The organism is Arenibacter nanhaiticus, from assembly GCF_900141935.1.
Classification (GTDB): domain Bacteria; phylum Bacteroidota; class Bacteroidia; order Flavobacteriales; family Flavobacteriaceae; genus Arenibacter; species Arenibacter nanhaiticus.
Window position 1 is genome coordinate 178,551 of the sequence record NZ_FQYX01000002.1, and the last position, 57,671, is coordinate 236,221.

Here is a 57,671-nt window from a genome sequence, read left to right on the forward strand (position 1 = left end):
ATTTTCCTAAAACAGATCTTACCACCGAAGCCATGATTCCTATGCCATCAGAGGTAATCGCCACAAACAGCGCCTTTGGATTGGATGAAAACACCCATATTTTTACCTCCACCACGGCAACAGGATTTCCTGAAGTAGGTGAATTTTTAGCTGAAAAAATAAAATGGCAAACGACCTTAAACCTTCCGGTAAACAATTCCGAAAAAGCTACCGGTAGCCGTGTTATATATATTAACCACGCCGATGACCTAGCATTTACGACCCCGGAAGCTTACCAGCTTAACATTACCCAAGATTCAATTACCATCAATGCTAAGTCTGCCCAAGGCGCATTTTGGGGCGTACAGACCATTAGACAGATTATCCCACAAACTAGCAACGATACCTTGGCCAAGACTAAAATGTGGTTGATTCCGACTGGACAGGTTTCCGATGCGCCAAATTTTGGGTTCAGAGGCTCTATGTTAGATGTATCTAGACATTTTTTTAGCGTTTCGGACGTTAAAAAATACATAGACATTTTGGCCTATTATAAAGTTAATATTCTTCACTTACACCTTTCAGACGACCAAGGCTGGAGAATTGAAATAAAATCATGGCCTAAACTTACCGAAGTTGGAGGTCGTTCAGAAGTTGGTGGTGGCGAAGGCGGATTTTATACCCAAGAGGAATATAAAGATCTTGTAGCCTATGCAGCCAAACACCACATTACGATTATTCCCGAAATAGATATGCCCGGGCATACCAACGCAGCAAGTTTAGCGTACCCATTCCTTAATGGTAACGGGAAAAAAGTAAAGCCTTATACCGGTATAGATGTTGGTTTTAGCACCTTTGACACCCGAAAGGAAAGTGTATACGATTTTATTGATGATGTTATCCGTGAAATTTCCGAAATGACTCCTGGACCGTATATCCATATCGGAGGAGACGAAAGCCATGTTACCAAGAAAAAAGATTTCAACTATTTTATTGCTCGCGTAGATAAGATTGTATCAAAGTATGGCAAACAAATGATCGGTTGGGACGAAATCGTACATGCCGATGTTAATCCATCAACAATTGCACAGTTTTGGAGCAATGAAAAAAATGCCCTTGCAGGTGCTGAAAAAGGATTGAAGATTATTTTATCTCCTGGTAAAAAAGCTTATTTGGATATGAAATATGACGAGGACTCTAAATTTGGCCTAAAATGGGCTGGACTTATCCCTGTGGATACCGCCTACAATTGGTCTCCTGAAACATATCTGGAAGGTATTACCAAAGAAAACATCCTTGGCCTTGAAGCACCACTTTGGTCAGAAACTATTAGCAATATGGAAGAGTTAGAATATTTGGCCTTCCCTAGAATGATCGGTTATGCCGAATTAGGGTGGAGTACTGAGGAGAATAGAAACTGGGACAGCTACAAAGAAAGACTGGCCAAGCAAACTCCTTATTTAGATAAAATGAACGTAAAATACTATCCTTCCGAACGTATCGATTGGAAAAAATAAACCGATAGCATGTACGCTTATAAAGCAACAACCCTATTCTCGAAAAAGGTTGTTGCTTTTTTTTTGCCCTATAGCATAAAACACCCCTCAAAGAATTGCCCCTATTGCCCAAGGCCGATCACTGCCGTATTTGTTGTAGAATTTTCAAAGAAATAATTTGGGCGTTCCCTCCTACGTCGGGCGGGCTCTTCGCTGTATCCCTTGCCTTGCTGCGGGGATGCCGCTGCGATCCCTAACGCAAAAAATTTTAGGCAGACATTGACATTTGTACCAACCACACTTTTGGGCATAAAAAAAGCCTTCGAGAACGAAGGCCTTATTTAAAACTTATTTATCGCGACGCTTATTCAGCTTCCTTTTCTTCAGCAACTGTATCTGTTTCTGCTGCTGAGAAATCGGTAATCCCGTGATCATGTAAGAGGTTATACCATTGGATAATTTTTTTGATATCGCTGGCATACACTCTATCTTCATCATAATTTGGAAGTATCTCAAAAAGATATTCTTCCAATTTAATTTTATCTTCCTTATGGCCTATAGAGGTTTTACCACCCTCTTCTTTTTCCTTGATTTTTTCAAAAACCTCTCTTAAGGGAACTTCTTCCTCCAAAGTATAAATGGCAATTTCGGATAAAACACTAACGTTGTTTTTAAAACTAACGGTGATTTTTTTCCCATCCAACAGTGATTCGGCTACGAATCCTGAACGTGTTTGCGATAACAACTTATAAAGTCCCGGTTTTCCTGCTACGGATAATATTTTGTTTAAACCCATCTGTAATTTTAAATTTCAAAAGCAAATATTGCACTTTTTGTTTATAAAAGAAATTGTTTTAACGCGCTTTTTTCATATTTGGAAAACGCATCCTATAATCGACCCTTATTTTTCCTTTGGAAATATTGGCCAGCCTACTCTTAATCAGTCGCTTTTTTAAAGACGACAATTTATCGGTAAACAAGATCCCTTCAATATGGTCGTATTCGTGCTGAATAACCCTTGCCAAAAGGCCACTATAGGTTTCCTTATGGGAATTGAACTCCTCATCCATGTAAGAGATCGTAATGGTTTCTTTACGAAAAACATCTTCCCGAATATCAGGAATACTTAAACATCCTTCGTTAAAGCCCCACTCTTCGCCTGTTTCTTCTTCTATATAAGCGTTGATAAACACTTTTTTAAATCCATTTAAGGCTTTTTGTTCTTCTTCTGTAAGGTCCTCGTCATCAGAAAAGGGGGTAGTATCTACCAAAAACAAACGGATTGGAAGCCCTATCTGTGGCGCAGCCAAACCAACGCCACTGGCATTATACATGGTTTCCCACATATTCTCCAATAATGTCTCGAAGGCTGGATACTCCTTATCAATATCTACTGCTACTTTTCTAAGTACGGGATCCCCGTAAGCTACAATGGGTAATATCATGCTTAATATCTATTTAAATATGCTTGAAGGATAATGGTAGCACTAATCTCATCTACCAAAGCCTTATTCTTTCGTTGTTGTTTCTTTAGGCCACTATCTATCATAGTTTGGAAGGCCATTTTAGAAGTAAAACGCTCATCTTGTCGTTCTACCGGAATTTTAGGAAAAACGCCATGTAGGGTCCGTAAAAATGGCGTTATAAGCGCTTCGCTTTCAGAGGGCTCATTATTCATTTGCTTGGGCTCGCCTACTACAAATTTCTCGACATTTTCTTTTTCGACATAGGTCCTAAGAAAATTAAGCAAGTCTTTTGTAGCCACAGTAGTAAGTCCGGAAGCAATTAGCTGTAACTCGTCCGTAACCGCAATCCCGGTTCTTACTTTTCCATAATCCAATGCAACAATCCTTCCCAAAATATTTTTTTTGCAAAAATAAACGATAAATTGTTATAAGTGTAAAAAGGAAAGGTTTATTACGGGCAAGCCCTTATATTTGCTAAAATTTGTAGCTAAAAGATGATGGAATTAAGAAAAACAATAGAAGCTGCTTGGGAAAACCGAGAACTTCTAAAAGACAACGATACACAATCAGCAATACGCCAAATTATAGATCTTATTGATAATGGTAAATTGCGTTGTGCCGAACCAACAGAAGATGGATGGCAAATAAACGAATGGGTAAAAAAAGCCGTAGTCCTTTATTTCCCTATCCAAAAAATGGAAACCTTGGAAGCTGGTATCTTTGAATACCACGATAAAATGCCTTTAAAAAGAGGCTATGCGGAAAAAGGAATCCGAGTAGTGCCAAATGCCGTTGCCAGACATGGTGCTTATATTTCTGCGGGAACTATATTAATGCCTAGTTATGTAAACATCGGTGCTTACGTAGATGAAGGTACTATGGTAGATACATGGGCTACTGTTGGTAGTTGTGCACAAATTGGAAAAAACGTTCACTTGAGCGGTGGTGTTGGTATTGGTGGTGTTTTAGAGCCCCTACAAGCAGCGCCTGTCATCATCGAAGATAACGCCTTTATCGGTTCTAGGTGTATTGTTGTAGAAGGAGTACGAGTAGAAAAAGAAGCTGTTTTAGGTGCCAATGTAGTATTAACAGCCTCTACCAAAATTATTGATGTAACTGGAGACACTCCTGTCGAAAGAAAAGGTGTGGTACCGGCAAGATCTGTCGTAATCCCAGGAAGTTATACCAAAAAATTCCCAGCTGGTGAATTTCAGGTTCCTTGTGCATTGATTATCGGTACTAGAAAAGAAAGTACAGATAAAAAAACCTCTTTAAACGACGCACTAAGAGAATACAACGTTGCCGTTTAAGGATACCTTAGCGTCATAAAAATACTGGTTGTACAATAAAAATAATGGGGATGTTCTTTATAGCACTTTGCACTGTAAACTAATAAAAAAGAACATCCCCAACAACCAAGACATTATTAAATCAATGAGAACACCAAAGAGCGTGTAACGACCACCGCTACAGTGATCATATCGTATTCTTTAAGGCGGAATACAGAATTAGTAAAACGTTCTGATTATTCGATTCCCTAGGTAAAAGATCAGTACTTCCTAATAAAAATAAAATCTCCCCTACTAAGCGCCTTAGCACTGGAGAAACAACCTTTAGATTTCTCTTTGAATCCCTTTTATTACCAGCAATTTATGGTATTCATTCTCTAGGAATCCATTCCTATTTTATTTCGTTCAAGAAAAAAACACCTTAAATCTATAAGCAAATACTATTTTAGTGAACTGCCCCCTACAAGATAAGAAATCATTTTTTTCCTCAACACTCATAAGCCATAGCGCTGCTTTCTAACACTATAAGGAGTGCTAATATCACAACCGATACTTTCCTTATAATGTTTTCGGATATTGAAAATGAAGCTGGAAATAAATTTCTACCATTTTTACGCAACTATTTCGTCTTACCCTATCTAAACAGTAGTACCATAATCAATGTCATGCTAGATAATACAGAAAGAATTTCCGCCTTGATCATCACCTATAACGAAATGGGATACATTGAAAAATGTCTTGATTCCGTTTCCTTTGCCGATGAAATAATCGTTGTAGATTCTTACAGCACCGATGGCACCTACCAGTATCTTTTAGACCACCCTAGGGTCACGGTCATTCAAAAACCCTTTGTAAACTATACGGATCAAAAGTCTTTTGCTTTAAAACAAGCAACCAATGACTGGATTATATTTTTGGATGCCGATGAAGTAATAACCGACCAGTTAAAGGAAGAGATTAAAATCAAAGCGACAAGAGATTCCGAACATAGTGCTTATTGGTGCTACAGAAAATTTATGTTCCAAAACCGCCGTTTATATTTTAGCGGATGGCAAACCGATAAAAACTATAGGCTCTTTAGAAAGAGTAAGGTGAGGTTTTGCGATAAAAAAATAGTACATGAAACACTCGTTGTAAACGGGTCTTCGGGTGTATTACATGAACATCTAATGCATTACTGCTATAAAGACTACACTGACTACAAAATGAAAGTGCTAAAATATGGCCGCTTAAAAGCCAAAGAAGCCTTTCATAACGAGAAAAAATTCAGCTATTTCGCCTTAACCTTCAAACCTATGTGGAAATTCTTTCACAATTACGTTATTAGACTGGGGTTTCTCGATGGCAAAAAAGGGATTGTCGTATGCTACTTGAACGCCCTGGGCGAATGTGAAAGATATATGGAGCTTAAACGCCTATGGAAAAAACGGCAACATGCGTATCCCCTTTCCATTAGGTAACCGCTTATTTTACATTTTATCGTTATTTTATTCTGGATGTGAATTCCGAATTCCTGATGAAATACACATCTGATAAAGCTCTTACCTCATTGCTCCAAATATAAAAAACATACATTAGGGATATTCCAATAAGGGCATGCCTAATTATAGTTTTCACTATCCATATTCACTATGGTAAGCCGCTACTGTTCTGCTGCTATGGTTTAGGCTAATTTCTGGGGATATAATTGCAATTTTAGATCCAACATAACAGTCTCCTTAAATGTGATTGCAGTTGTAAAAATTTCGAATAATTTATAAATAATTCGAAATTTTACCACCATTTTTCCGCCAGAGACAACATATAAAAAATAAAGTCTCTTTTTAAAAGTGACTTTTTATTTTTGAAATGTATCTTTACCAAAATTTATTTGATTTTGAAGTTATCTGCAGTTATAATTACCTACAACGAGATTGGTTACATTGAAGAATGTATAAAAAGTGTATCCTTTGCAGATGAAATTGTTATCGTAGATTCCTATAGTACTGATGGTACTTGGGAGTACATACAGCAACTTCCAAAAATAAAAGCCGTTCAACATTCCTTTGAAGATTTTACAAAGCAAAAAACCTTTGCGTTATCCTTAGCCAGCAATAATTGGATTTATTTTTTAGATGCCGATGAAGTGGTTCCTAAGAAGTTGCAGCAAGAAATTATCGAAACGATCAACTCCCCTTCTACCCATGACGCATATTGGAACTACCGGATTTTCATGTTTAAAAACAAACGCCTGTACTTCAGCGGATGGCGAACCGATAAAATACAACGGCTATTCAAAAAAGACAAGTGTAAATTTGTCGATAGCCTTATTGTACACGAAACTCTGGAGGTAGAAGGTAGCGAAGGTAAATTAAAGGAAAAACTAATTCATTTCTCCTATAAAGAATATAATGATTATAAGGGTAAAATGATCAAATATGGGCAAATGAAAGCTCAAGAAAGTTTTATCAAGCAAAAAAAATGGACTCTTTTACACCAATATCTTCGTCCTACCTGGAAGTTCTTTAACCACTACATTCTAAGACTAGGTTTTTTAGACGGTACCAAAGGCATTACCATCTGCTATCTAAACGCTTTAGGTGTTTGGGCACGTTACAAGGAGTTAAAAAAATTAGAACGCTCCAACAACAAATAATATTAGGCTCTTTTTTCGTTTTTATGGAGTTTAATGAGCTTGGCATACTTCATATAGGAAAAAAATGCTTGGATAAGGGCAAAAGTAAACCCATCCAAACCGTTAAAAACTCCTTTCTTAAAAAAATAACACTTGAACAAAGAGGTAAAGCCATGGGTTAAAGGCGCATAAGACCTCACCTTAATTCCCTTTTCAAACAATTCCTCTGCTTGCCAAGTTGTGTAGGTATTCTTTTTCGCTATAATATGATAAAAATCACTCCAAGCGTAATGCAATAAATTCAGATTGGTATTTTTCATGTTCTTAGCAATCACCCTTTGATGTACTTTGGCTGTAGAGAGAGTCGCTGTTTGTTTGTTAAAGAACCTACAGGTATAATCGGGATACCAACCAGAGAAATTAATTTCTTTGGTGCCCAAAAAATTGCGCATTTTTAAATTGTATGCATCGTAAGGCATATTTAAATATTCCTCACTTGCAATAAATGCATAGGTATCTTCATCCAATCGTTCATCCGCATCCAAATTTAGAATCCAATCATGTTCACAATATTGCAAACCGAAAAGCCTTTGTTTACCGTCCCCTAAAAATTCTTGCAAATAAACCTTTGCTCCTTTTTGCTTTGCGATTTCAAGCGTAGCGTCTTGACTAATTGAATCTACCACAATTACCTCATCACATACCCTGAACAAAGAATCTATACAATCCCCTATGTTTTTTTGCTCGTTATATGTGATTACCAATCCACTTATTGCCATAATTCATCGGGTTCTTGCCGCTAATTAACATATATTTGCGGCATATTTTCTGAGAAAAACAAAGAAACAAAAACAAAAGATTACTTTAGGCATGATCCCAAAAAAAATACACTATTGTTGGTATGGCCAAGGAAAAATGAATGATACGCTGCAGAAATGTATCGCCTCTTGGCATGAAAAATTACCAGAATATGAAATTATAAAATGGGATGAAACCAACACCCCTTTTCATAAGTTCCCTTTTTTAAAATTACTGTACAAACAGAAAAAATGGTCCTTTATCACAGATTATGTCAGATTGTATTCCATATACACTCAAGGTGGTATTTATTTAGATACGGATATTGAGATCCTTAAAGATTTCGGAGCCTTATTAAACGAAAAAGCCTTTGTTGGTTTTCAGACCAATCTAGAAGACTCCATCTACCCGATTAATTCTGCCGTAATAGGATCTGAAAAAGGGAATAGCTTTGTTTTGGACTGTTTAAAAGAAACGGAAAAAAAACAACGTTTACAATTTAACGCTATGGGAGGACCACCTATCGTTTCAAAAGTACTGATCGAAAATTATGGACTAGACACCTATAAAGAACAACTTTTAAATGGGGTAAAGCTTTTACCGACATCCTACTTCTATCCTTTTTCCTGGGAAGAAACGTATACGAAAGACTGTATTAAACCAGAAACAATTTGTATACATTGGTGGCAAGATTCTTGGAAAAACAAGAAAAAAGGCTTTAAGTATATCCTTGATAGCTTTAACCGGAAGCTTCAAAAAACGCCCGTAATGCTAAAAGACAAATTGCATTACCTTCTTGACAAGAAAAGTTTTTTTTACATACAATAAATGAAACCAAAAGCAACTCTTTTAATTTCAACCTACAATTGGCCATCAGCTTTAAAAAAAGTCCTTGAAAGCATTCTTTACCAGTCAGTGAAACCGTCGCAGATTATCATTGCAGATGATGGTTCTAAAAAGGAAACAAAAGGGCTCATTGCCCTGTTTCAAAAACAACATCCATCCTTAAACCTGTTACACCTATGGCAGCAGGACCAAGGGTTTCGAAAAACAATAATTCTAAATAAAGCTATTACCCGGGCAACAACCCCTTACATCATCCAGATTGACGGGGATTGTATTATGCATTCCAAATTTATTGAAGATCACATAGCCTATGCAGAAAAAGGTTTTTTTGTCTGCGGAAGAAGAGTGATGCTAAAAGAATCTTTTTCTAAATCAATCCTAAAAGATCGACTTAACTTTAGAAATCCATTCGTAAAATTATTGGCCTTAAAATTTAATTTTAAATACCAGTTCCAACTGCCATTAATGGCCAAAAAAAAATTAAAGATCATTAGCGAGCAGAACCAACACCAAGCATTTGGTTGTAACCTCGCTTATTGGAAAAACGACATCTTAACTATTAACGGGTATTCTGAAGATTTTATTGGCTGGGGTCCAGAAGACAGTGAACTCACCAATAGATTGTTAAATAGCCAGAAAAAAGCTAAACAAATTTTTTATTCCGGAATAGTCTATCATATATATCACAAAGAAATATCTAGAGAATATACGCCCAGGAATATTGAACTATACAAAGCCTCTTTAAATAAAAACCTGATAGTGACTCCAAACGGTATTATTAAACACTAATAAATAGAAACGTTCTTATCTTTGTAGCAAATATACACCAAGGATTATATGCTGTTTTATCCATCCAGTAGAAAGGACAATACAATTTCTATACTACCACTAAGCTACTATTATAACATATGCTTAAAACATAATGGGACCAATAAATAGACGGCAAGAAATCTATAGGAACCGCTACTTTTAATTATAAAGAATATATAGGATAAGATTAACCTATAAAGAACCCTTAAAAATTCCTAATGATGAGTACTTTTCATGAAGAAATAAACACCGCAGTAACAGTTTTACAAGAAGGCGGACTAATTTTATACCCAACGGATACCGTTTGGGGAATAGGCTGTGATGCTACCAATGAGGCTGCTGTAGAGAAAATATACGCTTTAAAGCAACGCGCCAGCACCAAAACCATGATATGTTTGGTGGCCAATGATTTTATGTTAGAACAACATGTAGCCAAGGTTCCGGACTTAGCCTTCGACATTATCGATCTTGCCTCCAAACCTACTACAATAGTCTACGAGTCGCCAAAAGGGGTGGCAAAGAATCTGATTGCGGCAGACAATACCTTAGCTATTAGAGTGGCGACGGATAAATTTTGCCAGCAGCTGATTCAGAAATTCAAGAAGCCAATTGTATCGACTTCTGCCAATTTGGCCGGTGCTCCGACCCCTACTAGTTATAAAGAAATATCCACTGAGATTTTAAAAGGTGTAGACTATATAGTAAATTTGGATCGCGATAAAGAAAAAAGCGCTCCCTCTTCTATTATTTTACTCAAAAATAATGGAACCGTTAAAGTGATCCGAGAATAAGAATGATGCAGACAAACCATATAGAAGCCTTAAAGAACCCCATTTTCGATATTATTTCCAAAGCAGCCCAGGAACTCTCTGTAGATGCTTATGTGATTGGAGGTTTTGTCCGGGATTATTTATTACAAAGAGGTACGCCCAAAGATATTGATATTGTCGCTATCGGCAGCGGGATTGAACTGGCTAAAAAAGTGGCTAAAAATTTACCTGGGAGTTCCGAAGTATCGGTTTTTAAGAATTTTGGGACCGCTATGATCAGGTACCATGAAATTGAAATTGAGTTTGTTGGTGCACGAAAAGAAAGTTACCACCGCGACAGTAGAAAACCTGTCGTTGAAAACGGAAGTTTGGACGATGACCAAAAACGCCGTGATTTTACCATCAATGCGTTGGCTATCTCCCTTAACAAAAACGACTACGGCACTTTACTAGACCCCTTCGATGGCCTTTCGGACCTTTCCAAGCAAATAATACGCACCCCCTTAGAGCCAGGCATCACCTATTCCGATGATCCATTGAGAATGATGCGGGCGATAAGATTTGCCACTCAGTTAAACTTTATCATTCACCCAAGCTCCCTTCAGGCGATCGCCGACAATAAGGACAGGATTAAAATTATCTCCAACGAACGTATTGTTGACGAATTAAATAAGATTCTATCCAGTCCAAAGCCATCTGTAGGCTTTTCACTGCTTCACACTACCGGGCTATTATCCTATATCATGCCCGAATTGGTTGCATTGGAAGGAATTGAAGAAATTGAAGGTCAAAGTCACAAGGATAATTTTTGGCATACTTTGGAAGTAGTCGATAATATTGCTGAAAATACGGATAACCTATGGCTTCGATGGGCCGCCTTATTACACGATATCGGCAAAGCCCCGACCAAAAGGTTCGACAAAAAAGTTGGATGGACCTTCCACGGACATGAGTTTTTGGGCGCTAAAATGGTGTACAAACTGTTTAAACGCTTGCGATTACCGCTTAATGACAAGATGAAATTTGTCCAAAAAATGGTACTTATGAGCTCTAGACCTATAGTGTTATCCCAAAAATACATTACAGACTCTGCGGTAAGAAGGTTGGTTTTTGATGCCGGGGAGCACGTCGAGGACCTAATGACCTTATGTGAGGCCGATATCACCACAAAAAATCCGAAAAGACAGAAAAAATATAAAAACAATTTCCTTATAGTTCGCCAAAAAATAGTAGAGGTTGAAGAACGCGATCATGTAAGAAATTTTCAACCCCCTGTGAGTGGCGAGGAAATCATGAGTACTTTTAACCTAAAGCCTTCCAAGGAAATCGGAATTATCAAAGATGCGATCAAGGAAGCAATTCTCGAAGGAGACATTCCGAACGAATATGAAGCAGCACACCTCTTTATGTTACAAAAAGGTAAAGAGTTAGGGCTTTCGTCCAAATAAAACAATCAACATGACACCTCCCTAATCGGCCTATGCTGTTTAGAGAGTCCCATCCTATAAAAGAGAAGGCCTTCCTTCTCTTTTGTGTTTTAATATACAGGTGTTTATTGTTTTTTTAAGGTCCTGTGTAATTCGCATAGCTAAATTCACATTTGCCAACAGTTTCTCGTCATACTCATTTCAACTGCCTAAAGAATTTGATCTGGACAAAAGAGATTATTCAACAAAAGAATGGTAATTTCGCAACATCTTTTTACTTGAAACAAATGCATAAAAATTTTACAAAAATCGCTAAAATATCTTTGATCCTTGTATACTTGGTCATTGTAGCAGGAGCAGTGGTAAGAATGACTGGCAGTGGTATGGGATGTCCTGATTGGCCTAAGTGTTTTGGCTATTACATTCCTCCCACGGATATTTCCGAACTTCAATGGGATGCCAACAGGGATTTTAAAAAAGGCCAGGTAATTATCGTAAACGAATCATTGCAAGTAGCACGAAAAGATTTTATTACCGGTACGAGTTACGAGCCAGAAAACTGGACTCCCTACACCAAACACGATTATGCCGTATTTAACCCCTTGCATACTTGGACCGAATTTATCAATAGGCTTTTTGGTGCATTGGCCGGTCTGGGCACCTTGGTGATGGCTATCGCCGCACTGAGCTTTTGGAAGAAACAAAAATCCATTACCATTATTTCATGGCTAGTTGTATTTGCTATGGGATTCCAAGCGTGGCTAGGAGCGACAGTCGTATTTTCGGTTTTGGCTCCTGCAAAAATAACGGTTCATATGGTCATGGCCTTGGTCATTGTAGCCCTTATCCTTTATGTGATTCATATTAGCAAACCTTCCGTAAAAACAATCAAGACAAATACCCCTATAAGGTTTTTACTTATTACCGCACTGGCACTAACCCTAATCCAAGTAGTTTTTGGAACACAGGTAAGACAGTTCATAGACGAGCAAAGTGCCATTGTAGGAGATGATGCCAGCCATCTATGGCTCGCCAATCCCACCATTTCCTTTTATATTCACCGATCCCTGTCGATTGCGATCGTTTTGCTAAATGTCTTTTTAGCCTATAGAATTTATACAAACAACCTCGACTTCAAGAAGATTAACTGGGTATTGATTTTGTTATTCCTCGAAATAATTACCGGAATGAGCATGTACTATTTTGATTTCCCGTTCAGCACACAGGCACTGCACCTAGTCCTAGCGGCGCTTCTCTTTGGTGTTCAATTCTATTTGGTATTGGAAGCTATAAATTCTTCCAATACCGTGAAAACTTTGTAACTTTGCACCACAAAATAAAGGATCGAATGATATATAAAATAAGGATTATCCTTGATGCGAAGGAAGATATCTTTAGAGATATTGAAATAGAAGACCATAATACTATGGAAGACTTCCATAATGCTATCACTCAGGCATTTGGTTTTCTAGGGAATGAAATGGCTTCTTTTTACACTTGCGATGAAGAGTGGGTACAGGACGAGGAGATTACACTGTTTGATTTAAGTGAGAGTGGTACCGATGTGCGTTTAATGAACGAAACTATTTTGACAGATGTCTTAACGCAGAATACCCCTAAACTTATCTATGTTTATGACTTTTTAAGCATGTGGACCTTCTTTGTAGAATTAGCAGATATTACTGAAAAAGAAGATGGACGTTCTTACCCTAATACCCTATTTAGTTTTGGAGAGGTACCAGAATTCCCTCCAGAAAAATCATTTAAAGCAGAAGAAACAGACTTCGATTTAGATCATACCCTAGACAATTACGAAGACATGGGTTTTGACGAGAATTGGAACTAAACCAATTTGAACGCTAAAAATTGTTCGGGACTACATACACCGGTTTTACAAAGGTCTTAGTCCACACTCATCAGTTAACGATTTAACATACCAAAATGATCAATTTATATCCTACTCAAATTGAAACTATTTCCCTCCATAGGGTGGGGAATAAAAATAAGGGTGAAGGAGTTTTTCTTTCCGAAGAACCATTTTCCTTAAATGATGAAACCACTGGCCTTTTAAAGGAATACTTTTTTAAGCCTTTTAGGGAAAAAGAAGAAAACTATTTTAAATTTGACAATGAGGTTGATGTAACCTTTAATGAAATGTTTAAAATAGTTACGGCTATTTTTGAAAACCCAAACTCCTTACACGAGAATTCAAAGAAAATAGCAAACCTGCTTTTTGATCAGTCCAATCACCCACACATTAAAAGCGGCGAAGTGTATATAGCCTACCTTACAGATCTGATGCTAGACAATGTAAAGGTAAATGCCGTTGGAGTATTTAAAAGCGAGCTTAAACACGACTTCCTTCAATTCCAAGAAAAAGGAAATAGCCTTGACATTTTAGTACAGCAGGGAATTAACATTAATAAATTAGACAAGGGCTGTCTTATCTTTAACACCGATAAAGAGGAGGGCTATAAAATACTCTCTGTTGACAGTAACCGATACGATGCCAAATATTGGTTGGAAAACTTCTTGGGCGCAGAACCTTTGGCCGATGATAATTTTAAAACAAAAAATTATCTAAAAATGTGTCAGAGTTTTGCCAAAGACGTGGTATTGCCTGCCGAGGACAAACAACAAGAAGTATTGTTCATGAACAGGGCAGTGAATCACTTTGCAAAAAATGACACCTTTGAAGAGTCCGAATTTTTAAATGAGGTCATGGAAAACCCTGAGCTCATTCCGGAATTCAAACACTACAAGGTAGAAAAAGGCCCTAAATACAGTATCGAGGATGTTTCTAATTTCGATATTGCCAACAAGGCCGTTTCCGACGCCCGAAAGAAAATGAAGAACGTCATTAATCTGGATACCAATATCACGATTAAACTAGACTTCATCAACCCTGAATCTGCCGAAAAGTTCGTAGAAAAAGGTTGGGACGAAGAACGACAAATGTACTATTACCTTCTTTATTTCAACAAGGAAGAAAAAAATTAAGACAGGGACCTAAAAGCAACGAGCAGTAACAATATAACTGGTCGTTGCTTTTTGGTTTCAAATTTTGATCTTGTTTTCTATAATTTGCTTCATACTTACATCCTGATAATTTCTCTTCACAAAATCGAGCGCTAAGCCGAGGACATCGCCCATCGATTTACACTTTTTAAAATCTATATCTCCGGTCAGGTCATGGATGTGATGCGCCAAAGCAGCTATATTCTCATCTGTAGATATATAATCTGTTTTACTGATAGAAATCAACCTCTTAATTCTATTACCAGAACTCAAAATTCTTTTAGCCACAATAGAACGCTCCTCTATCTTGTATTGATCTACAGAATCGCGTTGCAACTTTTCTTTCACCAACATAACCATTCGGTAGTTTTCCTTAAAAAACTGTGGTCTATATACCTTTAGTTTCCCTTCGAAACATTGTTGGTCAAAATCTATGGCCCTAATTTTATACACTACATGGTCGAAATCGTGAGTAGGTACAATGACATAATTATAAGACCTCATATCTCCCAACAATCGAATCATACAACGTTCATTGAACTTTACAAATTCTTTTGCCAATTGGGATTTTTCGGATTCGGAACATTTGGGCAAAAAATCCTTTATAAAAACATCCCCGGGAATCCCCGCAATATGTTCTTCTATGAGCGTATCCTTATATACCAAAAAGTTAAGATTATAAGGAGACAGCATATGCTCTAATTCTAGCCCGTAAACCCTAGAGGCATCTGTTCTTTTCACATAAAAGTAGGTGAAGTTATCATTTAGAATATTCCTGACCTTAATCCTAAAGGGTTTAGAATTCCCAAAGGTGCAGTAATCAACGGCATCTACGTTCAGAAAGGGAAAAATACTTTCTCCACCATCCGAATGAAGAATAGAATACACTCTTTTTAAACTTAAATCTATTTCGACTCGCTCATATTCATTGTAATAAACACGAACCCAAAGCGTATCTTCATCATTGGAATCATATACTACGATGGAACCCGAAAACCGTAAGAGATCTTCATAAAAAATAGGGATTTCTATTTTTCGACTGTAATGCTCTAAATAAGCATCCAATTTTTTACTAATAGGATATGCCGGCTTTTTCTTGGACATTAATCTTTCTTCAGACATATTTTTGGTATTTGGATACAATTTAAAACTTTGAAACCAAGAAATTCGATTTTAAGACTTGTTTTTTTATGCTCCACTGGCAAAAAGCAATTCTGTACACCCAAAGCCTGAAAACTCCCAGTAAAATATCCCTGTGGCCGTCTATTGCTGCAAAATATTTTTATCAGATCGGAACTTCTTAAAAATCTAGTCACCTCCCTCTAAGGGAATCTTCCGAAGCGGTTTGAGGAAGGATATTATATTTTACCCTAATTCGACTATTATTTTAATAGTGTTGGCCGTATTTTTCGTTGTACTTTTATATTTATCGCGCTACACCTTTAACAAAGGCCTTATTAGCCGTTAGTCCCGAGAAATAGCGGACAAGGTGTTGATAAACGCTTAACAACAACAATTCCCTTCACAACATTTAGTTGTCTAGGACTTATAATGGCGTTTTTTCAGTTTCCGAAAACAGCACCTAACGATCCTACTTATCCCACTTGGAAAACTATAGAATGTAATTCCCATCCGGATGATTATTTTTAAGGAGGCCCATGGAAGAAAAAAGATTATTATTATTATTATTATTATTATACTATATTGTAACAAAACAAGAAGTTACTCGTCAAGTAGGCACGAAGAACTGAAAAATAAACCCATTTTGGAATCGATATTAACTGTCAACAACCTCACCAAAAAATTTGGCTTTCTTGCCGCCGTAAAAGATCTCTCCTTTAGCATAGAAAAGGGAAATGTTTATGGCATTTTAGGTCCTAACGGGAGCGGAAAATCTACCACCTTGGGTATAATCCTGAATGTAGTTAACCAAACAAGCGGTGATTTCTCCTGGTTTGGCGGAACAACCTCGACTCATAATGCTTTAAAAAAAGTAGGAGCCATTATTGAACGTCCTAATTTTTACCCGTATATGACGGCTTTGCAAAACCTAAAATTGGTGTGCAAAATAAAAGATGTAGGCCAGGATAAAATAGAAGAAAAGCTGGCCCTAGTTGGACTCCAAGAGCGAAGAAACACTAAGTTCAGCACCTTTTCCTTAGGAATGAAACAACGGTTGGCCATCGCCTCTGCCCTATTGAACGACCCTGAAATATTAATTTTGGACGAACCTACCAATGGCTTAGACCCTCAAGGAATCCATCAAATACGAGAAATCATAAAAAAGGTAGCATCCTCTGGCACTACTATTCTGTTGGCCTCACATTTATTGGACGAAGTCGAAAAAGTTTGCAGTCATGTCATCATTCTTAGAAAAGGAGAAAAACTGTATTCAGGAAAAGTAGAAGATATGTTGGCCACTCATGGTTTCTTTGAACTAAAGACCGCTGACCTCAATGCGCTGGTGACCCTTTTAAACAACCACGCCAGTTTTGGAAAAATAAACCAAGAAAACGGCCTTATTACTGCATTTTTAAAGGAAGAGCTCGACGCTTTGACCCTTAACCAATATTTATTTGAAAAAGGGATAGTGCTTTCTCATTTGGTAAAACGAAAAGAAAGTTTAGAAGAACAGTTCCTGACACTGACCAACACCCCCACAACCATCAATAAGATTTAAAAACAGCTTGCTTTATGTTTCGATTATTACAGATAGAATTTATAAAATTATGGAACAACACAGCCGGTAAGCTTCTTATTATATCCTACTTTGCCCTCATTCTATGTATGGCCCTGATTGCCGCCATTAAGTTTGATATTGGACCCATCGAATTTCATGTTGCCGATCAGGGAGTTTTCAATTTCCCTTATATATGGCATCTAAATACTTGGATTGCCAGTGGCCTTAAGCTCTTTTTTGCCATTGTTATTGTCTCTATGATGGCCAATGAATACAGTCATAAAACTTTAAAACAAAACTTGATCGACGGGCTAAGCAAAAAGGAATTTATTGCCTCTAAGTTTTTAACCGTATTTTCTTTTTCCCTTATATCGACCCTATTTGTTTTTATACTCTCGCTTGTTTTAGGATTATGTTATTCTGATTTTACAGAAATAAGCATCATTTTTTCAGATCTGGAATACTTATTGGCTTATTTCGTAAAACTAATAGGCTTCTTTTCGTTCTGTCTGTTCTTAGGGGTTTTGGTAAAACGTTCTGCCTTTGCCCTAGGTTTTTTAATTCTTTGGTTTATCATGGAAAATATTGCCATTCGATTTTTGGTCTGGTGGTTGGTCGGAAAAGAAGCCTCGGAAAACATCATGAGATTTTTGCCCCTAGAATCTATGAGTAACCTTATAAAGGAGCCTATTTCTAGGTTTAAAGCAGTAAAAAGCATGGTAGCACAGGTAGGAGAAGTAATGAACAAGGATTATGCTGTTCATTTTTCCGAATTGCTGATCGTGGGGAGCTGGACAGGTATTTTTATTTATTTATCCTATGCGCTTTTAAAAAGACGCGATTTATAATTTCTATATCCTTGATATTATATGATAAAGGGCTTAGTTTTTACAACTAGAAGCGATTGAGAGTTTGGCAACTCATAGGTGATACAGCCTTATTATCTTTCTAAGCATTCCAAAACCCAACTTTTGAAATCTTGGTTTTCCTAAAACACAACTAACTCATAAATAGCAATGACTTATGTGATAAAAGCGTGTTAAAGGAAAGAATTTGTCTTAAAACCGACGGACTAATACCCTATGATTTAGTACTTTTGAGGGATGAAATTTAAAGTCGTTTCAGAATTCAAACCCACTGGGGATCAACCTTCTGCCATTAAACAATTGAAAGAAGGCTTAGAAAGCAACGAACGTTACCAAACGCTTTTAGGTGTCACGGGATCCGGTAAGACTTTTACCGTGGCCAATGTGGTAGAAAGCGTTCAGCGTCCTACCTTGGTTTTAGCACATAACAAAACCTTGGCGGCCCAGTTATATTCAGAATTTAAACAGTTTTTCCCGGATAATGCGGTGGAATACTTTGTTTCTTACTATGACTATTACCAACCAGAAGCCTATATTCCCGCCAGCGGCACCTATATAGAAAAAGATTTATCCATCAATGAAGATTTAGAAAAACTAAGGTTAAGCGCCACCTCCGCCCTACTTTCGGGGAGAAGGGATATATTGGTCGTAGCTTCAGTTTCTTGTCTGTACGGTATAGGAAACCCGGTGGAATTTCAGAAAAATGTTGTCCATATCCACAAGGATCAAGTTATTCCTAGGACTAAATTTTTACACCAATTAGTACAAAGTCTATACTCTAGGACCACGGCAGATTTTAAGAATGGGAATTTCAGGGTAAAAGGCGATGTGGTCGATGTTTTTCCAAGCTATGCCGACCATGCTTTTAGAGTTCACTTTTTCGGGGATGAAATTGAGGAAATAGAAGCTTTTGATCCCTACAAAAACAAAACCTTGGAAAAATACGAACAGGTCAACATTTATCCGGCCAATATGTTCGTAACCTCTCCCGACATTTTGCAAAATGCCATTCATCAGATCCAGGAGGATATGGTAAAGCAGGTGGCTTATTTTAAACAGATCGGCAAACCTTTGGAAGCAAAACGTCTGGAAGAGCGCACCAATTTTGATTTAGAAATGATACGGGAACTCGGCTATTGTTCTGGGATCGAGAATTACTCGCGCTACCTAGACGGTAGGGAACCGGGCACCAGACCTTTCTGTTTGTTGGATTATTTCCCTGATGACTATTTAATGGTAGTAGATGAAAGTCACGTTACCATTCCCCAGGTTCATGCCATGTACGGAGGCGATCGCTCTAGGAAAGAAAACTTAGTAGACTATGGTTTTAGGCTCCCAGCAGCCATGGATAACCGCCCCTTGAAATTTGAGGAATTTGAAGCCCTTCAAAATCAGGTAATTTATGTGAGTGCAACCCCGGCGGACTACGAACTGGAATTAAGCCAGGGAGTATATGTTGAGCAGCTAATTAGGCCAACCGGACTTTTGGATCCTGTTATTGAAGTACGCCCCAGCCTAAATCAGATCGATGATTTAATTGAGGAAATACAACAACGGGTAGAAAAAGATGAACGTAGCCTAGTGACAACCTTAACCAAGCGTATGGCAGAGGAACTCGCAAAATATTTAACGAGGATCAATATTAGGTGTCGCTATATACACAGTGATGTAGACACCTTGGAACGGGTTGAAATCATGCAAGACTTGCGAAAAGGAATCTTTGATGTTCTTATTGGTGTAAACCTGCTACGCGAAGGCTTGGATTTACCCGAAGTTTCCTTGGTAGCCATTTTAGACGCGGACAAGGAAGGTTTTTTAAGAAGCGCCAGGTCCTTAACGCAGACCGTGGGTCGTGCTGCAAGACACCTAAATGGCAAGGCTATCATGTATGCTGACAAGATTACCAACAGCATGAAGAAAACCATTGATGAAACTACCTATAGACGCGAAAAACAGATCCATTACAACACCGTGAACAACATTACCCCGACTGCCTTAAACAAAAGTATGGACAGCGTATTGGCCAAGAATTCGGTTTCTACCTACCACTTTGAAAAGGAAAGCATTAAAGCCGCCGAACCAGATATGAAATACCTAAGCGCGGATGAAAAAGAAAAAATGATCAGAACAAAAAGAAAGGCCATGGAGAAAGCCGCCAAGGAACTGGATTTTATGCAAGCGGCCAAAATCCGGGATGAAATAAAAGCACTACAAGAACAGCAATAGCTTACCTCCTAACTGCTTACACCTATTTAAATACATTAAAAAAGCGCCCTAATACTGTAAGACGCTTTTATAACTAACTAAACAAGTAATCATCAAACTTCCTATTAAGCGATTTCTATCAATCGTTTAGGCTTTGGTTTTGCCTCTTCCTTTTTAGGCAATACAAACTTTAATATTCCTTCTTCGTAGGTAACCTTAATTTTTGCTGCATCTACGGATTCAGGCAACGTAAACACCCGCTTAAAGGAGGAAAAAGAAAATTCTCGCCTGGTATACTTCTCCTCGTTTTCGTTGCTCTCTTTGGCGATTTCCGAGGATACGGTCAACAGTTCATTATCGATTTCTATTTTAAAATCTTCTTTCTTTCTTCCAGGCACCAATAACTCCAAGCCAAACGCCCCCTCCGTTTCTTTGACATTGACGGCAGGAAGATACCGGTTCTCAGTCTCTATACCGCCAAGCCAGTCTGGTTTTAAAATTTCATTTACAAAGGCAGGGAACAACACATTATTTCTTTTTACTAAACTCATGATCTATATATTTTAATTAAACTTATTGTTTCTTTCCAACATATAGTCAAATGTTATACCAGCTCATTTTAAGCGTCATTTTGTCTTGTTTTCAATCCAAAATCATGCCATAATGACATTTTCTAAAATAACTTAATTATAATAGGTTTTAAAAATATTGATCAATACTTCTGGCGGCACCACCATATCGGGATAATTATACATAACTTTTAAAACCTGATCAATGGCGGCCGGCGGCAAACCCAATCGAAGACCTATATTATGAAGCCGTTCTATTTCTTGTTCACTTTGTTCTCTATCCACGTTCATCAACAAGACAAGACGGTGAAATTGAAGAATCCGATCACTCTCTAGCTTAAGAGTCATTTTTTCTACCTTTCTATGAAATAGAGAATCAAAGGTTTTGTGATCGACCTCTAATTGATTGGCTACTCCCAGTAAAAAATCGTACTCCGACTTTTTAATTTTATTATTTACCCTAGCGAAAGAAATCATTTCAGAAAGAATGCTCAACTTCTCCTTGTACGTACTCATAAATTAGCAGTTTAACACTAAGTTACATTAAAAAGCTTTCTTTATTCGTAAAACAACACGAAAGAAGCCTTATCGAAGCTAATTTTGTAATACCTTGCAAAAAAATTTCAGTATGACCAATAATGATGTTCTAAAAAAGTTAAGGGTAGCCTTAAAACTAAGAGATGATGAAATTGTAGATATTTTAAAATTGGTTGATTTTAATATTACCAAGAGTGAAATTGGCGCTTTTTTCAGAAAAGACGACCACCCCAACTATATGGAATGTGGAGATCAGATCTTACGTAATTTCTTAAATGGACTCGTTATTCATTATCGAGGAACCAAAGAAAAACCTAAGGATGTAAACCTCACTTTACCAAAACCAAAAAAAGATATAGCTGAAAAGCCAACTCGCAGACCATCCTTTAAGAGCAAACAGAAGAGCAACATGGACAAAGATATTAGTCCGGTGAAATACAAAAACAAAAAAAAATCCTGAGCTTAGCTTCAGGATTTATTCTTTCAAGGATTCCCTCCTTAGCTCTTTAAGCGCACAGGAATTTTATACGTCTTTCCTTCTTCATATCCCTCTGCCGATACCTTATTGTAATTTAAGCGGCTTTTCAAAAAAGCATCGAGTCCTTCCTCTTCGGTGGCCACAGAAAGCACCACTAACTCCATTTCATTATTGATAGTAAAATACACTGTGGCGAATAGGTCTTCCCCATGATTGACCCTAATATTGTTCCCTTCCAAAAGTTGACCAATTTGCTCTGATAAACTTTTAGCAGGATTTTTGTTCTCTTTTTCGATTGCAAATGAATTTCCAAAGGATAATAACATTGCTGCCGCTACTACTAAACTAATTTTTTTCATGATGTTTTGTTTTTTGATTGATGAATTGATTGATATATTTAAAAGACTGCTGTTCACAAAAAATGTTACAACTTTTGATATATTAATTAATGTTTTATACTGAAAATCGATTGTTAAGGAACTAATCTCACATTTACAGTGTAAAACTGACTCCCCATGTCTTTGAAAGCATCAATCTTTCTATAATTTAAGCGGTCTTTCAAAAACGCCTCCACAGGCTCGTAATTGGTTGATACAGACAACACTACTACCTCTTGTTCTTTGTTAAAGGTAAAAAGCACCTTGGCCGATACACTCTCGCCCTGGATCGCTAATTGATGATCTTGTAATAATTCACTGATCTTATCGCTCAGCTCCTTTTTGGGATGAGGCTTTAATAGGTCGTTGGCTTCCACGTTGCTTACGGCAAAAAACAAGGCAAGAAGTAAAAAAACACTGATCTTTTTCATGGTTTATCGATTTAAATTGACTTTACTTTTAGCTCCCCTTCTCTATATTTATCTTAGGAGACAGGACAAATGTAATATCAAAAAACCTTACTTAACAAGCTGAAAAACAGACTTAACGAACACTTAAAACCAATAACAATTAGGAAACATCCACAAGAAATTTATTTATTAAAAGCAGCCTCAAAATATATCAACGAAAAGACAAAAAAAATATAAATAATAAAACGTAAACACCATTGCTTTACACATCCAAAAACCAAACCAACCCTTCGTATGAATAAAACAAAAAATGGCAATGTTATGAAAACATTGCCATTTTTTATAAACTATTATGTAGTGGGTTAACGAACTATGCCAACACCTCTTTTACTTTGTCGGCAGCTTCTTGGAACTGAACCGCAGAATGCACTGCTAAACCAGAATTATCTATAATATCTTTAGCTAGCTCTGCATTGGTCCCTTGTAAACGAACAATAATTGGCACTTTTATAGCATCTCCCATATTTTTATAGGCATCTACTACTCCTTGCGCAACTCTATCACATCTAACTATACCTCCAAAGATATTGATCAGGATACACTTTACGTTGTCGTCCTTCAAAATAATCCTAAAGGCTTCCTCTACCCTCTTAGCATCGGCCGTACCACCAACATCCAAGAAATTCGCAGGTTCACCTCCGGCCATTTTAATTAAATCCATGGTTGCCATTGCCAATCCGGCGCCGTTTACCATACATCCAACATTACCATCCAAATCTACGTAATTCAATCCAACCGCTCTAGCCTCAACTTCAATGGCGTTTTCTTCACGTAAATCGCGCATTTCAGCATATTGCTTTCTTCTGTACAAAGCGTTATCATCGATAGAAACCTTGGCATCAACAGCCATGATTTTATCATCTGATGTCTTAAGAACAGGGTTAATTTCAAACATATTGGCATCACTTTCGACATAAGCCTTGTAAAGATTTGACACAAACTTGGTCATCTCCTTAAATGCTACCCCAGAAAGTCCAAGGTTAAAAGCAATTTTTCTTGCTTGAAAAGGCAACAAACCTGTAGCTGGATTAATTTCTTCCGTAAATATTAAGTGAGGCGTATTTTCCGCAACATCTTCAATATCCATTCCCCCTTCGGTAGAATACATCACCATATTTCTTCCGCTAGCCCTGTTTAAAAGAACAGAGATATAGAATTCACTAGTTTCACTGTCACCAGGATAGTACACATCTTCGGCCACCAATACTTGGTGTACTTTCTTTCCCTCTGCAGAAGTTTGAGGAGTAATTAAGTTCATCCCGATAATGCTTCCTGCAATTTCTTCTACTTCCCTTAGATTCTTGGCAAGTTTGACCCCGCCACCTTTTCCACGTCCACCAGCGTGCACCTGAGCCTTTATTACGTGCCATCCAGTACCAGTTTCCTCGGTTAACTGTTTGGCAGCTTCTACAGCTTCCTTGGTATTGTGCGCTACAATTCCGCGTTGGATACGCACCCCAAAGCTCGCTAAAATTTCTTTTCCTTGATATTCATGAAGATTCATAAGTAAGGTTTCTTTTTGTTCAGAAGCAAAAATAGGAAACCCAAGGGATTTACCCTAATAAAAAACCGCAGTGTACATTATATATTGAAATTATTAAAATCTATAGGGTCAAAATAGCGAAAATGACCATTCATTTTTATAATCTTCTTAGCCCTATTAACTTCCTTAAGCACCTGAATCGTAGAATATAGATGGTCTTTTATATACAATAGCCGTTCAGTTTCGAATACCATTTGTAATAGCATGTATTCCTGATCCAATGACAAGCCAATCTTATGGATAAATGTATAACTATTGAAATCTGCCATTGGCTTTCCACTAAGGGATACCCCCATTAACTTATACAGCTCTTTAATAAGCCGATACACCTCTTCTTTTAACGACAAAACACTATCATCAATATTATTCAAAAACTCAACCGTCCCCCCGCCATATAATTTATCGCTCATCTGGTTTTCAAAACTTAAGATTTTGAAAACTTGACCCACACGACAAATGATATCCATCTCCCCCCCTTTATAGGTTTTTACTATTTCCTTTAGATTAAATGCTGTTCCATAGGAAATTCTCCCGTCTATGAACACAGGAACACCAAAGGGCATGGCATTTTTACGCACGTCGTTGATTAATTGCTTATATCGTTCTTCAAAAATATGCAAAGCAACTAACTCCTTAGGAAAGAACACGGATTGAAGCGGTAACATAGGTAACAACATTACTTTTTTCTTAAAGTTACGACAACTTCAAAAATGGAAGGATTTTTTTTTGTTATAATTTGTTACAAAAAAAACATTTTGTTACATAAATTTATTTTTATCATAATTTTTTGCTCAACTTATTGAAGTAAACTAGCTTTGCTTAAAATTTAAAGTAAGATGCAACAAACTGACTTATTAAAAATAGCGAAAACCTATGGTGATCCGGTTTATGTATATGATTCTGAGAAAATAATATCTCAATTTCAGCGATTGACCAAGGCCTTCAAGGGCGTAAAGAAATTACAATTAAATTACGCTACCAAGGCCCTTTCCAATATCACTATTTTAAAATTAATGAACAGTTTGGGCAGCGGTCTGGATACTGTTTCTATCCAGGAGGTACAGTTAGGCCTTATGGCAGGATTCAAACCTAGTTCTATCATCTTTACGCCCAACGGTGTTTCTTTGGAAGAGATTGAAGAAGCTGCCAAATTAGGAGTTCGCATCAACATTGACAACCTATCTATTTTAGAGCAATTCGGAAGCAAACATCCAAATATCCCGGTATGTATCCGTATTAACCCCCACGTAATGGCTGGCGGGAATTCTAATATTTCGGTAGGTCACATCGATTCAAAATTCGGCATAAGCATTCATCAAATCCCACATTTGTTGCGCATCGTTAAGCTTACAAATATGAATGTCAACGGAATCCACATGCATACAGGCAGTGATATTCTAGATATTGATGTTTTTCTTTACGCATCGGAAATTCTTTTTGAAACCGCTAAAAATTTCGAAAACCTAGATTTTATTGATTTCGGAAGTGGCTTTAAAGTTCCTTACAAAGAGGGGGACATAGAAACCAATATTGAGGAACTAGGAAAAAAACTAAGTACTCGTTTCAACGACTTCTGCAAAGAGTACGGAAGAGAATTGACCCTAGCATTTGAGCCCGGGAAGTTCCTAGTTAGTGAAGCCGGATTTTTCTTGGCCAAGGTAAATGTCGTAAAACAAACTACTTCTACCGTATTTGCTAGTATAGACTCAGGATTCAATCATTTAATCAGACCAATGCTCTATGGGGCCTCCCACACTATTGAAAACATCTCTAACCCTAAAGGGCGTGAGCGTTACTATTCAGTAGTAGGTTATATCTGCGAGACAGACACCTTTGCCAGCAACAGAAGAATTTCTGAAATTTCGGAGGGAGACATCCTTTGCTTTAAAAATGCGGGAGCTTACTGCTTTACCATGGCCAGTAATTACAACTCCAGATTTAGACCCGCCGAAGTACTATGGCACGAAGGAAAAGCTATTTTAATTCGTGAGAGAGAGACTTTTGAAGACCTGATCAAAAACCAAGTAGACACAAAGGATCTATTCCTCCCTGTTAAAGAAAACGTAACAGCGAAATAAAGCCGCTAAATTTTCGTTAGTTTTGAGGTCGTTAATCAACATAAGTCAAAACTAAAGTTTATGAAAATCGCCATTAGGTCTGTTATAAAAGCTATGTTTTTCTTGGGTATGGCCATCCTATCCATAGGTACTAGCAATGCCCAAGAAGTAAAATGGATCAGTTGGGAGGAAGCTGTAAAACTGGCGGAAACTGAAAAAAATCCGAAGAAAATTTTTATAGACATCTATACCGACTGGTGTGGATGGTGTAAAAAAATGGACAAAGATACTTTTCAAAACCCTGAAGTTGCCGCATACATGTCCAAAACCTATTATATGGTCAAGCTCGACGGTGAAGGCAAAGACCCTATAGAATTTAAGGGCAAGACCTTTAAATTTATAGCATCGGGCAGAAATGGATACCACGAATTTGCAGCAGCATTGATGCAAGGAAGGATGAGCTACCCTACAACGATCTTCTTAGATGAAAAAATGAATATGTTATCGCCGGTTCCAGGATATCAAAAACCAGAACCGTTTTTAAAAATAGCCAAATATTTCGGGGATAACATCCACAAAGAAAAAGATTGGCAAACCTACGATAACGAAAGAAAGTAAAACTACTTCCTTAAAGAGATAAAAAAACTCCAAACTATTAAAATGTAGTTTGGAGTTTTTTTTATGTCATTTATTTAATGACTAGAAAAAAGATGATTCCTTATCACCCTTTTCCTAAGTGATTATACCTACAGCTTCATTTTAACCATATTATTAAAATGGACCCGTTACTATCTACTATAGTTAGGAGATTCTTTGGTTATGGTCACATCATGTGGGTGACTTTCGTTGATTCCACTTGAAGTAATTTTTACAAATTTCCCGGTTTCCTGTAAAGTAGCGATATCCTTGGCACCACAATATCCCATTCCGGCACGTAAACCTCCAATAAATTGGTGAATACTCTCGTACATATCTCCTTTATAAGGTACACGACCAACGATACCTTCTGGCACCAACTTTTTAATATCATCTTCCACATCTTGGAAGTAACGATCTTTACTACCCTGCTTCATGGCCTCTACAGAGCCCATTCCACGATAGGATTTAAATTTACGTCCTTCATAGATAATGGTTTCTCCTGGCGATTCCTTGGTCCCCGCCAATAATGACCCAAGCATGACTGTATCTGCTCCTGCGGCGAGGGCCTTAGGAATATCTCCAGTATATCGGATTCCACCATCGGCAATTACTGGCACTCCACTGCCTTTTATAGCAGCAGCAACTTCCAATACAGCTGAAAACTGAGGAAAACCAACACCGGCAACCACACGAGTCGTACATATAGACCCAGGTCCAATACCTACTTTTACCGCATCGGCACCAGCTTCTACCAAATATTTGGCAGCTTCTCCAGTAGCAATGTTTCCAACGATTACATCTAAATCGGGAAACTTAGCTTTTACGTTTTTCAATACCGTTACTACTCCTCTGGTATGTCCGTGAGCTGTATCGATCACCACAGCATCTACTCCGGCATTTACTAAAGCCTCTGCACGATCTACTGCATCAGCAGTAACACCTAAAGCAGCAGCTACACGTAACCTTCCAAATTGATCCTTATTGGCAATAGGTTTTTGAGTTAACTTAGTAATGTCGCGAAAGGTGATAAGTCCAACTAGTTTATAGTCCTTATCTACAACAGGAAGCTTTTCAATTTTGTTAAACTGTAGAATATCTTCTGCCTGCTCCAGGGAAGTCCCCTCACTAACAGTCACAAGATTTTTTGTAGTCATAACATCGGAAATAGAGCGATCGTTGTTCTTTTCGAAGCGCAAATCCCTGTTGGTAACTATACCAACCAATTTACCCTCGGCATCAACGATAGGAATACCCCCTATGCTATGTTCTTTCATGTTTGATTTGGCATCGCGAACCTTCGCATCTAGCGGTAAGGTTATCGGATCCAAGATCATACCACTTTCTGCACGTTTTACCCTACGCACCTTTAAAGCTTGCTGCTCAATGGTCATGTTTTTATGTAAAACACCAATACCACCTTCTCTAGCAATGGCAATTGCCATACGAGATTCGGTAACGGTATCCATGGCAGCCGAAACTATAGGAACGTTGATAGTAATATTACGGGTAAACTTGGCTTGTATGTTTACTTCTCTTGGAAGTACTTCTGAGAATGCTGGAACTAAAAGTACGTCATCGTACGTTAGACCTTCGCCAACAATTTTATTTAGGTGAGCTTGCATAGCAATTAGAGATTAATTGCGTGCAAATATACTACTTTTTGAAGAACTTTAATAAGCTTAAGTCATTAATTATCAATATTTGGTTTTTGACACAATTGCCAAAGAACCAATAAAGCGCCTAGACTAAAGCTCGCGGTCATTAAAAACCCAGAGACAATAACCACGTACTTTGCCCATAACATTCCGATCCACATCAAGTAGATACCACCAAAGGTTAATACTACTGACAACAATGGCTCTACGGTAAGAAAGAGCTTAAGGTTCTTAGGTAATTTTGTCAACCAGACAAGTCCGCCCAGTAAAAAAAATATCATGGACATGGACAGGATATGGGTGTGTACTATCGTTAGCATTTCCCGGTTTCCTTTTTTAAATTTCATGATCTCGGCTTCATCATCATCTTCATTTCCCAGATAATTTTCTTCTATACCATTCACAGAAGTACCACTGGTTTCCGATACAAATAGTAGTCCTGTAAAAAAGCCAATAGACAAAACAAGCACAAAAACCCCAACAAACATCTTTATTTCTCGGGGAAAGGATAACAAAAGTCCGTTATAATTCATTAAAGGATATTTTTTACTTGAAGGATTCCTACTGTTTGCAATATATCGTCAATAGCATCGGTCATGGAGCGTACCGAAATCGTAGCACCGGAAATCCCATCGATATTGGTCTCGTGGCTCACCCTGTCCTTACCGTTCTTGCCATTAAATTGTCGCAGCCATCTCTTGCTTCCTATTTCACCACCATACTCTTCCCTATAAATAAGCACCTTGGAATGCACTATGGACAAATCTTTATCAAAAACCAACAAAAAGTCGAAAGTCGCCGTTTTACTCGGCGCATTTTCGACAAATACATATCCCAGTACTCCGGTATCGGTTTTTACCGCAAAAAAATTCTCCGAGGTTATTTTTGTAGGCAAGGAAGCATTGACCCCGTTAGGAACGGAAACAGATTTTAAAGTAAATACGGAGGTATTGAAAACTTTCTCTACCTCCTTATTTACTCTATTTTGAAGGTTTTTAGGCAATCCAAAACCTAAAACCATAAAGGCCGTAGCCATTAAAAACCCAGTAATTCTAATTTTCTTCAGCATCGTACAAAAATACTAATTTAGAATTATTTTTAATAATAAAATTGGGGTTGATTAAAACCATACCCCAATTCCGAAATTCAAACGATTGGCCTCTCCACTGCCCTCATTGGTTCTGAACTGATAATCACCTTTTAAAACTACCCCTGGGGCAATATGATAACTTAATCCGGTTGTCACATCGGTTCTGTCATAATCTTTATTCTTCTGCAAACCACCGGCAGTAGCAGCATGGGTATTGTATTTTTCGTAACGGGTAAAAGCAAATAGTTTTTGTTCCTTGTTTCTTGGCAATAAATTATAAGCACCTTCTACATACCATCCTTGCAATTCACTACCAAGATCTCTGTTTGTCAACGCATTGTAATCATCTGTATCGGAAAGAGAAGCATGTATAAACTGTCCTCTAGCGGTAAATCTTTCATAAGCATAACGAGCATCCAATCCTATCATAGTGATCCCAATATTGGCACCTTCTAGGTTTTCTACCTCGTCAGCAGCTTGGGTTTTCCCTACATAAGAAGACAAGCCCAAACGCAATCCAGGAACTCCGTAATAATCAACTTTCGCAGAAAAAGTAGGGCTATCTACAGTAGATTTAATTCCCTTTTGTCTACCACTCCTTAAACCATTGGATCCTTTTAAGAAACCAGTTGCGCCATCGGCACCATCGGATATGGTAGATTTAAACCCGTTAAAAATATAAGCTTGGTACCCTAAGGACAAGCTGTTAAGCCTACCACTTACCCCTACTCCTAATTCTCTCCAAGTAGTTGGTACAATTACATTGTCCATCGCAGGACGCTCCACACCGTTAAAGGTCGTCGGCTCATGATATTCGTTAATGATCCCCATAGGTACCAACATTAAACCTCCTCTAAGGTTTACATTATTAGCTACATTATAGTTTACGAATGCCTGTTCTACGTAAACTTCTTCTACGTGCTCCAATTCTATTTCGGTAAAAAATTGCGTTCTATCGTTAAATTTATATCCCAATAAAACCACCAATCGTTGCACATCCAATTCTCCGTTATCCCCTTCTGGCTGGTTGTATAACATTTCGCCGTAAGCACCCAAGGTTACGGCAGACCCGTGCACTCCCGATAAGATTCGCTGAGCAGAATTCACTTGGTATTGAGGATTTGTCGATGTGGTATCGGTTATACCTTGCGCAAAAATATTTGCAGAAAATAATAATGCTGATAAATAAATTAATTTCTTCATTTTGGTTTATCCTTATTTAGACTTATTGTAAATAATTTTTAAAAACGAGTGCAAATATAAGAACAGCAACCAATCTTGCAAAGTTTATTTAAACTAATTATAAATAAAAGTTAATAATTTTAGAAGTCATGTTATTCAATCAAAAGCTAGCTATCACTTATGTGTAATTTTCACTGGAATAGGGTTGATATATAAAGTAATAAAGCCCCAGCCTATTTACAACTGTATCATGTCTTTAGGATGATAATTTGGGCGTTCCCTCCTGCGTCGGCCGGGCTCTTGGCTATATCCCTTGCTTCGCTGCGGGGATGCCGCCGCCATCCCTAACGCAAAAACTTATTCATTCAATAGCACAATTATTCCTGGTCGTTATATATAGGAAGGACTGCTTAAAAAATCTCCAAACGCCCATAGAAATTAACATCTGTACAAACATATAATCCGTAAAAATGTCATCGAATGTATAGTCGGCACCAGCCTATTGACTGCGTTAATGGTAGGCAGAAAACAGTTCGGTAGCCTTATTATAAGCCGCTTCAAAGACCATCCAATTGACATTGGTATCTACCTTCGCCGCCGTAAAATAGGACAACATCTTTTCGGTAGGCATATTACCTGTCAGCTCGTCCTTGGCCATTGGGCAGCCCCCAAAACCTTGGACAGCACCGTCAAAACGCCGACAACCTGCCTTATAGGCCGCATCAACTTTTTCGTGCCATTGAGATGGAGTAGTATGCAAATGTGCGCCAAACTCAATATGAGGGTACTTGGGTATTAAATTTGAAAACAAATAATCGATCTCCTCCGGGGAAGAAGCCCCCACAGTATCGGAAAGAGAAAGGATTTTTAGCCCCATATCGGAAAGCCTTTCTGTCCACTCCCCTACTATATCAACATTCCAGGGATCCCCATAAGGGTTTCCAAATCCCATGGAGATATAGGTGACAACTTCTTTTCCGCTATCCTCGGCTATTTCTTGTATTTCTTGCAAGCTTACCACCGATTCAGCAATAGTCTTGTGGGTATTTCTCATCTGAAAATTCTCGGATATGGAAAACGGATAGCCTAAATAGTTGATTTCACTATGTTCGGCAGCTGCCTGTGCTCCCCGTACATTGGCTACAATGGCCAATAACTTACTTTTGGTTTTGGAAAGGTCTAATAAAGAGAGTACTTCGGCAGTATCGGTCATTTGAGGAATGGCCTTTGGGGAAACAAAACTGCCAAAATCTATGGTATCAAAACCACAGTTTAACAAGGATTGAATATACTTGACCTTTTTTTCGGTAGGAATAAAGGTTTTGATGCCTTGCATGGCATCTCTAGGACATTCTATAATTTTTACCGTATCAGACATTCAATATAGAAAATAACTTTATCAAAATTAGCATTATTTATCAGATAACAATAGATAAATACCAATGCTTGCAAAAACAATTATTTGAACCCACTTTAAGATAGTCCCTACCTTCGGATGCCCTTTAATATACATGGCTATCGTTCCCGAAAGAATCGCTATCCCACTAAAGATCACAAAAGAAACTATTATAAAAATGGCAGTCAGTATATAAAACTGAACCACCATATTCAATTCTTTACTAAATAGAAACCCAGGAAAAAATGCCAAGAAAAAAATGGTCACCTTAGGGTTCAAAACGTTCATGATAAAACCTTGCTTATATAGTTGAAGCAAACTTTTTTTAGCCACTCCATCCTCAGAAATACTAATATCCCCGCTGCTCTTATAGACCCGATAAGCCAAATAAAACAAGTATAGGGCCCCAAACAATTTAATGACAAAAAACAACTTCCCGTTTTCCTTGATAAGCGCAGAAACGCCAAAAGCCAGGAGGGTAGCATGCACTAAACAACCCGTCATCAAGCCGGCGACCGTTGCTATTCCATACTTTTTTCCATTACACATGCTCTGTACAAGCACATATATATTATCAGGGCCGGGTGAAATTGCCAGTAGTGCGGTAGAGAAGACAAAGGTGTATAGGATTTCGTAATTCACGCTAATAAAAATTGAAGGGTATCTAAGATCCAAAGATCTGTAATTTTCCGTTTTCCCTAATGAAAATCAAAAAACAGCTACCTTTATATTAAGTCCTTTTATTTTTAAAATAAACCAACAAATCATGATCGGCGGTAACAAAACAATAGCTACCCTAATCGTGAAGGGGTTCATATAGCTCCCTCATACAAATCCCAGGGGCCATGCAACTTTTTTTATCTACTTCTGAAACCCTCTATTTAGTATCGGATGGGACAAGGAGGTAAAAGAATTTCCCCAAACTATTCTTTCAGACAGCGGCATTGCCAAGACTAAACACCCTCTTTTAACCCATGACAAGCAATTCTATTGCTTACTACCTCCTAGCGAAGGCAGTAAGCACCCTTTTAGTAGATACACTATAAAGCCCTAAACATTTTTACTTAAAATTGCTTTATTGATTTTCTTTATCAGTGCCGGCCCTTCGTATATAAAGCCTGTCCACAATTGAATCAAATCTGCCCCTGCCTCCAATTTCTCGATAGCATCTTCGGCAGAATGTATTCCGCCTACCCCTATAATAGGAAAGGCTTTATTACTTTTTTGAGAAAGAAATCGGATTACCTCGGTACTTCTTTTGGTCAATGGCTTACCACTTAAACCTCCCATTTCTTCCTGTAATTCTTTTGGAGATTTTAAATTCTCACGAGCAATGGTAGTATTTGTTGCAATAACCCCATCGATAGCAGTATCGCTTACAATCCCAATGATATCCATTAACTGGCTATCCGTTAAGTCTGGGGCTATTTTTAAAAGGATCGGTTTTTCCTTGGTTCCTTTATCCTTAGCCAACTTGGTGTTTTCTTTTTTAAGATCCAATAACAATGCGGTCAATGGAGCCCTATCTTGAAGCTCTCTAAGCCCTGGAGTGTTGGGCGAACTTACATTGACTACAAAATAGTCTACATAGTCGAACAAGGCATCAAAGCAAATTAAATAATCCTTTACGGCCAGCTCATTAGGGGTTACCTTGTTTTTCCCAATATTCCCGCCCACCAATATATTGTGGGGTTTTTTAAGGTTTTCAACAGCGGTCATTACACCCTGATTGTTAAACCCCATTCGGTTTACGATAGCACTATCCGATTTTAATCGAAACAAGCGTTTTTTTGGATTTCCGTCTTGCGGCTTTGGGGTTAGGGTTCCTATTTCAATAAACCCGAAACCAAAATCTGCCAATTCGTTATACAATTTGGCATCCTTATCGAAGCCAGCAGCCAGACCTACAGGGTTTTTAAATTTCAGACCAAATAATTCGCGCTCCAACCGTGGGTCGTCTAGCACATAAATAGATCTAAACAAACCAGACAAGCCGATTTTTTTAAAAAAACGAACGGAATTAAAAATTAAATGATGTACTTTTTCGGGATCAAAAAGGAAAAGTATAGGACGAATTATAAGCTTATACATGTAAAAATAATTTTCACAAAAGTACAAACTAACAGAAGTATATTATCCTTTATAGTGTAGTTTTATTAACATAGTTATAAAATTTATTCCTGCTGAAAATCCAAGGGTTTTCTAGAGACCTCTTTGCAAAGGGAAATATACCTATCATATTGTTTTTCATTTAATAATGCCAGTACTTTTAAATCGTATTTTCTGGAAACCGCTACCATTTGCAACTGTAATGCTTCGTACTTTTTGGCTAAATCAGTTAATTCCTCGGCCGTACTTTGAGGGTGCTTTTCAAAAAGGGTTGTTTCTGCCTCCTCAATGCCCCGTGTCTCCACCTCCAGTGCTGCTATAAACTCCTTTAATTTGGCAACCTGTTCCCCATTGAGCTGAAAAACCTGAATAATGTTATTTGTATCACTAATTCCAATTCCCAAACCGCAATCGTTCTGTGCGTGTAAAGAAATAAAAGAAGCTAAAAGCGTTAAGAAAAGGCAGGTCCGTTTTAAATCCATAGAAGATAATTTGTCTTAAACAAGTATTCACTTACTACTATATAAACAGTATTTTTGTGTAAAAATTATATTTATGCAACAAATTATAGATAGATTTATTAGTTATATCACTATCGATACCCAAAGCAACCCTGATTCTAACAACACTCCCAGCACGGAAAAACAATGGACCTTGGCACATCTTCTAGTAGCCGAATTAAAACAGATCGGCATGCAGGATGTCACCATTGACGACAACGCCTATATCATGGCTACCCTGCCAAGCAATATCGACAAGCAAGTACCTACCATCGGTTTTATTTCACATTTTGATACTTCACCAGATTTTACCGCTACCAATGTGAAGCCACAATTGATAAAAAATTATGATGGAGGCGATATTGTACTGAACAAAACAGAAAATATTATTCTATCGCCCAATTATTTTGAAGATTTGTTGCAATACAAGGGCAACACCCTGATTACTACGGACGGGACCACCTTATTAGGAGCAGATGACAAGGCGGGGATCACAGAAATTGTAACAGCCATGGAATATTTGATCAACCATCCTGAAATTAAGCACGGAACTATCAGGGTAGGCTTTACCCCCGATGAAGAAATTGGCCGTGGCGCCCATAAATTTGATGTAGCTGCCTTTGGGGCCGATTGGGCTTATACAATGGACGGCAGCCAGATTGGGGAATTGGAATATGAAAATTTCAATGCTGCATCAGCCAAAGTAACCATACAGGGAAAAAGTGTACACCCTGGCTATGCCAAAGGAAAAATGATCAATGCTATCTCCATAGCAAACGAATTTATGTCCTTATTACCTGCGGATGAAGTTCCACAGAAAACGACGGCAAGAGAAGGATTCTTTCATGTTCACCATATCAATGGTACCATAGAGCATGCCGAACTAGAACTAATCATCAGGGACCATGACATGGAAAAGTTCAATGCCAGAAAACAATTGCTACAGGAAATCACGCAAAAGCTCAATACACAACATGGCGATTATATCAAAATTGAGGTCCTGGACCAATATTTTAATATGCGCGAAAAAATTGAACCCGTGATGCATATTGTAGATATTGCCAAAGAAGCTATGGAATCTCTAGATATAGTTCCGATCATAAAACCTATCCGCGGAGGAACCGACGGTTCCCAATTGAGCTTTATGAACCTCCCCTGCCCTAATATTTTTGCCGGCGGACATAATTTTCACGGTAAATACGAATATGTCCCGGTAGAAAGTATGCAAAAAGCAGTTGATGTTATTGTAAAAATATGCGAGCTTACCGCTCAAAGAAACTAAGGCCGTAATGGTATGACAGTCCAGGAAAAGATAAAAAGCTATTACGAAAAGGAGCGCCCCTTTAAAGATGGCATTGCTCTTTTGCGAGAAATAGTCCTAAAAACCGAACTGGAAGAATCTTTTAAATGGAGCTGTCCCGTGTATACCTTGGACAATAAAAATATACTGGGTATCATCGCCTTTAAGTCCTATTTTGGAATTTGGTTTTTTAACGGGGTCTTTTTATCAGACCCCGTTAAAGTTTTAGAAAACGCCCGGGAAGGAGTGACCAAAGCCATGCGCCATTGGAAATTCTATGCCTTAGAGGAAGTAAACCCCCTTGCAGTGACAGCCTATGTACAAGAAGCCATTGACAACCAGAAAAAAGGAATGAGCCTTGCCCCTCAAAGGAAGAACCCCATTAAAGTACCTCCCTTGCTAACAGCTTTTTTAAATTCAAACCCAATATTACGAACGAACTTCTATCAATTGCCCCCGTACAAACGAAGGGAGTACTGCGAATATATTAGTGAAGCAAAGCAAGAGAAAACAAAACGCGCTAGGTTGGAAAAATGTAGCCCAAAATTATTAGAAGGATTGGGCCTAAACGATGGGTATCGAAAAAATTAGGCTTTCCTACCTCATGAATTGGGCGATTAGCAACCACTAATACACCTTTTCTCAAATAGGGAATAACGCCCCCTTTTAGCCCTATACAAATCGGCAGATCGCCACCTATAGAAACTAAAAAAGCACCAACCTTAGGTTAGTGCTTTTTATATTTTTACAAAAAATAGTAATTACTTTTTTTCCGGAGCATTCAATTTATTGCTCAACTCCATAGAAATAGCAGATCTATCAAACTTAATTTTACCAGCCATAGTTTCCAATACACAGCTAAAATCATTGTCGTTTATTTCGAAAATTTTTCCGTGCATACCACTTTTGGTAACTACTTTATCTCCCCTTTTTAACTCTGCGGCAAATTTCTTTTCTTGTTTTTGGCGCTTTCTTTGTGGAGCGATCATAAAGAAATAAACTACCACAAACATCAATACAAGTGGAAGATAAGGATATTGTTCTAACATAATTTCAATTTATTTAACAGGTCCTAATGCGCCTGTTCCTTTAGGGTTAACGAATGCTTTAATTCTTAAGGTTTCTGTTCCTTTGCTAGTGTTTGCAGAAACAGAAATTGTTTTTGTTACTTGGTTCTGACCAGCACCATTAAACTTAACCACCATTTTTCCAGACTCTCCTGGTGCGATAGGGGTGTTTTTTGGATATTCTGGTATAGTACACCCACAACTACTCTTTGCGTCTGTAAGTATTAAAGGCGCATCACCGGTATTTGTGAAGGTGAAAATAGTTTCTTGTGGGCTGTTTTGTTCTATAGAGCCAAAGTCGTGCTCTACTTTATCAAAGCTCATCACAGGTAAGCTTTTCGCGGCAGCATCCCTATCTGCAGCCACCTCAACATTTTCAGCATTAATTTTACTGGATGCATTTTCTTTACAAGAAAAAAGCACTAAAACAGAAGCAAAACTTAATGTTAAGAATATTCTTTTCATAATTAATATTTTTTAGTTGATGTAAAATTAAGGATTATTTGTTTACAAGAGACCCCTACCTACTTTTTTAAGCTTTCCTTCGTCCATATATTCCTTCACCAACTTATCTAAAATTCCGTTGATAAAAATACTACTTTTTGGAGTAGAATACTCTTTCGCGATTTCCAAAAACTCGTTGATGGTTACACGCTCTGGAATAGACGGAAAATTTAAAAGTTCGCAAATCGCCATTTTCAACAAAATAGCGTCTATATCGGCAATCCTATCCTTGTCCCAATTAGGGGTTTTCCCTTCTATTTCCTTCTCTAACTTCTGATTGTTCAAAAGGGTCTTGGTCAGTAATTTATTGGCGTATTCCAAATCTTCACTATCCTTTAAAAGTGGCGGTAGAAAATAAGAAGGAAGATCGCTTTCCTTAACTTTTTTGAATTGCTTTAAGATATAGGTGTTTACAATAGGAATATCATCTACCCAAGTTAATTTATCATCCTCGAAATACTCATAGATTTTTTCGTTCGGCGCGATAATATTCTTAAAAAGATCCAAAATTAATTTTTTGTCTTCTTCGTAAGTACTGTTTGGCTTTGCCATATACTCTTGATATAGCTCGCTCTCGATAATTTCTTTGTAGATAATCTTAACGTACTCTTCGTTTAAGTACCAGTTGTTCAGTTTCCGATTTTCCAACTCATCGGACAAGGACTTATTGCCTACGATTTGTAGCAATAATTTGTTATTCAGGAATTTTTCTTTGTTGGGTAAGTTGTCGGAAGCATTCGCCAAATATTTTTTGGACGAAAGGTTGATCTGGTCTGAAGCTCTTTCATGAACTTCTATAAAAAGACTAAACATTAACAGGTATAGGGTATACATATTATCAATGCTTGCCTGCAAAAAATTTTCTTGTTTTCTCAGCGAATCATCTTTTGCCTGTGTCAATGCATATATGCATTGCATAACTTTTACTCTTATGTGCCTTCTTGTAAGCATTGTTAAAGAACTTTTAGTGAAATATATTAAATCTTTTCGGGTACAAAAATAAGATTATATTTTTTAATCACTACTACTCTTGGGTCGATTATCTTATGGCATTTATAACATTTGTTTTAGCAGCAAACTACTATCTTTGTCAAATTGCATTTTATAACCTTAGTTTTCCAGTTTCCGATCGGATGAAAGAACTTAAACATCTCAATAAATATTTTAAAAAATACAGGTTTAAACTCCTTGTTGGTATTTTCATCACCATAGTGGCACGGGTTTTTCAATTGGTCATGCCGTCCTATGTCAAAAAGTCCATCGAAGTTGTCGAAGATTTTATAAAGAATGATATTTTACAAGCAGAGGCCAAGGACCTACTTTTACAATACATCCTTATTATTGTGGGTGCGGCCATCCTCTCTGGTTTTTTCACCTTTTTAATGAGACAAACCATTATTAATGTTTCGCGATACATTGAATACGACTTAAAAAATGAGGTTTTTGAACACTACCAGCGATTAAGCCTCGATTTTTATAAAAAGAACCGCACCGGCGATTTAATGAACAGGATTAGTGAAGATGTCAACCAAGTACGCTTGTATGGTGGTCCTGCCATTATGTACGGTATTCAGACCTTAACGCTTTTTGTGTGCCTTATCCCTTTAATGTTTATTAAGGCTCCTACCCTAGCACTTTATGCGCTATTACCCCTGCCTGTCCTTTCTGTTTTAATCTATGTCATCAGCAAAATAATTCATCATCGCAGCACTATAGTACAGGAGTTTTTATCGACATTGTCTGCCTTTACCCAAGAATCATTCTCCGGAGTTTCTGTGATTAAAGCCTATGCCCTTGAACCTAAAATAAACGCTGAACTAAAAGCTTTGGCCAATGAGGGCAAAGACAAGAGCATGAATTTGGCCAAGGTGAATGCTTGGTTTTCCCCCTTAATGATTTTGTTGATCGGTATCAGTAACATCTTTGTTATTTATGTTGGCGGTCAGCAGTATATAAATGGCGAAATAGAATCTGTGGGGATTATAGCCGAGTTTATTCTCTATGTCAATATGCTTACATGGCCGGTAGCCGTTGTTGGATGGGTAACCTCTATTGTACAAAGGGCAGAAGCATCCCAAAAAAGAATCAACCAGTTCTTACAGGAAGAACCTGCCATTGTTAGCCATACTGCCAAAGAAACCCCTATCAAGGGAAAAATAGAATTTAAAAATGTTTCCTTCACTTACCAGGACACTAATATTACTGCCCTTAACAATATCTCCTTTACCATAAACCAAGGGGAGACGGTGGCCATTATTGGAAAGACCGGATCGGGGAAGTCTACTATTTTAGATCTTATTGCCCGATTATACGATATTAATTCTGGAGCTATTTTCATAGACGACCTTCCGATACAAGATCTTAATTTAAAAAACCTGAGGCAAGCTATTGGTGCGGTCCCTCAGGACGCCTTTCTTTTTTCTGATACTATAAAGAACAACATCAAATTTGGAAAGGAAAATTCTACCGATGAAGAAGTTGTTGCAGTAGCCAAAAAAGCTGTGGTCCATAAAAACATAATGGATTTTACCAAAAAATACGACACCGTTTTAGGAGAACGAGGCATTACCCTTAGCGGGGGACAAAAACAACGTGTATCGATTGCCAGGGCACTGATAAAAAACCCGCAAATATACCTCTTCGACGACTGCCTTTCTGCGGTAGATACCGAAACTGAAGAACAGATATTAAATCAGCTTAAGAAGGAATCCCAAGATAAAACTACCCTGATTGTAAGCCATAGGGTATCTTCTGCCAAAAATGCCGATAAGATCTTAGTTTTGGAAAATGGCAAATTAATTCAGCAAGGCTCGCACGATCAATTAAATTCCGTTCAAGGTTATTATAAAGAATTATATAAGAATCAACTCTCAAAGAAAGAAAAATAAAAAAATGTTGTTAGATTAGGTTTTTTTTTCCACTTTTGACATATATATATCTAAGTAAATTAACTAGACACTAGACGAAATGAGCGAAAAAGATTTAATGGACCAAGAAGAGATATACTCAAAAGTTTTAAGAGCGGGAAGGAGAACTTATTTTTTCGATGTTAGAAGTACAAAAGCAGGAGATTACTACTTAACGGTTACGGAGAGTAAGAAGTTTACACATGACGATGGATCTTTTCACTATAAAAAACACAAAATTTATTTATATAAAGAAGACTTTACGGCCTTTAAAGAGAACTTAGATGAAATGATGGATTATATTATTGATGAAAAAGGTTCTGAAGTGATCTCGGAACGCCATCAAAAAGATTTTAAAAAAGAAGAGCTTACGGACAATGACCCGATCGTTTCCACAGATAGCTTTACAGATGTAAACTTCGATGATATTTAATCTTTTACTGTCAACATACCTTAAAACGGCCCTTCTACAAAGGGCCGTTTTTTATTTTATTCCACTTGCTAAGGTTCCTCCCTTCGCAATAAGTATTGGCCCCTGAACCGCTGCCGTTTTTATAGGCTTTTATTTAATCACGTATTAATACCCTTTTCCAATTAATTATTCCCATCGTAGCCTAGCTTCCCCTTGGATTCTAGCACCAATATGTATATTTCCATTTTTCCTTGGCACATCAATTCCCTAAAAGCTGCTACATTTTTACATAAAACTGCGTTAGGGACCGCGGCGGCATCCCCGCAGCAAAGCAAGGGATATAGCCAAGGGCCCGCCCGACGAAGGAGGGAACGCCCAGAAGAACAGCTCATTTAGTATCTAAAAAATCTGGGCAGGATGGCATTAAAGAACTAGAACGAGCCCCATTTCATTTGCCTTCCATTTCTTTTATGGTATCTTTTAGGCCGCATTTAGTATTTGCTATTACAAACCCTTTTAAATTGATAAAACTTACTAGCTCATGAGAAAAACCATTGTTTTATTACTATTGGCCGTTTTGCAGAATCTGACGGCCCAAGAACTACCTACCTTGGATTATTACCTACCGGACAATGTCAGTTATAACCGAACAATCCCCACCCCCAAGGACATTATTGGCCACGAGGTAGGGGAATGGCATATTACCCATGACAAGCTGCTTTTTTACATGCAGGCATTGGCCAAGGCGAGCGACCGGATAACCCTGGAGAACAGGGGGACTACCTTTGAGGGCCGCCCTCTTATTTTGGCTACGGTAACGAGCCCCAGCAACCATAAAAATATAGACGTCATAAGAAAGGAGCATCTTGATCTTACCGAAAACTTTGATAAAAAACACGACGTAAACACTATGCCTATAGTGGTTTACCAAGGCTTTTCTATTCACGGCAATGAGCCTAGCGGATCTAATGCCGCCTTGGCCTACGCCTATTATTTAGCTGCTGCCGAAGGCCCAGAAATAGAAGTTTTGCTACAGGACATGGTTATTTTACTCGATCCTTCCTTTAACCCAGACGGTTTGCAGCGATTTGCCTATTGGGCCAATTCCAATAAGGGCAAAAATCTAGTATCGGATCCTAACGATCGGGAATTTCACGAGGTCTGGCCAGGAGGCCGGACCAATCATTATTGGTTTGACATGAACCGTGATTGGCTTCCGGTTCAGCTACCGGAGAGCAGGGCCAGAATAGCTAGTTTCCATAAATGGATGCCCAATATTCTCACCGACCACCATGAGATGGGTACCAATTCTACCTTTTTCTTTCAACCGGGGGTTCCTGGCCGGGTACATCCCCTGACCCCGGAATTAAACCAAGAGCTCACCAGAGAAATAGGGACCTACCATGCCAAGGCCTTGGACAATATTGGTTCCTTATACTATTCCGAAGAAAATTTTGACGATTATTTCTATGGGAAAGGATCTACCTTCCCCGATATAAACGGCAGTATTGGTATTTTGTTCGAACAAGGGAGTTCTCGCGGGCACCTTCAGGAAAGTGAGAACGGACTCCTAAGCTTTCCTTTTACCATACGCAACCAATTTACCACCGCCCTTTCGACCATTGAAGCGGCAAAAAATATGCGTGCTAAGATATTGGCATATCAGCGCGACTTTTATCAGACGGCAAAGGCGGAAGCGGAAAAAAATAAATCGAAAGCACTAATTTTTGGGGACACAAAAGATGCCGCCAAAACATGGCATTTGGCCGAAATCTTACAGCATCATAAAATTAAATTTCACGCACTCTCCAAGGATGTAACCCTTGCCGGAAAAGCCTATAAAAAGGAAAGTAGTTTTGTAATCCCTACCCAACAAAAGAACTATCGCTTGGTACAGGCCATGTTCGAAAAAAGAACGCAGTTTACAGACAGTCTTTTTTACGATATTTCGGCTTGGACATTTCCGTTGGCCTTTAATGTTGATTATACCGAAGTCTCGTCCATGACCTATGCCGGAGAAGAAATCACAGATTTAACCCCGCTTACGACCACTATAGCAAAGCAAAGCAACTATGCCTATGTATTTGAATGGCATGAATACTATACCCCAAAAGCACTAAATAGCATCCTAAATAAAGGAATTAGGGCCAAGGTAGCCACACAGCCATTTTTTGTAGAAGGCAAACATTATGATTACGGCACCATTATGATACCGGTCCAAAACCAGGGCTTTAACAGCAAGGAGCTCTACGCGGTTTTAAAACAAATTTCCCATGACAGCAAAGTAAACATGGTGGCCGTAAACACAGGTCTGACAAAGGGTATAGATTTGGGGAGTAACGAGTTTGATGCTCTAAAGAAACAAGAGATAGCCATGGTCGTAGGCAGCGGGATCACCTCTTATGACGCCGGGGAAATCTGGCATTTGTTAGATCAACGTTACGATATAAAACTCACCAAATTAGATACGGAATACTTAAATCGCACAGATTTGTCCAAGTACACGGCGATTATTTTACCCAACGGTAGCCGTGGGGGTGGTTTGGACAAAAACAACAGTGAAAAACTAAAGGCGTGGGTACAAAAAGGCGGGGTACTCATAGGCTATAGAAACGCCACAGAATGGTTGTCTAAAAATGATTTTATAAAGCTTACATTCAAGAAAGACAGCTTAGTGGCTAAAAATATAAGCTTTGGCCAAAGGAAAGATTTTTTAGGAGCTCAAATTACTGGGGGTGCCATTTTTGAAACAACCCTGGACCGTTCCCATCCTATTAATTTTGGCTACCAAAATGATCAACTTCCCATGTTTAGAAACACCAACATTTACATAGAAGCCGATAAGGAGAGTTTTAACAACCCCATAAAGTATACAAACACGCCTCTATTGAGCGGTTATATTTCGGAAGAAAATCTTGCGCTGATCAAAAACAGTGTCCCTTTCCAGGTCCAGCGAATGGGCAAGGGCCGGGTAATTGTCTTTACCGACAATACCAATTTTAGAGGATTTTGGTACGGTACCAATAAATTATTGATGAATGCCATCTTTTTTGGTAAGATCATGTAACAACACCATAGAATACTATTCAAATCCCCTCCATTGTTTTAGGAGGGGATTTTTTTTAGCATCTCTTCGAACGGAGCAATTTCAATTTTTATCCATATCGCAGACAGACAGATAGCTTTCTTTAGGGTATTTCTCAGGAGACTTTGAGCCCGTTTGGCACCTGTGCCCCTGGGGCTAACAATACCACATCTTGCCCCTCTACTGCCCCTAGGACAAGGCATTCGCTCATAAAATTTGCAATTTGTTTCTTTGGAAAGTTAATCACGGCCACAATCTGCCTTCCCACAAGTTCCTCTTTTGAATAGCGCTCGGTAATTTGGGCAGAAGATTTCCTGAACCCTATTTCCGGACCAAAATCTATGACTATTTGATAAGCAGGCTTACGGGCTTCGGGAAAATCATTGACTTCTATAATGCTTCCTACACGCATATCGACCTTTGCAAAGTCATGCCAGGCAATAGTATCGCTCATTCTGAAATTTTAAGTTTTTCGATTAATTCTTTGGAAATATTTCCCGAATACATACCATAGCCATCAACCAATAATCCTTTGTCGCCATTAGTAGTTTCAATGGCATATAAAACGGTATTGTCTCCGGGGTTGGTCATTCCTTCGAACCGAAAGTATTGTACCACATTAAAATCTTTTGCGGCATGCATTCGCTTGAGTTTTTTATTTTCTATTCCTACCCCACAAAGATTAAGGTCTTCCGTGTACCCCTCTTTTCTAAGCTCGTTAATGGCTACCGCCAAACTAGAGTACATATTTTTCATATACAGACATTTATTTTTTTTAATGGTGATATGTAATTCGCACAGCTGAATTGGTATTTTCAACAAGTTTACGAACATGCACATTTCATCATTGAAATTTACAATGACCTTCAAATTAACTATTGTCGGCAAGGGACACAAATAAATTAAATATCTTTTAACTTTGTATCTTATCAATTGTATCAATACCCTATCATTATGGCCAACACTCCTAGCAATATGTTGCCTTTAGGCACTAAAGCACCCGATTTTAAATTACTTGACACCACAACAAATGAATACAAAGCCTTATCAGCACTACAAGGACGTCTGGGCACGGTGATCATGTTTATTTGTAATCATTGTCCATTTGTAAAGCATCTCAATGCTAGTATAACACAACTGGCCAAGGAATATCAGCCAAAAGGCATTAACTTTATAGCTATTTCTAGCAACGACGTAGAAAACTATCCTCAAGACAGTCCTCAACTAATGACCATGGTCAGCCAAGAAGAAGGATACACCTTTCCTTATCTATATGACAGCTCCCAAGAGGTAGCCAAGGCATATAATGCAGCTTGTACGCCCGATTTTTATTTATTCGACCCAAAACTGCTATTGGTTTACAGGGGCCAGTATGACAATTCGCGCCCGGGAAACGAAATTCCGGTTACAGGGCACGATCTAAAACAGGCCATGGATGCCCTTATTGATGGCACCGCCATATCCGAAATTCAAAAACCCAGTATGGGCTGTAATATAAAATGGAAGAAAGCAAAATAGACCAGGTATTACTTTTAGGCTTTTGGACCAAAATAAAATTTTAATACATTTTTAACCTTAATAAGATTTGATTCCAAGCTTAATCTACTAATTTTATAGACTATATAATTTTAACCTTAAAACAACTTACAATGGCAACATTACGATTGGGCGACTTAGCTCCAAATTTTACGGCAGATACTTCTTTAGGCATGATTGATTTTTATGACTATTTAGGAGACTCATGGGGAATTTTGTTTTCTCATCCTGCCGATTTTACACCTGTTTGTACCACCGAATTGGGATCTGCAGCCAAATTTAAGGATGAGTTTGATAGACGTAATGTAAAAATGATTGCCCTTAGTGTAGATGGCAAGGAATCGCATAACGAATGGATCAAGGACATTAACGAAACCCAAAACACTACGGTAAACTTTCCTATCATTGCCGATGAAGACAAAAAAGTCTCTACACTATACGATATGATACACCCTAATGCGGATGACAATTTGACCGTGCGTTCTGTATACATCATCGCTCCAGATAAAACCGTAAAATTAATGATTACCTACCCTGCATCTACGGGTCGTAATTTCCATGAACTCTTAAGGGTAATAGATTCTTTACAGTTAACTGCTTATCATAAAGTGGCTACACCGGCCAACTGGAAACACGGAGATAAGGTAGTCGTTAGCCCAGCGATTACCACAGAAGATGCTAAAAAAATATTCCCTAAAGGGGTAGAAGAGGTAAAACCTTATTTAAGAATGACACCACAACCTAATATCTAAATCTCGACAGCTGATAACCTAGGTCTATAATAATTTTGTGTTTAAAGCCTTCTTATTTTTTAATGGGAAGGCTTTTTATTTCGCCTAAGGCGAAACGCTATTAGAATTGTTTCTATAAGCTCTTCCTCAATTAACCATTTATAGCGTCATTCTTAATGGCCTACAACTTCCCATAGGACATATTTTGACCACATTGAAGAGATATAAGGTATTTATTGAGCCAAAACTTAGCTCGCGACAAAAAAGATCAGGGAGCACCTAAATCTTTGTAACTACGTTATTTAATAGGGGCTTACCGTATAAGACTACACCCTTAAAAAATCTTTTATCACTAATTATTTAAATATAACTATCAAAAAATCATTGAGTTAAATAATTATGTTTTATATTTGTCTCAATATAATATTTTTAATTTTTTATAATGAATAAAGGAACAGTAAAATTCTTCAATGATTCTAAAGGTTTTGGATTTATCACTGAAGAAGGCTCAAGCGAAGATCATTTTGTACACATTTCTGGATTAATCGATGAAATTCGTGAAGGTGATGTTGTAGAATTTGAACTACAACAAGGTAAAAAAGGATTGAACGCAGTAAATGTAAAAGTGATTTAATAATTACGGTACAACTTTTTTTAAAAGATAGAAGCCCCTCCATTTGGAAGGGCTTTTTTTATTTGTGTACTTTTAAATATTAGCCACACGTATGTTTTAGCATTATAAAACGGAAACGAAAGGTTCCTCCTATTATAATTCCTCTTTTGACGCAACCAATATTCTTCCATTGCATCTAAAAGAAAAAGAAACATAACCTCCCCCCAGTAATTATTATTTATTATGACAACATTTTTCACCATCTTGTTGTGTTTGTTAATTATTAATATTGCCCTTTTGGCATTAAGTCTTAACAAAACAAAAAGATAATAGACAGCAATCGCTCTCTGTTATAGATCATACAACAAAAAAAGTCCCGCCTCAACTTTGGGTTTTCCCACAGCAATGCTATATACCAAATTTAAGGCAGCCATGCTACTACTTTTCACCTCCTAGAACAGCTTCCGTATTAAATTCTATCAAATAGTCACGGCATTCCACTCTTAACTCAGATCACCCCTAATTCTCTAAATATTCCTTCCTTTTATTTGGGCGTCCCCTCCTTCGTCGGTCGGGCTCTTGGCTATATCCCTTGCTCCGCTACGGGGATGCCGCCGCCATCCCTAACGCATACCTATAGAAAAATTATACCATGTCCCCTTTTGATAAATAAGGATTGAATAAAGAAAAGATTATCATCCTTTCTTTCATTTGCAGCTATTTAGTGTGTTTTTAACAGGCATATATATTTCGTATATCTTCATTAGTCTTTGCGACCAGTTTTCGGTCATGCTCATTTCATGAAAAATCCTTTGAACCACTATGCCTTGGTTAAATCTTGAACAAGGAACAGCAACCCTGGAATTGGGCTTAGCTTTTAGAATACATTTAGACTTTTATCTTTCCCAATCTGATGTATTCTATTAATAGGCATAAAAAAGGCCCTAATTTCTTAGGGCCTTTACAATATATAAGTGGAATATTATTATCCTACTTTCATTAATTCTACATCGAAAATCAAGGTTGCGTTTGGAGGGATTACTCCACCAGCACCAGCGCTACCGTACGCTAAATGAGAAGGGATCACAAAACGGGCCTTATCACCAACTTGCAATAAGCCAATTCCTTCATCCCATCCTGGGATTACCTGGCCAACTCCTAATTCAAAACTAATAGGCTCATTTCTTTTGTATGAAGAATCAAAAACCTTTCCGTTTACCAAAGACCCTTCGTAATGAACAGAAACGTCTTTGCCGTTAACCGATTTTGCTCCGTTTCCTTTTTGGATAATCTTATATCTCAATCCGCTTTCGGTTTCATCAAAACCAGCAGCTACCTTATCCAATTCTGCCGATATCTTTTTTTTCTCTTCGGCCAGTCTTTTTTCTCTTGACCCTTCAAAGGTACGAAATGCCTCAACTGCATTCCATTTTTCAGCTTCTGCCCCAACTCTTTCGATAGAAAGACTTTCTATTTTATCGCCTTGCTTAATAGCATCAACAACATCTTGACCTTCGGTAACATGGCCAAAAACAGTATGTTTGTTGTCTAACCAAGGGGTAGCGATATGAGTGATAAAAAACTGGGTTCCGTTGGTACCTGGACCGGCATTTGCCATAGAAAGTACTCCTGGAGCGTTGTGGGTAAGTTCTGGATGAAACTCATCGTCAAACTTGTAACCACCGTCACCTGTACCAGTTCCAAGAGGGCAACCTCCTTGGATCATAAAATCTGGAATTACCCTATGGAATTTTAATCCATCGTAATAAGGCGTTCCTTGAGGCTTCACCTTATTTTCTAAAGTTCCTTCTGCCAATGCCACAAAATTACCTACGGTTCCTGGGGTCTTATCATGGGTAAGCTTTACTATTATCTCTCCTTTTGAAGTATTGAATTTTGCGTAAATTCCGTCTTGCATATCGCTGTTTTTAATTGTCGGGCAAAGATAAGGATTTGTTTTCTTTTTAAAAAGACTTGCATTCCAAGCCCTTCACTTTTAATTTATTTTTTTTGTTTTCTACTAAACTGATTATCCGGTATTTATGGATTAGCTTCTCCTTTTTACAGAAAAGGTTGTCCATTTGTTTTTCTCTTGGGAATGCCTTCGTTATTTAATACCATAAGTATCGATTAAATACACCAAACTGGCCATAGTAGCAGCACCGAGGTGCAATTCGCGCTGATTTACATGTTCAAAGGTATCATTATCAGAATGGTGGTGGTCAAAATAACGTTGCGTATCTGGGCGTAATCCTGCCAAAACAATCCGATCGTCTTTTAGTGGTCCAATATCTGCTCCTCCATATCCCTTTTGAAATAAATGTATTAGATAGGGCTCAAAAAGGTTTTTCCAGCTTACTATTTGCTCATAATTCTTTTGATTGGCATCGATAGTGAATCCGCGTGGAGTAAATCCGCCCGAGTCGCTCTCCAATGCAAAAATATGTCGTTCTTTTTTGGCAAAGGCTTCTTTGGCATAGGCAGTACCGCCACGCAATCCGTTTTCTTCGTTCATAAACAACACCACCCTTATAGTGCGTTTAGGCCTGTATCCTGTTGCTTTAAACAAGCGCAACACCTCCATACTCTGTACGCAGCCGGCACCATCGTCGTGTGAGCCATCGCCCAAATCCCATGAATCTAGATGTCCGCCAACTACAATTATTTCTTCGGGATGGGTGCTTCCCTTTATTTCTCCTATCACATTGTAGGAATCTACATCTGGGAGATTTTTACAATTCTGTTTAAAATATAATTTAATACTGGGGTTCAATTTTAAGGTGGTACTCAAAAGCTCTGCGCCATTGGTACTAATGGCCGCTGCAGGAATCCTTTCTGCTACAGGGGTATTGCCATAGCTCATGGCACCTGTATGCGGAAAATCGTCCAACCTTAAGTTTAAAGAACGGACAATAACCCCTACTGCCCCGTATTTTCCGGCTTCCGCTGCCCCCGAATAACGTTGGTCGGCACAACCGGAATACGCCTGAAAAGTATCTATAAGGCCGGGATCCATAGCGCGGTTAAAGAACACTATTTTTCCTTCGATCCTTTCGCGCCCCAAGCCTTTTAGTGCTTCAATACTTTGCACTTCGATCACTTCGGCTTTTAGTCCGCCAAAAGGGGTAGCCACCGAACCGCCCAGGGCACGGATGGCAACATTGTTCGTAATACCGGGAGCACTTTCTATATAGGCAAACTCGGGCGTGCCCCTCACCCATTTTGGCACTTTTACCGGTTGCAACCAAACCTTATCAAGCCCCATATTATCTAAAAGGGATTTAGTGTAATCTACGGCTTGTTGCGCCTGTATGGATCCCGAGAGCCTGCCCCCTATTTTAGTGGACAAATGCTGTAACCAACCATAGGCACTTCCTTCTGTCAAGGCCTGGTGGTAAAGGGCTTTAATTTGTTTTTCGTCTCGATCTTGTGCGTAAATTTGTGTGGATAAGAGAACTAATATTACCAGTAATTGCTTCATTCGGATTCTAATTGTTTTTTATAATCTTCTAAATTAGCCAATATTTTTTCATCCAATTCCGGTTCCTTTATATCTTTGTATTTTTTTAACTCTTCCAATAAAATAGAAGCCACAATAACCCTAGCCGCTTTTTTATTATCGGCAGGAATTACATACCATGGGGCATGTGGTTTAGAGGTTATATTTATAGCTTCTTCATAACAAAACTGATATTGATCCCAAAGGGTACGCTCCTTTAAATCGCCCGGAGAAAATTTCCAGTTTTTTTTCTTTAATGCCAACCTTCGCAGTAATCGCTGACGCTGCTCTTCTTTGGATAAGTGCAGAAAGAATTTAAAAATTAAAGTACCGTTTTCTGCTATATGCCGTTCAAAGTTATTAATCTGTTCAAAGCGTTTTTCCCAAAATTTTTCATCGATGTCTTCCGTGCTATTAATTCCAGGAATATGTTCGCCCATTATATACTCGGGATGCACCCTGGTGACCAAGACATTTTCGTAATGGGTACGATTAAACACTCCAAATTTCCCTTTGGCAGGAAGCGCTATATAATGACGCCAAAGATAATCGTGCTTTAACTCTAATGCCGTAGGCACCTTAAAACTATGTACCACGACCCCTCTAGCATTAAAATCCTTAAAGACCTCCCTGATAAGACTGTCTTTCCCAGAAGTATCCATCCCCTGTAAGCAGATAAGCACACTGTACTTTGCATGGGCATACATTACATCCTGAAACTCTCCTAGTTCTACCCTGATACTTTCTAGGGTTTTCCGTAATCTTTTATGCGATGCCTCTAAATTTTCATTGGTTTCTAAGCCTGACAAGCTTATTGGATCAGTGACTTTAAATTCTTTAGCTAATGGGTTTTTCATGGATTGGTTTTAAAGCCATGGAATGGCCTGTTAGGAAACAAAAAAATACAAAAATATCCTGATATATCCGAACCATAGGTGAATTGGCAAAGAACAACTTTGTTAAGACAGCATAATCCATAAGTTGTTGACCATAAATATGTCATCTAACTCTAACAGCAAGAATTCCTTTATTATTTATAATCTCCGTATTTAGTCCATCATTACGGAATAAAGCTCAATTTTATCGAATAAATTGAAGAATCACTGCTAAACTAGCCTATCTTTAATTTGTTATCCCCCAAATAACACTGCTTAAATCCTACGCTATGAAAATAACCGTAATAATCTTATCTACCATTACTGTTCTGTTTTCGGCTTTTAAGACCACAAAAGCCTGTGAATACGCTGGCTCTAACCTTGGCTTTATTCAGACACAAACAGAAAAGGCCATTCAGGCCCAAGACATTAATTTATCCAAATATTATGCTTACAAGGCTTTAAATGCTATCACAAAATCAGCCCCCCAATTAACCGATTGTGGTTGTGAGTTTGCTATTGATCTTGTTAAAGAAAGTGCCAACAACCTTAAAAACGCCACAAAAACCAGTAGTTTGGAAAGCGCCCGTATTTTATTGAACAAGGCCTTGGAGAATATACACTCTAGCGTAGAAGCCTTAAGTCAGCACGACGCTCATGACAGCCAATTCAGCAATGACGTTATCGCCCTGAACACCATAAGTTCCATGGAAGAAAATAAGGCTAAAAAAATGCCTGACAGAAAATTAATCGAGGCAAAAATAGACCTCTCCCTACTGCGATTCAAGGAATCTATGGAGCGGGTGCTTATACATGTAGATTGTAAAGAAGCCCGTGCCTTTGCCGAAAATATCTTTAAAATTTGCGAAGAACAGTTGTTGCTTCCCAATATTACGGAAAGCAAAAAATACTATAATCTAGAAACCCAAAAAATTGCCGCAAAAGCTCTAGAGCAATTGCGGAATTGTGCTAAGGATTAATGTTGATTTCCTCTAGTGGCCAATATTCTTTTGCCATTGGAGAAGAGGCAACTTTATTTGCTGGCAAAGAGTTTTACATCTTCTTCACTAATTTCATTGCCACCTAATATAATAAGGCGTTCTACCACATTTCTAAGTTCCCGAATATTTCCTGTCCAGTCATAGCCTTTTAGTAGGGCAATAGCTTTATCGGAAAATATCTTTTGTGGAACCCCCAATTCAGAAGCTATTTTTTCTGAAAAATATTCGATCAACACCGGAATATCGTCCCTTCTGTTGTTAAGGGAGGGTACCTTTATCAAAATAACGGCCAATCTATGGTAAAGATCTTCCCTAAACCTACCTTGTTCAATTTCGGTTTTCAAATCTTTATTGGTGGCGGCCACCACTCTGACATCTACTTTTATATCCTTATCCGAACCTACCCGCGAAATTTTACTTTCTTGCAGCGCCCTAAGCACTTTCGCCTGGGCAGACAAACTCATATCGCCTATTTCGTCTAAAAAAATAGTTCCCTTATTAGCGGCCTCAAATTTTCCGGCCCTATCCTTGACCGCCGAGGTAAAGGCCCCTTTTACATGCCCAAACAATTCGCTTTCTATTAATTCTGAAGGGATTGCTGCGCAGTTCACTTCTATAAAAGGAAAGGAACTCCGTTCACTTTTTTGATGTAGCCAATGAGCTACCAGTTCTTTTCCGGTTCCATTAGATCCTGTAATAAGTACCCTGGCATCGGTAGGTGCCACCTTATCTATCATCTCCTTAATGGCTGAAATTTCCTTACTGTTTCCGATCATCTCAAAGTTTTTGCCTACCTTTTTCTTCAATATCTTATTTTCTACTACCAATTCCTTCTTATCCAAGGCATTGCGTACCGTAGTCAATAATCTGTTCAGATCTGGCGGCTTGGAAATATAATCAAAAGCCCCCATACGCATCGTATTTACGGCAGTCTCCAAATCGCCATGCCCAGAAATCATAATAAACGGAATTTCCGGTTTTATTTTTCGGGCCGCTTCCAACACCTCTACCCCATCCATTTTGGGCATTTTTATATCGCAAAGCACTAAATCAAAATCATCCTTCTTTAGGGTTTCCAGTCCTATAAATCCGTTTTCGGCCTCTTCTACATGATAACTTTCGTTTTCCTCGCTAAGAATTTTAACCAATACCCTGCGGATAGCAGCCTCATCCTCGATAACCAATATTCTTGACATAAATCTTTTTATTATATTCCTATTCTAAAACCACTCCTAAAATACAAACTTGGCGAATCGTTTAAGGTAAAAATTTCATTTCTATTTTCATCCCTCAACACTCCATCCTGAAACATCGTATGCCCCACGTACCCATAAACGAACATATTTTTGGAAATAGAATACTGATATCCTATAGCTGCCAAGGCCGCCGAGGTAGAAATAGAGGAGGCTACACCCGATTCTGGCAGGATGATGGTATTTTGAAGGTTCACATAATATCCATCCAAAACAAATTCTGTTTGCAACATATGTTTTTGATTAAAATAATATTTTAAACCAGTTTTGGGAGCACCGATGACGTACGCCCAATTAGGATGAAATCTTTTCTCGTAATAAACAACTGGCAACGGAACCCTTATGGCAACGCTAGAATTATAAGCTACCCCCAGTACCAACCTGCTTGGCTTTTCTATATTTGGCCTATCCATGATAGCCCCTATGGTTGCGTTTACAGAAAAATCTCCCTGCCCAAGCCTATTGTTCAGTGTAGAGGAAAGTCTTGGGGTAATTACCCCAACAAAGCGCCAGTCTGTATTGTGTTGCAACACATAGGCCATATTGAAGTCTAATACATGAAAGGTTTCAAACTTTTCATTGTCAAAGGAAGTTTCGCGAAGTAAATCGTAATTCATCATATTGTATTCACTTCCCAGAATGACCAGGTCGCTCTCTCTTACTTTGACAGGCATATTGAATACTAATTTTAGCCGAGATAATTTAGCCTCCGCATCATTTTTCGGCATCAACATATATTCTAACCTAAAAACATCGGGCGTCTGCGCCACACCCGTAACTGAAGCCCCTAAAAACAATAGTAGCAAGCCAAGCCCTTTTAAATTAATTTTCATTACTACTTTCTGTTTTTCCAACCGGAATATGTTGAAACGGACGTTCTTGAATAATATGTAAATCTCTTTGAGGAAAGGGAATACTAATGTTATGAGCCCTAAACTTAGCATCTATATTATAGCGCATAGCACTCTTAATTTTGGGTTCTCCAAAACTATCATAGGTGTAAAAATTTATAGAAAATAACAGTGAAGAATCTCCAAAATCCTCGAACAGCACAAAGGATTTAGGAGTTTTTAATACTCCTTTTTGTTCCTGGGCCACTTCCATCAATAATTTGGTCACTAAATCGATATCACAGCCATAAGCCACCCCTACCTTCACGGATTCCCTTGTTATTTTACTGTTTTGAGTGTAATTATAAATACTGTCCGTCAAGAATTTATGGTTGGGAATAATAATTACCCTATCGTCTCTAGTAACAGCTCTTGTAGTCCTTAGGCGAATTTCAAAAACCCTACCTACTTTCCCGCCAACTTCTATAATATCGCCTACGTGTAATGATTGGTCAAGAATGATCAATATACCCGATATAATGTCTTGAAACAGGTATTGAAGCGCAAAACCCAACCCCACAAAAAGAGCTGCCGATGCAGTAAGTAGTACGGTTAGGTTAACCCCCGATGAGTGCAGGATAACCAAAATAACCATGATATAGGACAGGTATTTTAGAAACCCAAAAATACTGATAAACTTATTTTTATCCTCTTCGGGCAACTTGGAAGTTACTACTTTATGAACAATTTTCAATAAATAGGTAACGACCACAACAGCGATGATGATCGTTAAAAAAGTACCTGCCGTAATATCTACCTTCTCCCCATTGACGATGGGGTAGGTTAAAAAATCTTTGATGATTTTTAAAAACTCAAGAATTTTTTCCATACTAGTATCTCAACCATTTAAATAGTTCCTTATAAGTTGGTTTTTTTCCGTACATTAAAATCCCCACTCTGTAGATTTTAGCGGCCAACCATACTATTCCTATAAAAGTCCCTATTAGCAAACCAATAGAAGTAATCACCTGCCAGATAGGAACTCCTCCTTCTCCAATGCCACCTGGCAAGCGCATTAACATCACTATGGGAGAAGTTAGGGGAAATAATGAAAACCCTACCGCTATAGGACCATGTGGATTATTGAACACTGAAAAGAAACCTACATAAATAGCTAACATCAGAGGTAAAATAATGGGAAATATAAACTGTTGGGTGTCGGTCTCATTATCCACGGCAGCCCCAATGGCTGCATAGATAGAGCTATATATAAAATAGCCCAAGATAAAATACACCATAAAAAAGCCTATAAGCATCGCCCACGGAATTTTAAATAATTCATTGGCATACAATTGCATGGTACTGTCGGCTGTAGAAGCATAGGCAGCGGCACCGGAAAAACCTGGGGCATTTTCAGCGCCTGAATTTAAGGCCGACGGATCTATACCGAAAACCGCGATAACAACCCCCAACAGTATCGTAGCCGAAAAGATCCAAATGGCAAATTGAGTAATCCCGGCCAAGGAAGTACCTATTATTTTTCCCAGCATTAACTGAAAAGGTTTAACCGAGGATATAATTACTTCTATGATTCTACTGGTCTTTTCCTCGATGACACTACGCATGACAAAGCCGCCATATATGATAATGAACATCATAATCAGGTAGCCGAAGGCACCACCGATAATGGCTTTTATTTCATTGAGGCCCTTTAGGTTTTGTTGACCGGCAAAGGTGGCCGTATTGATATCGAAATTGTGGTCTACCCGATCAAAATCGGCTACCGAAACCCCTAAGTCCTGTAGCCTTTGCTGTCTTAATTGTTTTGTAAAAACAGTTTCCAAGGCATCGATTATGGACGAACCAGGAGCGTCTTGGGTATAAAAATAAGAGGCGCTGGCCGCTGCTTCCATATCTGCAGCATCGGGAATGTACAACAAGCCATAAAAACCGATATTTACAATAGAGTCCTTAGCCGACTCTAAACCCACCCCTCTAAAATCGATGTAGGAGATAGAACCATTACTTTCAAATTTATTCGTAAAATAAGGGCTTTCATTAAGAACCCCAATAGTTTTTATATCGTTATCATTAATTTTGGTCAGATAGGCGATAAGCACGATCATTCCTACCATCAGGACAGGACTTAAAAAGGTCATTATGACAAACGACTTATTGCGTACTTTCGCTAAATATTCGCGCTTTATAATGAGTGCCAGTTTACTCATGTAGATTTTTATTTTGTATAGTTTGAATAAAAATATCGTTGGTAGAAGGAATCGTTTCCGTAAAATTATTTAGGTTTCCCTTGCCCGAAAGCTTGGCCAATAACCCCCCGGTATCACTACTTGGCAATTGAACCGTAAAATTTAATTGTTGCCCATCTTCGATATACTCCGAATCTAGAATCTGGAAATTGTCTTGAAGATCCTCTAAGAGTCCATTGACATTTTTCAGGCCCAATCCAACTTTAAAAATATTATTCTTGTATGCTTGTTTTATATCGGTGAGCTTGCCGTCCAATATTTTTTCCGATCGGTGGATCAGGGCTATATAATCGCACAATTCCTCTACGGATTCCATTCTGTGGGTAGAAAAAATTATGGATGTTCCATTGTCCCTGAGTTGAAGGATTTCATCCTTTATAATATTGGCATTAATAGGATCGAAACCACTAAAAGGCTCATCAAAAATCAGGAGTTTCGGTTGGTGCAATACCGTTACGATAAATTGGATTTTCTGTGCCATTCCTTTGGAGAGCTCCTGCACCTTTTTATGCCACCAATCGCCTATATCCAATCGATCGAACCAATATTTTAATCGCGCTTTGGCCTCAGTTTTGGACAATCCCTTTAATTGGGCCAAGTACAGGGCTTGCTCCCCTACCTTCATACTTTTGTACAGCCCTCGCTCTTCTGGCAGATATCCTATCATCGCGACATGCTTATCCTCCAAGGGTTTTCCATCAAAAAAGACACTTCCTTGATCCGGATAGGTAATTTGGTTAATAATTCTTATTAAGGTGGTTTTCCCTGCCCCATTGGGCCCCAATAAGCCATAGATGCTGTTTTTGGGGATTTCTAGAGAAACTTTATTAAGAGCAATGTGCTTCCCAAACTGTTTGGAAACCCCTCTAGCGACCAATATATTGTCCATGAATGCAATTTTATCAAAGATATAGAATTGCGCTCTA

58 protein-coding genes (1 of these 58 only partly in view) are annotated in these 57,671 nt (G+C 38.2%); 26 read left to right on the plus strand and 32 right to left on the minus strand.

Going from position 1 to position 57,671, the window contains the following annotated elements:
- A protein-coding gene (locus tag BUA16_RS02050) for a beta-N-acetylhexosaminidase (RefSeq protein WP_072762970.1) crosses the window boundary here: on the plus strand, positions 1-1,496 show its 3' portion. Its footprint begins 88 nt before the window's first position; only the last 1,496 of its 1,584 coding nucleotides appear in the window; its start codon lies beyond the left edge, outside the window; it ends in the stop codon at positions 1,494-1,496.
- A gap of 343 nt (positions 1,497-1,839) precedes the next feature.
- On the opposite strand, the gene BUA16_RS02060 is transcribed toward BUA16_RS02050, so the two are convergent.
- From BUA16_RS02060 to ruvX, 3 genes are read right to left on the minus strand one after another with little or no spacing between them, the layout of a single operon-like run.
- A complete protein-coding gene (locus BUA16_RS02060) occupies positions 1,840-2,271 on the minus strand; it encodes a DUF5606 family protein (RefSeq protein ID WP_072762972.1) in 432 nt (143 codons plus the stop codon).
- A 58-nt stretch (positions 2,272-2,329) separates the two neighbouring features.
- A complete protein-coding gene (def, locus tag BUA16_RS02065) occupies positions 2,330-2,920 on the minus strand; it encodes a peptide deformylase (RefSeq protein ID WP_072762973.1) in 591 nt (196 codons plus the stop codon).
- A gap of 2 nt (positions 2,921-2,922) precedes the next feature.
- A complete protein-coding gene (ruvX, locus tag BUA16_RS02070; RefSeq protein ID WP_072762974.1) occupies positions 2,923-3,333 on the minus strand; it encodes a Holliday junction resolvase RuvX in 411 nt (136 codons plus the stop codon).
- 102 nt (positions 3,334-3,435) lie between these two features.
- Here ruvX and BUA16_RS02075 point away from each other — a divergent pair, with 102 nt between their 5' ends.
- The 3 genes from BUA16_RS02075 to BUA16_RS02085 all read left to right on the plus strand — a co-directional run bounded on the left by BUA16_RS02075 (position 3,436) and on the right by BUA16_RS02085 (position 6,865).
- Positions 3,436-4,251 (plus strand): 2,3,4,5-tetrahydropyridine-2,6-dicarboxylate N-succinyltransferase, encoded by an 816-nt coding sequence (locus tag BUA16_RS02075; protein ID WP_072762975.1) that lies wholly within the window; start codon positions 3,436-3,438, stop codon positions 4,249-4,251.
- Between the two features lie 644 nt (positions 4,252-4,895).
- Positions 4,896-5,690 carry a glycosyltransferase family 2 protein gene (locus BUA16_RS02080; protein ID WP_072763079.1) on the plus strand — a complete coding sequence of 265 codons (795 nt, stop codon included), beginning with the start codon at positions 4,896-4,898 and terminating at the stop codon, positions 5,688-5,690.
- A gap of 416 nt (positions 5,691-6,106) precedes the next feature.
- Positions 6,107-6,865, plus strand: a complete 759-nt coding sequence (locus BUA16_RS02085; RefSeq protein ID WP_245795502.1) for a glycosyltransferase family 2 protein — start codon at positions 6,107-6,109, stop codon at positions 6,863-6,865.
- Positions 6,866-6,867: 2 nt separating this feature from the next.
- Here the strand turns inward: BUA16_RS02085 and BUA16_RS02090 are convergent, their stop codons facing one another.
- Positions 6,868-7,623 (minus strand): glycosyltransferase family 2 protein, encoded by a 756-nt coding sequence (locus tag BUA16_RS02090; RefSeq protein WP_072762976.1) that lies wholly within the window; start codon positions 7,621-7,623, stop codon positions 6,868-6,870.
- Positions 7,624-7,702: 79 nt separating this feature from the next.
- On the opposite strand from BUA16_RS02090, the gene BUA16_RS02095 reads away from it, so the two are divergent.
- The 7 genes from BUA16_RS02095 to BUA16_RS02125 all read left to right on the plus strand — a co-directional run bounded on the left by BUA16_RS02095 (position 7,703) and on the right by BUA16_RS02125 (position 14,495).
- Positions 7,703-8,470 (plus strand): glycosyltransferase family 32 protein, encoded by a 768-nt coding sequence (locus BUA16_RS02095; RefSeq protein WP_262482951.1) that lies wholly within the window; start codon positions 7,703-7,705, stop codon positions 8,468-8,470.
- Complete coding sequence (locus BUA16_RS02100; protein WP_072762978.1) at positions 8,471-9,277, plus strand: glycosyltransferase family 2 protein; 807 nt, start codon at positions 8,471-8,473, stop codon at positions 9,275-9,277. It abuts the gene before it with no gap.
- Between the two features lie 242 nt (positions 9,278-9,519).
- Positions 9,520-10,089: an L-threonylcarbamoyladenylate synthase gene (locus BUA16_RS02105; protein WP_072762979.1), complete on the plus strand. Its 570-nt coding sequence runs from the start codon at positions 9,520-9,522 to the stop codon at positions 10,087-10,089.
- Positions 10,090-10,094: 5 nt separating this feature from the next.
- Positions 10,095-11,516 carry a CCA tRNA nucleotidyltransferase gene (locus tag BUA16_RS02110; RefSeq protein ID WP_394333065.1) on the plus strand — a complete coding sequence of 474 codons (1,422 nt, stop codon included), beginning with the start codon at positions 10,095-10,097 and terminating at the stop codon, positions 11,514-11,516.
- Positions 11,517-11,782: 266 nt separating this feature from the next.
- A complete protein-coding gene (locus BUA16_RS02115; protein ID WP_072762981.1) occupies positions 11,783-12,817 on the plus strand; it encodes a COX15/CtaA family protein in 1,035 nt (344 codons plus the stop codon).
- A gap of 26 nt (positions 12,818-12,843) precedes the next feature.
- Positions 12,844-13,341: an IS1096 element passenger TnpR family protein gene (locus BUA16_RS02120; RefSeq protein WP_072762982.1), complete on the plus strand. Its 498-nt coding sequence runs from the start codon at positions 12,844-12,846 to the stop codon at positions 13,339-13,341.
- A 95-nt stretch (positions 13,342-13,436) separates the two neighbouring features.
- Complete coding sequence (locus BUA16_RS02125) at positions 13,437-14,495, plus strand: nucleoid-associated protein (protein WP_072762983.1); 1,059 nt, start codon at positions 13,437-13,439, stop codon at positions 14,493-14,495.
- Positions 14,496-14,552: 57 nt separating this feature from the next.
- On the opposite strand, the gene BUA16_RS02130 is transcribed toward BUA16_RS02125, so the two are convergent.
- Positions 14,553-15,635 carry a hypothetical protein gene (locus tag BUA16_RS02130; protein WP_072762984.1) on the minus strand — a complete coding sequence of 361 codons (1,083 nt, stop codon included), beginning with the start codon at positions 15,633-15,635 and terminating at the stop codon, positions 14,553-14,555.
- 643 nt (positions 15,636-16,278) lie between these two features.
- On the opposite strand from BUA16_RS02130, the gene BUA16_RS02135 reads away from it, so the two are divergent.
- From BUA16_RS02135 to uvrB, 3 genes are all read left to right on the plus strand, one after another.
- A complete protein-coding gene (locus BUA16_RS02135; RefSeq protein ID WP_072763081.1) occupies positions 16,279-17,193 on the plus strand; it encodes an ABC transporter ATP-binding protein in 915 nt (304 codons plus the stop codon).
- A 14-nt stretch (positions 17,194-17,207) separates the two neighbouring features.
- Positions 17,208-18,041 (plus strand): ABC transporter permease, encoded by an 834-nt coding sequence (locus tag BUA16_RS02140; protein WP_072762985.1) that lies wholly within the window; start codon positions 17,208-17,210, stop codon positions 18,039-18,041.
- A 255-nt stretch (positions 18,042-18,296) separates the two neighbouring features.
- Positions 18,297-20,285 carry an excinuclease ABC subunit UvrB gene (gene uvrB, locus BUA16_RS02145; RefSeq protein WP_072762986.1) on the plus strand — a complete coding sequence of 663 codons (1,989 nt, stop codon included), beginning with the start codon at positions 18,297-18,299 and terminating at the stop codon, positions 20,283-20,285.
- Between the two features lie 104 nt (positions 20,286-20,389).
- Here uvrB and BUA16_RS02150 read toward each other — a convergent pair whose 3' ends face one another.
- Together BUA16_RS02150 and BUA16_RS02155 are read right to left on the minus strand one after the other, a co-directional pair.
- The gene (locus tag BUA16_RS02150; protein WP_072762987.1) at positions 20,390-20,815 is read right to left on the minus strand and encodes an Hsp20 family protein; all 426 of its coding nucleotides are present in this window, start codon (positions 20,813-20,815) and stop codon (positions 20,390-20,392) included.
- A gap of 132 nt (positions 20,816-20,947) precedes the next feature.
- Complete coding sequence (locus BUA16_RS02155) at positions 20,948-21,349, minus strand: hypothetical protein (protein WP_072762988.1); 402 nt, start codon at positions 21,347-21,349, stop codon at positions 20,948-20,950.
- 112 nt (positions 21,350-21,461) lie between these two features.
- On the opposite strand from BUA16_RS02155, the gene BUA16_RS02160 reads away from it, so the two are divergent.
- Positions 21,462-21,830, plus strand: coding sequence for a DUF1456 family protein (locus BUA16_RS02160; RefSeq protein WP_072762989.1), 369 nt, complete (start codon positions 21,462-21,464; stop codon positions 21,828-21,830).
- 38 nt (positions 21,831-21,868) lie between these two features.
- On the opposite strand, the gene BUA16_RS02165 is transcribed toward BUA16_RS02160, so the two are convergent.
- From BUA16_RS02165 to BUA16_RS02180, 4 genes are all read right to left on the minus strand, one after another.
- Positions 21,869-22,207, minus strand: coding sequence for a hypothetical protein (locus BUA16_RS02165; RefSeq protein WP_072762990.1), 339 nt, complete (start codon positions 22,205-22,207; stop codon positions 21,869-21,871).
- Between the two features lie 113 nt (positions 22,208-22,320).
- Positions 22,321-22,656 carry a hypothetical protein gene (locus BUA16_RS02170; protein WP_072762991.1) on the minus strand — a complete coding sequence of 112 codons (336 nt, stop codon included), beginning with the start codon at positions 22,654-22,656 and terminating at the stop codon, positions 22,321-22,323.
- Positions 22,657-23,005: 349 nt separating this feature from the next.
- Complete coding sequence (gene sucC, locus BUA16_RS02175) at positions 23,006-24,199, minus strand: ADP-forming succinate--CoA ligase subunit beta (protein ID WP_072762992.1); 1,194 nt, start codon at positions 24,197-24,199, stop codon at positions 23,006-23,008.
- A gap of 77 nt (positions 24,200-24,276) precedes the next feature.
- Positions 24,277-24,903, minus strand: coding sequence for an LON peptidase substrate-binding domain-containing protein (locus tag BUA16_RS02180; protein WP_245795503.1), 627 nt, complete (start codon positions 24,901-24,903; stop codon positions 24,277-24,279).
- Positions 24,904-25,074: 171 nt separating this feature from the next.
- On the opposite strand from BUA16_RS02180, the gene lysA reads away from it, so the two are divergent.
- Positions 25,075-26,316 (plus strand): diaminopimelate decarboxylase, encoded by a 1,242-nt coding sequence (gene lysA / locus BUA16_RS02185; protein WP_072762994.1) that lies wholly within the window; start codon positions 25,075-25,077, stop codon positions 26,314-26,316.
- A gap of 93 nt (positions 26,317-26,409) precedes the next feature.
- Positions 26,410-26,913: a thioredoxin family protein gene (locus BUA16_RS02190; RefSeq protein WP_245795507.1), complete on the plus strand. Its 504-nt coding sequence runs from the start codon at positions 26,410-26,412 to the stop codon at positions 26,911-26,913.
- Positions 26,914-27,083: 170 nt separating this feature from the next.
- Here BUA16_RS02190 and guaB read toward each other — a convergent pair whose 3' ends face one another.
- The 8 genes from guaB to BUA16_RS02230 all read right to left on the minus strand — a co-directional run bounded on the left by guaB (position 27,084) and on the right by BUA16_RS02230 (position 34,848).
- The gene (gene guaB, locus BUA16_RS02195; RefSeq protein WP_072762996.1) at positions 27,084-28,556 is read right to left on the minus strand and encodes an IMP dehydrogenase; all 1,473 of its coding nucleotides are present in this window, start codon (positions 28,554-28,556) and stop codon (positions 27,084-27,086) included.
- Positions 28,557-28,621: 65 nt separating this feature from the next.
- On the minus strand, positions 28,622-29,122 hold the full coding sequence (locus BUA16_RS02200) for a hypothetical protein (RefSeq protein ID WP_072762997.1): 501 nt from the start codon (positions 29,120-29,122) through the stop codon (positions 28,622-28,624).
- The gene (locus BUA16_RS02205) at positions 29,122-29,658 is read right to left on the minus strand and encodes an FMN-binding protein (protein WP_245795504.1); all 537 of its coding nucleotides are present in this window, start codon (positions 29,656-29,658) and stop codon (positions 29,122-29,124) included. Before BUA16_RS02205 ends, BUA16_RS02200 begins: the two co-directional genes overlap by 1 nt.
- A gap of 51 nt (positions 29,659-29,709) precedes the next feature.
- Positions 29,710-30,882, minus strand: a complete 1,173-nt coding sequence (locus BUA16_RS02210) for a hypothetical protein (RefSeq protein ID WP_072762998.1) — start codon at positions 30,880-30,882, stop codon at positions 29,710-29,712.
- Between the two features lie 490 nt (positions 30,883-31,372).
- Positions 31,373-32,239 (minus strand): hydroxymethylglutaryl-CoA lyase, encoded by an 867-nt coding sequence (locus tag BUA16_RS02215; RefSeq protein ID WP_072762999.1) that lies wholly within the window; start codon positions 32,237-32,239, stop codon positions 31,373-31,375.
- Positions 32,240-32,272: 33 nt separating this feature from the next.
- Complete coding sequence (locus tag BUA16_RS02220) at positions 32,273-32,899, minus strand: LysE family translocator (protein WP_072763000.1); 627 nt, start codon at positions 32,897-32,899, stop codon at positions 32,273-32,275.
- A 408-nt stretch (positions 32,900-33,307) separates the two neighbouring features.
- Entirely contained in the window at positions 33,308-34,348 is a 1,041-nt protein-coding gene (locus BUA16_RS02225; RefSeq protein ID WP_072763001.1) for a quinone-dependent dihydroorotate dehydrogenase, read from the minus strand.
- Positions 34,349-34,431: 83 nt separating this feature from the next.
- A complete protein-coding gene (locus BUA16_RS02230) occupies positions 34,432-34,848 on the minus strand; it encodes a hypothetical protein (RefSeq protein WP_072763002.1) in 417 nt (138 codons plus the stop codon).
- Between the two features lie 73 nt (positions 34,849-34,921).
- On the opposite strand from BUA16_RS02230, the gene pepT reads away from it, so the two are divergent.
- Both pepT and BUA16_RS02240 read left to right on the plus strand, forming a co-directional pair.
- Positions 34,922-36,148 carry a peptidase T gene (gene pepT / locus BUA16_RS02235; protein ID WP_072763003.1) on the plus strand — a complete coding sequence of 409 codons (1,227 nt, stop codon included), beginning with the start codon at positions 34,922-34,924 and terminating at the stop codon, positions 36,146-36,148.
- 12 nt (positions 36,149-36,160) lie between these two features.
- Positions 36,161-36,757 carry a YdeI/OmpD-associated family protein gene (locus tag BUA16_RS02240; RefSeq protein ID WP_072763004.1) on the plus strand — a complete coding sequence of 199 codons (597 nt, stop codon included), beginning with the start codon at positions 36,161-36,163 and terminating at the stop codon, positions 36,755-36,757.
- Positions 36,758-36,927: 170 nt separating this feature from the next.
- Here BUA16_RS02240 and yajC read toward each other — a convergent pair whose 3' ends face one another.
- From yajC to nusB, 3 genes are read right to left on the minus strand one after another with little or no spacing between them, the layout of a single operon-like run.
- The gene (gene yajC, locus BUA16_RS02245; RefSeq protein ID WP_072763005.1) at positions 36,928-37,215 is read right to left on the minus strand and encodes a preprotein translocase subunit YajC; all 288 of its coding nucleotides are present in this window, start codon (positions 37,213-37,215) and stop codon (positions 36,928-36,930) included.
- Positions 37,216-37,224: 9 nt separating this feature from the next.
- Complete coding sequence (locus BUA16_RS02250; RefSeq protein ID WP_072763006.1) at positions 37,225-37,698, minus strand: DUF1573 domain-containing protein; 474 nt, start codon at positions 37,696-37,698, stop codon at positions 37,225-37,227.
- A 42-nt stretch (positions 37,699-37,740) separates the two neighbouring features.
- Positions 37,741-38,688 carry a transcription antitermination factor NusB gene (gene nusB / locus BUA16_RS02255; RefSeq protein WP_072763007.1) on the minus strand — a complete coding sequence of 316 codons (948 nt, stop codon included), beginning with the start codon at positions 38,686-38,688 and terminating at the stop codon, positions 37,741-37,743.
- Positions 38,689-38,870: 182 nt separating this feature from the next.
- On the opposite strand from nusB, the gene BUA16_RS02260 reads away from it, so the two are divergent.
- The 3 genes from BUA16_RS02260 (at position 38,871) to BUA16_RS02275 (ending at position 44,122) form a co-directional block, all read left to right on the plus strand.
- Positions 38,871-40,625 carry an ABC transporter ATP-binding protein gene (locus tag BUA16_RS02260; protein WP_072763083.1) on the plus strand — a complete coding sequence of 585 codons (1,755 nt, stop codon included), beginning with the start codon at positions 38,871-38,873 and terminating at the stop codon, positions 40,623-40,625.
- Positions 40,626-40,704: 79 nt separating this feature from the next.
- Positions 40,705-41,076 (plus strand): PUR family DNA/RNA-binding protein, encoded by a 372-nt coding sequence (locus BUA16_RS02265; protein WP_072763008.1) that lies wholly within the window; start codon positions 40,705-40,707, stop codon positions 41,074-41,076.
- Positions 41,077-41,596: 520 nt separating this feature from the next.
- The gene (locus BUA16_RS02275) at positions 41,597-44,122 is read left to right on the plus strand and encodes a M14 family metallopeptidase (RefSeq protein ID WP_072763010.1); all 2,526 of its coding nucleotides are present in this window, start codon (positions 41,597-41,599) and stop codon (positions 44,120-44,122) included.
- Positions 44,123-44,255: 133 nt separating this feature from the next.
- On the opposite strand, the gene BUA16_RS02280 is transcribed toward BUA16_RS02275, so the two are convergent.
- Together BUA16_RS02280 and BUA16_RS02285 are read right to left on the minus strand one after the other, a co-directional pair.
- Positions 44,256-44,594: a tRNA-binding protein gene (locus BUA16_RS02280; RefSeq protein ID WP_072763011.1), complete on the minus strand. Its 339-nt coding sequence runs from the start codon at positions 44,592-44,594 to the stop codon at positions 44,256-44,258.
- Positions 44,591-44,896 carry a phosphoribosylpyrophosphate synthetase gene (locus BUA16_RS02285; protein WP_072763084.1) on the minus strand — a complete coding sequence of 102 codons (306 nt, stop codon included), beginning with the start codon at positions 44,894-44,896 and terminating at the stop codon, positions 44,591-44,593. The genes BUA16_RS02280 and BUA16_RS02285 overlap by 4 nt, the downstream gene beginning before the upstream one ends.
- Positions 44,897-45,094: 198 nt before the next feature.
- Between BUA16_RS02285 and BUA16_RS02290 the strand changes: the two genes are divergently transcribed.
- The 3 genes from BUA16_RS02290 (at position 45,095) to BUA16_RS02300 (ending at position 47,041) form a co-directional block, all read left to right on the plus strand.
- Positions 45,095-45,658: a thioredoxin family protein gene (locus BUA16_RS02290; RefSeq protein WP_072763012.1), complete on the plus strand. Its 564-nt coding sequence runs from the start codon at positions 45,095-45,097 to the stop codon at positions 45,656-45,658.
- Between the two features lie 131 nt (positions 45,659-45,789).
- Positions 45,790-46,428 carry a peroxiredoxin gene (locus tag BUA16_RS02295; protein ID WP_072763013.1) on the plus strand — a complete coding sequence of 213 codons (639 nt, stop codon included), beginning with the start codon at positions 45,790-45,792 and terminating at the stop codon, positions 46,426-46,428.
- A 421-nt stretch (positions 46,429-46,849) separates the two neighbouring features.
- Positions 46,850-47,041, plus strand: a complete 192-nt coding sequence (locus tag BUA16_RS02300) for a cold-shock protein (protein WP_026812084.1) — start codon at positions 46,850-46,852, stop codon at positions 47,039-47,041.
- A 964-nt stretch (positions 47,042-48,005) separates the two neighbouring features.
- Here the strand turns inward: BUA16_RS02300 and BUA16_RS02310 are convergent.
- The 3 genes from BUA16_RS02310 to BUA16_RS02320 form a co-directional block, all read right to left on the minus strand.
- The gene (locus tag BUA16_RS02310; RefSeq protein WP_072763015.1) at positions 48,006-48,938 is read right to left on the minus strand and encodes a peptidylprolyl isomerase; all 933 of its coding nucleotides are present in this window, start codon (positions 48,936-48,938) and stop codon (positions 48,006-48,008) included.
- Between the two features lie 189 nt (positions 48,939-49,127).
- Entirely contained in the window at positions 49,128-50,501 is a 1,374-nt protein-coding gene (locus BUA16_RS02315) for a M20/M25/M40 family metallo-hydrolase (RefSeq protein ID WP_072763016.1), read from the minus strand.
- On the minus strand, positions 50,498-51,376 hold the full coding sequence (locus BUA16_RS02320) for a PPK2 family polyphosphate kinase (protein ID WP_072763017.1): 879 nt from the start codon (positions 51,374-51,376) through the stop codon (positions 50,498-50,500). The genes BUA16_RS02315 and BUA16_RS02320 overlap by 4 nt, the downstream gene beginning before the upstream one ends.
- A 308-nt stretch (positions 51,377-51,684) precedes the next feature.
- Between BUA16_RS02320 and BUA16_RS02325 the strand changes: the two genes are divergently transcribed.
- Positions 51,685-52,374 carry a hypothetical protein gene (locus BUA16_RS02325; RefSeq protein WP_072763018.1) on the plus strand — a complete coding sequence of 230 codons (690 nt, stop codon included), beginning with the start codon at positions 51,685-51,687 and terminating at the stop codon, positions 52,372-52,374.
- A gap of 53 nt (positions 52,375-52,427) precedes the next feature.
- Here BUA16_RS02325 and BUA16_RS02330 read toward each other — a convergent pair whose 3' ends face one another.
- The 5 genes from BUA16_RS02330 to BUA16_RS02350 are packed head-to-tail and all read right to left on the minus strand — an operon-like array spanning position 52,428 to position 57,634.
- Positions 52,428-53,591, minus strand: a complete 1,164-nt coding sequence (locus BUA16_RS02330) for a sigma-54-dependent transcriptional regulator (protein WP_072763019.1) — start codon at positions 53,589-53,591, stop codon at positions 52,428-52,430.
- Between the two features lie 11 nt (positions 53,592-53,602).
- The gene (locus BUA16_RS02335; RefSeq protein WP_084668390.1) at positions 53,603-54,481 is read right to left on the minus strand and encodes a DUF6268 family outer membrane beta-barrel protein; all 879 of its coding nucleotides are present in this window, start codon (positions 54,479-54,481) and stop codon (positions 53,603-53,605) included.
- Positions 54,471-55,367: a mechanosensitive ion channel family protein gene (locus BUA16_RS02340; RefSeq protein ID WP_072763020.1), complete on the minus strand. Its 897-nt coding sequence runs from the start codon at positions 55,365-55,367 to the stop codon at positions 54,471-54,473. Before BUA16_RS02340 ends, BUA16_RS02335 begins: the two co-directional genes overlap by 11 nt.
- 1 nt (position 55,368) lies before the next feature.
- Positions 55,369-56,706 carry an ABC transporter permease gene (locus tag BUA16_RS02345; RefSeq protein WP_072763021.1) on the minus strand — a complete coding sequence of 446 codons (1,338 nt, stop codon included), beginning with the start codon at positions 56,704-56,706 and terminating at the stop codon, positions 55,369-55,371.
- Positions 56,699-57,634 (minus strand): ABC transporter ATP-binding protein, encoded by a 936-nt coding sequence (locus tag BUA16_RS02350; RefSeq protein ID WP_072763022.1) that lies wholly within the window; start codon positions 57,632-57,634, stop codon positions 56,699-56,701. The genes BUA16_RS02345 and BUA16_RS02350 overlap by 8 nt, the downstream gene beginning before the upstream one ends.
- Between the last annotated feature and the right edge of the window lie 37 nt (positions 57,635-57,671).

Bases quoted from the DNA above. Each gene is read 5' to 3' on its own strand.
- BUA16_RS02060 (WP_072762972.1), bottom strand. From the start codon at position 2,271: ATGGGTTTAAACAAAATATTATCCGTAGCAGGAAAACCGGGACTTTAT.
- def (WP_072762973.1), bottom strand. From the start codon at position 2,920: ATGATATTACCCATTGTAGCTTACGGGGATCCCGTACTTAGAAAAGTA.
- BUA16_RS02075 (WP_072762975.1), top strand. From the start codon at position 3,436: ATGATGGAATTAAGAAAAACAATAGAAGCTGCTTGGGAAAACCGAGAA.
- BUA16_RS02080 (WP_072763079.1), top strand. From the start codon at position 4,896: ATGCTAGATAATACAGAAAGAATTTCCGCCTTGATCATCACCTATAAC.
- BUA16_RS02090 (WP_072762976.1), bottom strand. From the start codon at position 7,623: ATGGCAATAAGTGGATTGGTAATCACATATAACGAGCAAAAAAACATA.
- BUA16_RS02100 (WP_072762978.1), top strand. From the start codon at position 8,471: ATGAAACCAAAAGCAACTCTTTTAATTTCAACCTACAATTGGCCATCA.
- BUA16_RS02105 (WP_072762979.1), top strand. From the start codon at position 9,520: ATGAGTACTTTTCATGAAGAAATAAACACCGCAGTAACAGTTTTACAA.
- BUA16_RS02110 (WP_394333065.1), top strand. From the start codon at position 10,095: ATGCAGACAAACCATATAGAAGCCTTAAAGAACCCCATTTTCGATATT.
- BUA16_RS02115 (WP_072762981.1), top strand. From the start codon at position 11,783: ATGCATAAAAATTTTACAAAAATCGCTAAAATATCTTTGATCCTTGTA.
- BUA16_RS02120 (WP_072762982.1), top strand. From the start codon at position 12,844: ATGATATATAAAATAAGGATTATCCTTGATGCGAAGGAAGATATCTTT.
- BUA16_RS02125 (WP_072762983.1), top strand. From the start codon at position 13,437: ATGATCAATTTATATCCTACTCAAATTGAAACTATTTCCCTCCATAGG.
- BUA16_RS02130 (WP_072762984.1), bottom strand. From the start codon at position 15,635: ATGTCTGAAGAAAGATTAATGTCCAAGAAAAAGCCGGCATATCCTATT.
- BUA16_RS02140 (WP_072762985.1), top strand. From the start codon at position 17,208: ATGTTTCGATTATTACAGATAGAATTTATAAAATTATGGAACAACACA.
- uvrB (WP_072762986.1), top strand. From the start codon at position 18,297: ATGAAATTTAAAGTCGTTTCAGAATTCAAACCCACTGGGGATCAACCT.
- BUA16_RS02150 (WP_072762987.1), bottom strand. From the start codon at position 20,815: ATGAGTTTAGTAAAAAGAAATAATGTGTTGTTCCCTGCCTTTGTAAAT.
- BUA16_RS02155 (WP_072762988.1), bottom strand. From the start codon at position 21,349: ATGAGTACGTACAAGGAGAAGTTGAGCATTCTTTCTGAAATGATTTCT.
- BUA16_RS02160 (WP_072762989.1), top strand. From the start codon at position 21,462: ATGACCAATAATGATGTTCTAAAAAAGTTAAGGGTAGCCTTAAAACTA.
- BUA16_RS02165 (WP_072762990.1), bottom strand. From the start codon at position 22,207: ATGAAAAAAATTAGTTTAGTAGTAGCGGCAGCAATGTTATTATCCTTT.
- BUA16_RS02170 (WP_072762991.1), bottom strand. From the start codon at position 22,656: ATGAAAAAGATCAGTGTTTTTTTACTTCTTGCCTTGTTTTTTGCCGTA.
- sucC (WP_072762992.1), bottom strand. From the start codon at position 24,199: ATGAATCTTCATGAATATCAAGGAAAAGAAATTTTAGCGAGCTTTGGG.
- BUA16_RS02180 (WP_245795503.1), bottom strand. From the start codon at position 24,903: ATGTTACCGCTTCAATCCGTGTTCTTTCCTAAGGAGTTAGTTGCTTTG.
- lysA (WP_072762994.1), top strand. From the start codon at position 25,075: ATGCAACAAACTGACTTATTAAAAATAGCGAAAACCTATGGTGATCCG.
- BUA16_RS02190 (WP_245795507.1), top strand. From the start codon at position 26,410: ATGTTTTTCTTGGGTATGGCCATCCTATCCATAGGTACTAGCAATGCC.
- guaB (WP_072762996.1), bottom strand. From the start codon at position 28,556: ATGCAAGCTCACCTAAATAAAATTGTTGGCGAAGGTCTAACGTACGAT.
- BUA16_RS02200 (WP_072762997.1), bottom strand. From the start codon at position 29,122: ATGAATTATAACGGACTTTTGTTATCCTTTCCCCGAGAAATAAAGATG.
- BUA16_RS02205 (WP_245795504.1), bottom strand. From the start codon at position 29,658: ATGCTGAAGAAAATTAGAATTACTGGGTTTTTAATGGCTACGGCCTTT.
- BUA16_RS02210 (WP_072762998.1), bottom strand. From the start codon at position 30,882: ATGAAGAAATTAATTTATTTATCAGCATTATTATTTTCTGCAAATATT.
- BUA16_RS02215 (WP_072762999.1), bottom strand. From the start codon at position 32,239: ATGTCTGATACGGTAAAAATTATAGAATGTCCTAGAGATGCCATGCAA.
- BUA16_RS02225 (WP_072763001.1), bottom strand. From the start codon at position 34,348: ATGTATAAGCTTATAATTCGTCCTATACTTTTCCTTTTTGATCCCGAA.
- BUA16_RS02230 (WP_072763002.1), bottom strand. From the start codon at position 34,848: ATGGATTTAAAACGGACCTGCCTTTTCTTAACGCTTTTAGCTTCTTTT.
- pepT (WP_072763003.1), top strand. From the start codon at position 34,922: ATGCAACAAATTATAGATAGATTTATTAGTTATATCACTATCGATACC.
- BUA16_RS02240 (WP_072763004.1), top strand. From the start codon at position 36,161: ATGACAGTCCAGGAAAAGATAAAAAGCTATTACGAAAAGGAGCGCCCC.
- yajC (WP_072763005.1), bottom strand. From the start codon at position 37,215: ATGTTAGAACAATATCCTTATCTTCCACTTGTATTGATGTTTGTGGTA.
- BUA16_RS02250 (WP_072763006.1), bottom strand. From the start codon at position 37,698: ATGAAAAGAATATTCTTAACATTAAGTTTTGCTTCTGTTTTAGTGCTT.
- nusB (WP_072763007.1), bottom strand. From the start codon at position 38,688: ATGCTTACAAGAAGGCACATAAGAGTAAAAGTTATGCAATGCATATAT.
- BUA16_RS02260 (WP_072763083.1), top strand. From the start codon at position 38,871: ATGAAAGAACTTAAACATCTCAATAAATATTTTAAAAAATACAGGTTT.
- BUA16_RS02265 (WP_072763008.1), top strand. From the start codon at position 40,705: ATGAGCGAAAAAGATTTAATGGACCAAGAAGAGATATACTCAAAAGTT.
- BUA16_RS02275 (WP_072763010.1), top strand. From the start codon at position 41,597: ATGAGAAAAACCATTGTTTTATTACTATTGGCCGTTTTGCAGAATCTG.
- BUA16_RS02280 (WP_072763011.1), bottom strand. From the start codon at position 44,594: ATGAGCGATACTATTGCCTGGCATGACTTTGCAAAGGTCGATATGCGT.
- BUA16_RS02285 (WP_072763084.1), bottom strand. From the start codon at position 44,896: ATGAAAAATATGTACTCTAGTTTGGCGGTAGCCATTAACGAGCTTAGA.
- BUA16_RS02290 (WP_072763012.1), top strand. From the start codon at position 45,095: ATGGCCAACACTCCTAGCAATATGTTGCCTTTAGGCACTAAAGCACCC.
- BUA16_RS02295 (WP_072763013.1), top strand. From the start codon at position 45,790: ATGGCAACATTACGATTGGGCGACTTAGCTCCAAATTTTACGGCAGAT.
- BUA16_RS02300 (WP_026812084.1), top strand. From the start codon at position 46,850: ATGAATAAAGGAACAGTAAAATTCTTCAATGATTCTAAAGGTTTTGGA.
- BUA16_RS02310 (WP_072763015.1), bottom strand. From the start codon at position 48,938: ATGCAAGACGGAATTTACGCAAAATTCAATACTTCAAAAGGAGAGATA.
- BUA16_RS02315 (WP_072763016.1), bottom strand. From the start codon at position 50,501: ATGAAGCAATTACTGGTAATATTAGTTCTCTTATCCACACAAATTTAC.
- BUA16_RS02320 (WP_072763017.1), bottom strand. From the start codon at position 51,376: ATGAAAAACCCATTAGCTAAAGAATTTAAAGTCACTGATCCAATAAGC.
- BUA16_RS02325 (WP_072763018.1), top strand. From the start codon at position 51,685: ATGAAAATAACCGTAATAATCTTATCTACCATTACTGTTCTGTTTTCG.
- BUA16_RS02330 (WP_072763019.1), bottom strand. From the start codon at position 53,591: ATGTCAAGAATATTGGTTATCGAGGATGAGGCTGCTATCCGCAGGGTA.
- BUA16_RS02335 (WP_084668390.1), bottom strand. From the start codon at position 54,481: ATGAAAATTAATTTAAAAGGGCTTGGCTTGCTACTATTGTTTTTAGGG.
- BUA16_RS02340 (WP_072763020.1), bottom strand. From the start codon at position 55,367: ATGGAAAAAATTCTTGAGTTTTTAAAAATCATCAAAGATTTTTTAACC.
- BUA16_RS02345 (WP_072763021.1), bottom strand. From the start codon at position 56,706: ATGAGTAAACTGGCACTCATTATAAAGCGCGAATATTTAGCGAAAGTA.
- BUA16_RS02350 (WP_072763022.1), bottom strand. From the start codon at position 57,634: ATGGACAATATATTGGTCGCTAGAGGGGTTTCCAAACAGTTTGGGAAG.